Here is a 57,671-nt window from a genome sequence, read left to right as displayed (position 1 = left end):
TATGCGGTACAGATCCGCATATTTACAACGGTCATTTTCCTGCACCGATGCCGCTCATTCAAGGTCATGAATTTGCCGGAGAAGTTGTGAAGGTCGGCTCAAATGTAACAAGTGTTGCAGTAGGAGACCGTGTAACAGCGGATATTAATATCAGCTGCGGAAATTGTTACTATTGCCGGACAGGACAAAAGCTTTTCTGTGAAAATATTACCCAGCTCGGTGTTCATGTGAATGGTGCATTTGCTGAGTATGTGAAAGCTCCGGAAAATAATGTTTATATATTGCCAGAGGGCATGTCTTGGGAAGAAGGAGCTTATATCGAACCGCTCGCTTGTGTCATAAGAGGACAGGAACGCGCAAATGTCAGCATGGGTGACACGGTTGCCATTATCGGAGCTGGCCCAATGGGTCTTGCGCATGCGCTAATGGCAAAGTTAAACGGCGCAACCAAAGTCATTATTTCGGAAATGAACCAGGCACGTCTTCAAAAAGCAAGAGATCTAGGTGTAGACGTTGTCATTGATGCCTCAGAAACGGATCCTGTTCAAGAAGTGCTTAATCAGACAGATGGACGAGGGGCTGATGTTGTATTTGAAGTAGTAGGTGCGATTCCTACTTATCAGCAGGCATTAAATCTAGTAAGAAAAGGCGGCACATTAGTTGCGTACGGCGCCGCGCCTGCTGATCAGGCTATGCAAATTAAGCCTTTTGATATTTTCAGCAAAGAATTAACGATCGTAGGCTCGTATGCAGGTACGTACGGAACATGGGTAAAAGCAATTGAATTAATTTCATCAAAAAGATTTAACCCTCATAATATCTTCAGTAAAACGGTTGCGCTGGATCAGCTGGAAGATGGAATTGTAGAGGCCGACAAGAATAAGGATACGATTAAACTTCTAGTTACTGTAGCTGATTAAAAAAACGGTGAAGCGGGATACAGGCAGAGATTGTTTCTGCTTTTATCCCTTTTCTCCCATATAGGTGGAGGGATTTACATGTTTGAGTATAGTGCCACACAGTGGATTTACGGTAATGAAAACTTAGAAGACAGTTTAAAAAGATTAAAAAAATACGGTTATCAAGGTGTTGAATTAGCTGGAGAGCCTGATTCAATCAACATTGAAGCCACGAAGCAATTACTTAAAAAGTATGGGTTAAAATGCAGCTCGATCTGTGGAATTTACACACCTGAACGAGACCTTTCCTCTGCAGATGAACAAGTGAGAAAAAATGCGGTGGAATACGTGAAAAAATGTGTGAATTTAGCGAAAAGCTTACACGCTTCGACTGTTATTGTTGTTCCGACATGCGTAGGGAAAGTTCAGCCGGAAACGACCATCAAAGAAGAATGGAATTATGCCATTGACGGCGTAAAAAAAGCGGGGCTTTATGCAAAAGAGCACAATATTACATTGGCTCTTGAAACGCTAAATCGGTACGAGACCTATTTGGCTAACAATTTAGAATTAGGATTGAGGTTTGTAAAAGAAGTTGACTTGGAAAGTGTTAAGATCATGGCTGATTTGTTTCATATGAGTTTAGAGGAGCGGGACATGATTCAATCTTTAAAAAAGATTTCACCTTATCTTGCTCACGTTCATATAGCAGATAATACACGTGAAGCAGCCGGGCTTGGCCAAACAGACTTCAAGCCTGTGATCTCTTTTCTAAAGGAACTAGGCTATAAAGGATATATTACGATGGAATTTTTACCGGCCGTGTCAAATCCGTATCTTGCGTCATCGCTTCAAGGGGAAGCGAATATTTTTGATCATTTTACAGAGCAGTCTATCAAGCATATGAAAGAAATTGTCCAAACGGTTTAAGCAGATGAAAATGAACATAAGAAGGAGGAAGTATCATTGATTATTATTCATGCATTTTTAAAAGTGAATCCAAAACACCGTGATGATTTTCTTCAAAAAGCCAAGCAGGTGGCAGTCCCGTCACAGGCTGAAGAAGGAAATATAAGCTATCAGTTTTATGAAAATCCAGAACAGCCAAACAGTTTTGTATTCTTGGAGAAATGGAAAGATAAAGAGTCTATTGACTATCATGAAGCAACAGCCCACTTTAAACAGTTTGCAGAAGAAGTACAGCTTGTTTTAAGCGAACCGATTCAGGTAGAAGTATTTAACGTATCTGAAGAGGGCTAATGATACAGGCCGGAAAGGAAGTGAGAAACTGTGAATCTTAACCTTGTAAACAAAACGGCACTTGTAACCGGCGGGAGCAAGGGAATCGGCAAAGGGATTGCTGCAGCCTTGGCTGCCGAAGGAGCAAGCGTTATTATTTGTGGACGCGGTGAAGAAGCGCTGCATGAGGCTGAAAAAGAGATTAAGCAAGAAGGAGGCAATGTTCTCGCAATAAAAGCTGATTTGTCCGAACAGGAAGATGTAGATCATCTTATTTCTTCTATTATTGAACGCTACGAAACGATTGACATTCTGGTAAACAATGCCGGGTTCGTCAGCGGCTTTGATGACTTTGAAACTTTACAAATAGAAGATTGGCAGAAGCTGTTTGATGTGAACCTGTTTGGGACCGTACGGGTAACAAAAGCAGTCATTCCTTACATGAAAAAAGCGGGTTATGGGCGTATTATTAATATCTCTTCAGAGTCTGGCGTTCAGCCGGATGCTTTTATGCCGCACTATAACGCATCAAAAGCTGCTTTAATTAATTTTACGAAAAGCTTGTCAAAAGCATATGCGAAAAATGGAATTTTGGTTAATACAATATCGCCAGCGTTTATCATGACTCCGCTGCTTGAGACAGTATTAAAGGAATCTGCCCAAAAACAAAATATCACTTTTGATGAAGCTGTTCAGGAATTTCTTGTAAATCATCGCCCTCACATTGAGGTGAAGCGCCCAGGCACAGTAGAAGAAGTAGCGTCAGCAGTTTTGTATTTAGTATCCGATAATGCATCGTTTATTAATGGAGTGAATCTTCGCGTAGATGGAGGTTCAGTAGCAAGTCAATAAAATCATTTACAGAAATGTCAGTTTTTTGCATCAATAGGTTTTTATTTCTTAGGATAATTTGGAAATCGGTTTCAAAGAATGGAGGGATTAACATGAAAAAAACGTTTTTAATGTTCATCACAGTACTGTTAGGCGCTTTTCTTGCTCTTGTGGGATGTGGCAACCAAAACGCTGCAACTGAAGAAGGAAAAACAGAACAAAAAGCAGCTGAGCTTCCAGATTCAGGCGCTTTAACTATTAGTGAGGATATTCCAAGCGGCACGAAGATTTTAAGTAAAGGGCCGAATGGAGAAGGAGCAATTTCTGCCAAAACACTTAATTTATCAGAAGAAGAGATTGCGAAAGTGAAAGAAGGAAAGTATAAAGCCGCAATCGTTATGCATTATGCAGGCAATGACTGGTCTAAAGCACAGATTGATGGATTAAAAGCCGCGTTTAAACGGATGGGAATCGAAGTCATTGCTGTAACAGATGGCCAGTTTAAACCGGAAAAACAAGTGTCAGACATTGAAACAGTATTAGCAAAAGATCCAGATATTATCGTAAGTATTCCGGTAGATCCTGTTTCAACAGCCGAAGCGTATAAAAAAGCCGCGGCAGCAGGTGTGAAATTAGTTTTCATGGATAACGCACCAAAAGGATTAGTAGCAGGGAAAGATTATGTCAGCATTGTTTCTGCTGATAACTATGGCAACGGTGTAGAGGCGGCAGAAATTATGGCTGCTCAGCTTAAAGAAAAAGGGAAAATCGGTGTTGTTTATCATGACGCAGATTTCTTTGTTACACGCCAGCGTACAGAAGCATTTGAAAAAACAATTGAAGAGAAATATCCAAACATTGAAATTATTGCACGCAGCGGTATTACAGATCCAAATACAGGTGAAAAAATCGCATCCGCTATGTTGACAAAAAATAATGATTTAGATGGGATCTTCGCTGTATGGGATGTACCGGCTGAAGGAGTGCTTTCCGCTGCCCGTACAGCAGGAAAAGACGACCTTGTTATCACAACTATTGATCTTGGGACAAACGTTGCTCTCGATATTGCGCAAGGCGGAACTGTAAAAGGGCTTGGTGCACAGCTGCCATATGACCAAGGGATTGCTGAAGCGATTTTGTCAGGGTACTCCTTGCTTGGAAAAGAAGCACCGCCATATGTTGCAGTACCTTCATTAAATGTAACGAAGGAAAACATTTTGGAATCTTGGAAAATGGTTTACCGCACAGATGCACCAGATGTTATTCAACAAGCAGCGCAATAAAGTTTAAAACAAATCAGGACCGACCCGAAGTCCATTCTCATTGCCTTTGGGTCCGGTCCTTTGCTTTTCTTAAATTAATAGTTTTTACAATTCAGCGACTACACTATATGGATGGTGAAAACATGCTGAAGAAGAAAATACACTGGCCGCGCAAGAAAAAAGAACTAAAGACACGAACAAAGAAAGGAATTTCTTTATTTAAAAATAAGCGCATCAGCCAAAAATACGGTTCCGTTTTTGCAATCGTTATTTTATTATTTATTACCGGAACCGCTGTCACATCCTTTATCTTAAACGATTTGGCGAACAAGCTGGACGAGCTTGAACAAAAAGGAAACAACGCTCTTGCTCTCAGTGAAATGGCATCGTTATTTCGCCAAAAAGACATTCGGATAAGTGACTACATTTTGCTGGAGGATCAAACGGCCATTGATCAATATAATGAACAGAGCGAACAGTTAAACACAATGTTAGAGCAGGCAAGAGCAATAGCACCTGCTTCAGTTCTCGGTGTATTGGACCAGGTTCAAGCCAATGACAGTGAAATGAATCGTATTTTTAACGATTTGGTTATTCCTTCTGTTCAACAGAATAATGAAAAAGAAACGTTTTCTTCAAAACAATTGACGGCTTTTCTGCGGTCTCAGACAATTGACTATATTGACAGCCTTCAAGAAGATTTAGAAAATGATTATTCAGCTTCTGTTCAAGAAGCAAAAGAAGCAGCAAGACAATCTCTTGTTTTGCTAATTCTATTTGTAATCATTGCGTCCCTCTTGAGCATCATTTTCTCTAAATGGATCGGCCGTGTTGTTGAATTGAATTTGAAAAAAGTCATACATGTCAGCACAAGTATTGCCCAGGGCAAATTAAATATTGAACCGATCGATTACGATGGCAAGGATGATGTTGGACAGCTTGCAGAATCCGTAAACAAAATGGCTGATAATTTACGATCAATTGTTTCTCAACTCCTTACTATTTCACAGCAAGTTGGTACACAAAGCGGCACATTATATTCAATGGCTGTTGAAGTAAAAGACGGCAGCGAGCAAATTGCTAGCTCAATGGATGAATTGGCTCTAGGAACAGAACAGCAGGCAGATGCTGCATCTTCTATCAGTGAACTCATTGAATCCCTGAATCAACAAATTGCAGATACCCATAAAAGCGGCATACAGCTTTCCGAAACATCAAACAGGGTGCTTCATGTTTCAGAGGAAGGCCGGATACAAATGGAACAAACCGCCGGACAGATGCAGCATATTACCTCCCTCGTTTCAGAGTCTGTTGAAAAAGTACAAGGACTTGAAAAAAGGACCCTTGAAATCTCCCATTTGGCAAATGTGATTCAGGACATATCAGCTCAAACAAACTTGCTGGCTTTAAATGCGGCCATCGAAGCAGCGCGTGCGGGGGAGCATGGCCGGGGTTTTGCGGTTGTTGCGGATGAGGTAAGAAAGCTCGCTGTGCAAGTAGATGAATCTGTTAATGAAATTACCGGCATTATTAATGGTGTACAAAGTGAAACAGCCGATGTTGTGACATCACTTAATAATGGGTTTAATGAAGTGCAAAAAGGCAGCCAGGCAATGCAGCATACGAAGAAAACATTTTCGGACATTATTCAGTTTGTCAACGAAACGTCAGGAAGTATTCAAACCATCTCCTTGCGCCTAGATTCGATCAGCGAAGGAAGCCATAAAATCAGCTCCTCCAGCCAGGAAGTCGCTTCTGTCTCCGAGGAGTCTTCTGCAAGTGTAGAAGAAACGGCCGCGGCTTCCCACCAATTAAATGCATCGATGGAAGAAATCAGTGAAAGTGCGCAGTCACTCGCTAAATTATCGAAAGATCTTGAACAATCCGCCAAACAATTTACACTGGCATAAAGAAGACTATCTCCGAACGTACATGTTTTTTGTTGTTGATATGCTGTGTGTATGGAAAGAAGGGATCGAGTAATATTCCGCTTAAAACGATGAGTATGAAATAACGTAATGAAATTGGCGGCTGCAATTTACTCGTTATGACCAAAGGATTGCTGAAGCGTTTTAGCAGGGGAGTCTTTGCCCGTAAAAAAGCGCCGCCCTATGTGGCAGTGCCTTCATTGAATGTAACACAGAAAAATATTTAGGAATCCTGGAGAATGGTTTACCATACAGGCGCACTTGATGCTATTCCGCAAGCAGATCCATAAAGAAGATCAGCTCAAAAGAAAGTTCTTGATAAATACTGAAACAATCGTGATTTTAAGAATTTTGCTATCCTGTTTATGAAATTCATAAATAGGGTTGCTGAGCTTTTTTATTTTTTTAAATTTCTACTTTTTTTGTTTAAAAGGACAATTTTTAAGTCTGAAACCTAAGAAATATATTGTTGAATGGAAGAAAATCATGTCGGAAAGCGGTTAGACACTAAAATTGGATAAGGTTACAATGCGGTTATAGCAAACAACAAGAAACAAAAAAGAAAAGAGAATCCTAACATGCCAGGAATTAAAGAGGTAGTTAAACAGGCAAATATTTTAATCGCTACAGTATCCAGGGTGTTAAGCAAGCCGGAAACGGTAGCGAAGGAGACCATCAAAAAACCGGCACTAATGACAATTTCGTAACCAACTTTTGATATCGATACAAAAGCGAAGGAATTGCTGATGGACCTCGTGACAAAGCAGGAGCTAGAAAAAATACAGTATATTTTAGAGAACAAGCTTGTTCTTCGGAATTCATGCCATAAATGCAGCCGTTAAAAACATACATTTTTAAAAAGGTGATGTAAACGTTTACAGATAGACCTAAGGAGCAATTGTGATTGGTCTTGCTAATAAAGAGTTTTTGTGCAGAGAAAGACAGTTATGCTATAAAAAATTTTGCGGTTGATGTAAACGTTTATGGAATAAGTAAAGTCTTAAAATTGTTTATCCGCAAATTACTTCAAATTGTAAGTTGATAACAACGGCACAAAAGTGGAAAATGTGTAAACGTTTACGGAACACTCTTTGATAAAAATTCTTGATCATCTTAAGTTATTCCCTTAAGGAGGTGGTGGAGCCGCATTCGCAATCGATGTTGCACTTTTACAAACTATTTCAAAACGGAGGAAAAACAATGAAATTTGGATACCAAACAAATACGTGGGGCGGGGTTGTCGGTCATCCTGCCGGAGTCACTTCGATAAAAGATCTTTATTACTTAGCGAATGGGTCTACCGAAGAAGCATTAAAAGAGATTTCGGAAGCCGGTTTTAAAGGATTTGAAATTTTTGATGGAAACCTAATGCAATATAAGAACAATAAAGAAGAATTTAAAGCGCTGATGGAAAAATACGAGTTAACGCTGATCGGTGTTTATACAGGCGGCAACTTTATTTATTTGGATATTTTAGAAGAAGAACTTACAAAAATTGAAGAAACAGCGGCACTGGCTGCTGAGTTTGGCGCCCGCCACTTAGTGATTGGCGGAGGGGCAGTTCGTTCAACCGGTATCCGGGAAAGCGATTACGAAGATTTAGGAGCAGCACTTAATAGAGTAAAAGAAATTGCCGAAAAGCAAGGGCTCATTCCAACCTATCACCCGCATCTTGGAACGAATGTTGAAGCACCGGAACAGCTGGATAAGCTGATGCAGCATACAACAATTGGCTTATGTCCTGACACGGCTCATATTGAAGCCGGCGGCGGTGATCCAGTTGAGGTGGTCCGCAAGTATGCAGACCGAATTAAATACATTCATTTTAAAGACTATCAAAATGGTGAATTTCTACCGCTCGGTGAAGGTCATCAGAAGTTTGATGAGATGCTCCGCCTTCTGAATGAAGCCGGTTACGACGATTGGATTACAGTTGAATTGGACAGCTATGAAGTACCGAAGCAAGGAGCAGAAATAAGCCGGCGTTTCTTATCTTCATTTGAAAAGTAATAAAGGAAGAGAATTAATATAGCTTTGCTGTTTGGGATGTACCTGGAGAGGGAGTTTTAGCAGAGCAGCCCGAGCAGCCGGAAAAGAAGAAATTCAAAGCGCAGCAAAATAAAAATAATGACCATTTAGGAGGAAACTAAAATGAAAAAACTTAATGTAGGCATGATTGGCGGAGGATTTATGGGGAAAGCGCATGCACTTGCGTATGCAGGGATGCCGATGTTTTTCTGGCCAGCTCCAGTTGTTCCACACCGTCACACAGTAGTAGATGTAACAGACGAATTGGCAAAAGATGCAGCGGCACGCCTTGGTTTTGACAACTATTCTTCTGACTGGAGAAAAGTAGTCGAAGACCCGGAAATCGATATTATCGATATCGTGACACCAAATGATTCCCACGCGGAAATTGCGATTGCAGCTGCAAAAGCAGGCAAGCATATTATTTCTGAAAAGCCGCTTGCGCGTGATGCAGCGGAAGCCAAAACCATGCTTGATGCCGTAAAAGAAGCAGGCGTAAAGCACATGGTTGCGTTCAACTACCGCAGAACACCAGCGGTTGCGCTGGCGAAAAAATATATTGAAGAAGGCAAGCTGGGCAAGATTTTGAATTTCCGCGGCACGTACCTGCAGGACTGGTCGGCTGATCCGAATTCACCACTTTCATGGCGCTTTCAAAAAGACCGTGCCGGCTCTGGAGCTTTAGGAGATATTGGTACACACGTGATTGACTTTGCCCGCTACCTTGTGGGTGAAATCTCCGATGTAAACGCTGTTGCAAAAACATGGATCGGCGAACGCCCAATTCAAAGCGGGGGCGCTGATAAGCTTGGCACCGTGAAAGCAGATGAAGATGTACCAAAAGCAGCGGTTGATGTAGATGATGAATTCATGACACTCGTGAAATTTGAAAACGGTGCTGTTGGAAGCATTGAGGCTACCCGTAACGCGTGGGGACGCAATAACTTCTTAACATTTGAAATTCACGGTGAAAAAGGCTCGCTCGTCTTTAACTATGAACGCCGTGACGAACTTCAGGTGTGCTTCTCAGATGATCCAGGTGACAGCCGTGGTTTCAGAACCGTGTATACAGGTCCTGCTCATCCATACGGAGAAGGTTTATGGCCAATCCCGGCTCTAGGTATTGGATACGGTGAAACAAAAATTATTGAAACGTATGACTTTATGAAATCCATTGCGGAAGATACAAGCGTCTCACCAGACTTTGAAGACGGCTACCAAATCGCAGTGATTTCAGATGCGATCCTGGAATCAGCCGAAAAAGGCGAATGGGTGAACCTTACAAAGGTTGCAGCAGAAGTAAAATAAATCAAAAGTTTTATAAAGGACGCTAACCAGCGTCCTCTCTATCTATTAAAGGTGAATACGGATTCCTCTAAAAGAAAAAACTTTTCATTTCACAGGAAGGAGAAAGAACATGGAAAAAATAAAAGTCGGAGTTATCGGTACTGGTTTTATCGGTCCTACTCATATCGAAGCTGTTAGAAGACTTGGATTTGTAGAAGTCGTGGCATTAGCAGGGAGCAGCTTAGAGTCAGCTGAGAAAAAAGCATCCGAACTTGGCATTCCTAAAGCCTACGGTGATTACCGTGAAATGTTGCAGGACAATGACATTCAAGTTATACACAACTGTACCCCTAATCATCTTCACTTTGAGATTAACAAAGAGATCATACGCGCAGGCAAGCATGTGTTGTCTGAAAAGCCTTTAGCGATGTCCAGCGAGGAATCGGCAGAATTATTAGCGTTGGCCAAAGAACATAAAGTCGTACATGGCGTTAACTTTAATTACCGGCAATTCCCGATTGTAAAGCAGTTAGAGACCATGATACAAAATGGAGAATTAGGAAAAGTCAATTTGGTTCACGGAAGCTATTTGCAGGACTGGCTATTGTTTGAAACAGACTTTAATTGGCGTCTGGCTCCTGAAGTTGGAGGGAAATCCCGAGCTGTAGCCGATATTGGCTCCCACTGGTGTGATACCGTTCAATACGTAACAGGAAAAAAAATTGTGGAAGTCTTTGCTGATTTAGCAACAGTTATCCCGGTAAGGAAAAAATCCACTTCAAACGTAGCTACCTTTGGTGCACAGAAAAACCAGGAAGAAACATACGAAGACATTCCAATTAATACAGAAGATTATGCATCGGTTCTTATCCGGTTTGAAGATGGAACAAAAGGTGTATTCACGGTTTCCCAGGTAAGTGCAGGCCGAAAAAACAGATTAAGTTTTGAAATTAATGGCAGCCACCATTCAGCGTATTGGAACCAAGAGGAACCTGAGAAATTATGGATTGGACATCGAGACCAGCCAAATAAAGTTCTCTTAGCCGATCCTGCTTTATTTGCTGAGGAAGCGAGAGAAGCAATTCACCATCCAGGCGGCCATAATGAAGGATGGCCGGATGCTTTGAAAAATGGAATGTTAAATTTCTATACATTTATCAGAGAAAACAAAGATCCTCTAGGCGATCAACCCAATTTTGCTACATTTAAGGATGGACATTTATCTATGTGCATTACTGATGCGATTTTAGAAAGCCATCAACAACAAAAATGGGTGAAAGTAAACACAAAACAGGAAGTTCATAGTTAAATTGAAAGACGTTTATGATTCTGTTGAACAAGAAATGGTTTAAAGAACCATTTACAAAAATGCAGTGGGGATAACAAGTCATATTTGTTTATGGAGCCACGTGCAAGTGCGTTTTTAAAGTATTGACGTCCGTTGCAGGAGAACTCTCTCCTGCTCATCCAATTGTCTATAAACATCATGAGGCACTATAACAAAATGTGAGGTTGAGGTGATAGAAATGAATGCGATTTCAAAAAAGGAACGCGGGCTTCCAGCTGCTGTCATTTGGGGTTATGTCGCAACATTAATCTTTATGGTTGGCGACGGTCTTGAGCATGGATGGCTCTCTCCATATCTTGTTGAACGGGGGCTGACTGTTCAACAATCAGCTACATTATTTACAGCGTATGGAGCGGTGCTGGCCATTGCCTCTTACTTTTCTGGCGTACTGACAGAAGCTTTGGGACCAAGAAGAGTCATGCTGGCGGGATTGCTTCTCTGGCTGGTTGGGCAAATTCTTTTTATTGAATTTGGCTTGAAAGACCATAATTATGCTTGGATGCTGCCAACCTATGCACTGCGCGGATTTGGATATCCATTATTTTGTTACTCGTTTTTAGTATGGGTAACATATCGCAGTCCAGATCGTATTATGGCGACAGCTGTCGGTCTGTTTTGGGCCGCCTGGAGCGGTGGGCTATATGTTGTCGGAAGTTATTTCCCGGCGTACATGATTCCTAAAATAGGATACATCGGATTGATGTGGAGTGCGGTTGTCTGGGTAGTTGTTGGTGGAATAGTTGGACTTTTAGTTGTGAAAGATGAAGGAATTCGCTCTAAAGGCAATTCAAAAGAAAAAATGAAAAGTCTATTGAGCGGGTTGACCATTTGTGTGGAAAAGCCGAAAGTGGCGATCGGCGGGATCGTCCGTATCATCAATTCAACCGGTATCGGTGCTCTCCCAATCTTCTTTCCTCTATACCTGTCTTCTGAATATGGATTTAGTACAGGGCAATGGCTGCAGGTTTGGGGAACAATGTGGGTGGCGAATATTTTATTTAACCTTGTTATCCCGTACATCAGTGACAGATGGCTAGGCTGGCGTAATACGGTTATGTGGATTGGTAGTTTCGGTTGCGGTGTCATGACATTGGTTATGCTTTATACCCCTCAGGTCTTCGGTAACAGTTTCTGGGCAATGACGGTAGTTGGGATCTTTTTTGGAATCGTCCTTTGTGGCTTTGTACCACTTACAGCTCTTGTGACTTCATTAGCGCCTAATCAAAAAGGTTCTGCTATGGCTGTGGTAAGCTTTGGTGCCGGAATGTCTTACTTTATCGCGCCAGCAATCGTTGGAGCCTTTATTGGAATTGTCGGCGTTCACGGCGTAATGTGGATTTTTGCTGGCTTGTATTTCCTTGGTGCTGTACTAATGAAATTTATGAAATCGCCGGATGAAGAAAAACAAAACGAAAAAAATTATCTTTCTGAGAAATATACAGGTTGAAGGCAGAAAGGTCCCAATACTTACAATTGGATACAAGTTTTCTGATTTGCTGCATTTGCAAATACACAATAAAACAGGCTTCATCCCTTGCTTTTCAAGGAATGAGGCCTGTTTTAATTAGACAGAAGGATTTGGATTGTCAACACTAAATCAGACAATTTTCTTAAGGGACGATCGTTTGTATTCAATCGGGCTCATGTAGCCTAGTGTTCCGTGAATTCGCAGCTTGTTAAACCAGTTAACATAATCACTGAATTCGAGTGTGAGACGCTCTAAACTATCAAACTTCATCTGGCTGACAAACTCTGTTTTAATGATTTTAAACGTGGCTTCCGCCACGGCATTATCATATGGACAGCCTTTCATGCTTAAAGAGCGGCCAATCTGGAAGGCCGCTAACGTTTCGTCGATGAGCTGGTTTTTAAACTCGCTGCCACGGTCGGTGTGGAACAGCTGGATATCCCGCAGATCACCTTGAATGGAAGAAAAAGCCCGTGCGACAAGGCTCGCATCTTTGTTGGGTCCTGTGCTGAAGCCAATGATTTCACGGTTAAAGAGATTGACAAAGATACATACGTAATGCCATTTGTTTTTGACTTTGACGTATGTTAAATCACTGACGACTACTTTTTTCGCTTCTGTCTGCTGAAACTCGCGTTTCAATTCATTTGACTGAGCTGACTCATTAATTTTTCTGTCCAGATAAGTGTAGACGCTCCACAAAAGATATTATTAGGTAAAGGGGAAGAAAATTGTCCAAAGCAAAAAGATATTATAATTTACAGCATGTTGAGCCTAAAAAATTATATTTCAAAAGTAGGGGCTCATAGATATGGATTGAAATTTGAATCCAAACTACCGAGTGAGGGGAAAAGCGTTGCTATAATACAAATGAACGGGTCTATCACTGGGTTTACGGAAGATAATGAATGGAAAATAGATCCTACTATTGGGAAAGTTCTTTGTTGGTGTTATAAAAATCGCTCTCATACTTTTGATATTGTGCACTGCTTAAACTTGTTCTCTTATGTCGATCCACATCCTGAAAATTTAGAGAACATCCCGGAAAATATATTAAATAATGAGGAAAATGACAAATGGATAGAGCAGGTTTGTGATAACGTAGATTTTATCATCTTGGCCTATGGTGATTGTGAGGGTATAGCTCCTAATATTGCAGAAAAGAGGGTCAACTACATACTAGACATGTTAAAAAATAAAGATTTATATCGAGTTGGAACTACTACTAAAAAAGGTAATCCAAAGCATGGAAGAGCATGGAACGGAAATCCAACACTAGAGAAACATCTAAAAACTAAATAAAAACATTGTATAAATCCATTTGTAAAGAAAAGGTTTCTTTCACGCACGTTTTGATTGTGGGTGAAATTAAAGACAGCAATAATATCCACGGAGCACCCACAAGACACCCACGTAAAACAAATATGATATGAAAAGTAATGAACTTTTTGAGGAAAAGATTATTGATTTTCCAGACTTTTTGAAGCTATTTTGAACCTAATAAAGAAGAAGTATATTCCGCACGCATGATCGTAATTTGGTTCAACCTTACTGTTCACGGACTTCTAGGATGATAAAGGGTCACCCTGTTCCTTACTCGACTTATATAAGATGTTGGAAAATCCCATATCTTTACCGCACCATTTTATTTTAAAAGCTGCTCGGGTGGCGACAGCAGTTACCTGCAAAGCTATTAATTTAAATAATAAAAAAGTGTTATTAGGATTCCGCGTGACCGCAACGACAAATTTAAGCAAAAGGTCAAAAAGGGATAACGAACAATATTTTTAGTATCTATCCAGATTTGTTGCGCTCAACCTGTCCGCGCTCTTTCTCACAGATTATGCGTAGCGGACTAGGTTGAAACTTGGGGTAATTCCAAATTGGTCAATCGCCATGAAAGCATAGGAGATCGATAACAATCATTTAATACCAGGTATAAAACCGCACTAATTAAATGATGGGCTACAAGGAGAGTGTTCTCGTCATTTACACAAAATTTTTGGTGATCCCCTGGTTTGGAAAAATCTTATATTTAACAATACAGTCTCAGTATTTCTAGAGCTGTATGTGTATATAATAAAAAAACAGTTTGAAGAATGAGGAGTAAAAACTCATACTTTTTCTCATACTGTTTTTATTATGCATTTAATTTTATTGCTTATTCATTCTAGAAACTTCATTATTATAAGTGTTTATTGTGGATATAATACAATATTTTACCTAAACTAAGATAGTGAAGATATACTAGTAAAAGCTATGTAGAAGTTCCGATTAGGGGAGGAAATACAATGGAAGAAACACGTGAGCAATCGTTTAACCAGCTTGGATGTAATGTCCATGTAATTGAAACGGAAAAATATAAAACGAATACAGTTATCGTTAAAATGAGAGCACCGCTTAAGCAAGACACCATTACGATGCGTGCTCTCTTACCACATGTCTTGCAGTCGGGCACGGAAAATGCTCCTTCAGCGACAGCTTTTCGTTCGGCGCTTGATGAGTTGTATGGTGCTCATTTTTTTGCGGATTCTTCAAAAAGAGGAAATGAACATGTTCTAACATTTACGATTGATGTGGCAAATGAAAAATATTTGCATCGGGAAAGTAATTTGTTTGATCAAGCGCTTACGATCATGTCTGATGTGCTATTCCGGCCATACTTACAAGAAGGTGCATTTTCTGAGCAGACGATGAAACAAGAAAAAAGAAGCTTGCAGCAGCGCATTCGCTCTGTTTATGATGATAAAACGCGCTATGCGTCAATGAAACTTGTGGAGGAGATGTACAAAGGAGATTCGTATGGATTACCGGCAGGCGGTCTTTTAAACGAAGTGGAGCCGATTACCGCAACATCCCTTTATGATTATTACAAAAAAACATTGGCGGAAGATATGATTGACATTTTTGTGATCGGTAATATAAAGGCTGCAGAGGCGGCTGCAAAGATTGAATCGCACTTGCCATTTGAAAAGCGAAAAGCGGCTTTAAAAGGAAATGCTACTTCTCATCAAATAAAAGAGGTACGTGTTATTCATGAAACGCAGGATATTAATCAAGGTAAATTAAATATTGGCTGCCGAACGAGAATCACATATGCTGATCCGCAATTTGCTGCAATGCAAGTATTTAACGGAGTATTTGGCGGGTTTGCGCATTCAAAATTGTTTATGAACGTACGTGAAAAGGAAAGTCTGGCATATTATGCAGCAAGCCGTTTTGACAGTCATAAAGGTTTTTTAATGATGCTTGCTGGTATTGATCGAAAAAATTATGATAAAACGGTGCAAATTATGAATGAGCAGCTGGATGAAGTCAGAAATGGCCGTATTTCAGATCTAGAAATGGATCAAACGAAAGCACTATTGAAAAACCAGTTGCAAGAATCAGCAGATACAGCACGCGGCATGGTGGAAGTACTGTATAACAATATTGCAGCGGGCGTTGATCGTCCGATTGATAAATGGATCGAGGAGATTGACACGGTCACGAAAGAAGAAGTATCTGCAGTGGCGAAAACAGTGGCTGTCGATACAGTGTACTTTTTGTCCGGTAAGGAGGAAGCATAATGAAGAAAACAATCTTTGACCAAATGAATGAGACGGTTTATCAGGAGCAGCTGGAAAATGGCTTGAACGTGTATATTTTGCCAAAAGCAGGTTTTAATAAAACATATGTGACGTTTACGACGAACTACGGATCGATTGATAATGAGTTTATTCCAAAAGGAGAAGCAGAGTTTTTGCATGTACCAGATGGAATTGCCCATTTTCTTGAACATAAAATGTTTGAAAAAGAAGATGGAGATGTGTTCCAGAAGTTTAGCAGTCAGGGAGCATCAGCCAACGCATTCACGTCTTTTACGCGAACAGCTTACTTATTTTCCGCAACGTCAAACATAAAAGAAAACACTGAAACATTACTTGATTTTGTTCAGGCGCCGTATTTTACAGAGCAAACGGTGGAAAAAGAAAAGGGGATCATTGGACAGGAAATTCGTATGTATGACGACAATCCTGATTGGCGTGTCTATTTTGGTTTAATTGAAAATTTATACAAATATCATCCAGTGAAAATTGATATTGCCGGTACAGTTGAGTCCATTGCAGATATTACGAAAGATTATCTTTATACGTGTTACGAAACATTTTATCATCCGGCAAATATGTCTCTTTTTATCGTTGGACCGGTTGATCCAGATGAAATGATGAAGCTTGTACGCCAAAATCAGTCCAGTAAAAAGTTCCCTGAACCAAAGTCAGTTGATCGCCGTTTTCCAAATGAACCGCCAGAATCTGCTAAAAAGCATCGTGCCATCCCAATGAGCGTGAATACGCCAAAATGTGAAGTTGGTTTGAAAATGCCAGCTTCCCTTAAAACAGGAACAGAAAAGTTAAAAGAAGAATTGGCGGCAGGGCTGCTGCTTGAAATTTTGTTTGGCAAAAGCGCGGCGTTTTATGAAAATTCATATAATGAAGGGCTTATTGATGAGACGTTCGGATTTGATTATACAGGTGAACGTGGATTTAGCTTCGTCCTTGTAGGCGGTGATACAGACGAGCCGGAAAAATTAGCAGAACGTATTAAGACACAATTGCTTGAGGCGAAAGAGGGAAAAAATATTACCAGTGAATCGTTTAATAGAGCACGCAAGAAAAAAATTGGAGCACAGCTGCGGGCCTTTAATTCACCGGAATATATTGCCAATCAATTTACACGGTATCAATTTAACGGGTTAAATTTGTTTGAAACAGTACCTGTGCTTGAAGCAATGAGGATGGAAGACGTTGTCGCTCTGGCGGAAAAGATGATTCAAGAAGAAAGCTTTTCATCTTGCTTTATTGTGCCAAAAGAAACGGCCTAATGCGAAAAAAAGTATTGGTTACTGGTGCATCAGGCGGCATCGGCTCGTCTATTGCGGTTAAATTAGCAGAAGATGGATGGGATGTATATATTCATTACAGCCAAAATAAAAAGTCAGCGGATCATCTCGCCATCCAGATTCGTGAAAGAGGATGCGAAGCGGTCATTCTTCAAGCTGACTTAACGAAATGTGAAGAAGTTAAATCCCTTATTAGGGAAGCCTCTGATGTAACAGCCGTTTTATTTGCGGCCGGAATGAGTCAATATGGCATGCTTCAAGATGTAACAGACGAGGAAATGGATGAACTTTGGCACGTTCATCTGAAAGCATCTATGATGATCTCACGTGCCCTTATTCCAACGTTAATTCATCAGGACAACGCGTCTATTACGCTTATTTCGTCTATATGGGGCGAAACGGGTGCCTCTTGTGAGGTGGTTTATTCTGCTGTAAAAGGCGCTCAAATTGCTTTTGCAAAAGCATTGGCAAAAGAATTAGGTCCATCGGGTGTACGTGTAAACACCATTGCACCCGGTGCTGTACAAACGGCTATGAACAGCGGATTTTCAATAGATGAACAGGAAGAAATTGTTTCAAATATTCCGCTTGGCCGTTTTGCCCAGCCTAATGAAATTGCAGCAGCGGCAGCTTTCTTGCTTTCACCTGCAGCTAGTTATATTACCGGTCACACGTTATCGGTGAACGGTGGTTGGTACGTATAATTTTAAAACGGTCAGAACATACTACGAAAGATTCTACTTTTAAAGGAGGCTTTCTTACATGTCTGTACTTGATAACTGGCAGGACTGGAAGCGATTTTTAGGTAACAAAATGGATAATGTGGTCGTTAAAGGTGTTCCAGAAGATGTAATTAACAAGCTTGCACTTGAAGTCGGGGATTATCTGCATGCTCATGTAGACCCGAAAAATGAACAGGAACGTGTATTGGCTGACTTATGGTCGGTTGCCGATGAGAATGAGCAAAAAGCATTAGCGAGATGCATGATGAAGCTCGTTCAACAATAACCCTTTTATAAACCCTTCTTGAGCCTTCCCGTTCAAGAAGGGTTTTCTTTTCACTTCTGCTTTTAAAAATACATAATATCATTTATTATAGTAATCAGATGCAAAAGATCAGGAGCATGCCGACTGGAGGAGTTCGATGGTGAAAAAAGAGTGGTACCTTGAATATAGAATAAAAAAGAATCGTCCGGGTCTGCTTGGTGATATTTCTTCTTTGCTCGGTATGCTGTCAATTAATATTGTGACCATCAATGGGGTCGATGATAAAAGCCGCGGATTATTAATGCGGACGGAAAATGAAGATCAAATTAAACGGCTCGAGTCGATTTTAATGACAATGGATACAATTGACATTATCAAGCTGCGGGAGCCGAAATTACGTGATCGGATGGCTGTGCGTCACGGAAGATATATCGAGCGTGATGAAGATGACCGTAAAACGTTTCGGTTTATTCGCAGTGAGCTTGGACTTCTCGTCGACTTTATGGCAGAATTGTTTAAAATGGAAGGACACCGGCTAATTGGAATTCGTGGAATGCCGCGCGTCGGAAAAACGGAATCGATTGTGGCAGCGAGTGTTTGTGCAAATAAAAGATGGTTATTCATGTCTTCTACAATGATTAAGCAAACGGTACGGGAACAACTTTTGCGTGATGAATATAATTCAAATAACATTTTTATTCTTGATGGTGTTATTTCTGCAAAAAGGGCCGGTGAAAAACACTGGCAGCTCGTCCGGGAAGTCATGCAACTTCCGGCTGTAAAAGTGGTCGAACATCCGGATGTCTTCGCAGCGAACAGTGATTATTCACTGGATGATTTTGACTATATTATTGAACTTCGAAATGAACCGGATGAAGAAATTACGTATGAAGCAGTAGAAAAAAACAACCTGTTCCAGGATTCGAACTTTGGTGGTTTTAACTTTTAATATTGGAAGGTGTTATGGGTGACAGAATTAGGAAAAAAATTAAAGGAAGCGCGGGAGTCAAAAGGAATGTCGTTGTTAGATGTTCAAGAATTGACAAAGATTCAAAAGCGTTATCTCGCTGGCATTGAAGAAGGTAACTATGATATAATGCCGGGTAAATTTTATGTACGTGCGTTTATTAAGCAGTATGCAGAAGCGATAGGCTTAAACGTAGATGAACTGTTTGAAGAATTTAAAGGCGAAATACCGTCATCTAAAGAAGATGAAGTCCCGCTTCGTCCGACTGCTTCGGGACAAACGACAAGCATCGACGCATCGAAAAGAGTTCGCAGTTCATCAAAGTTATTAGAGTATTTACCGAAAATTTTAGTGACGGCATTTATTGTTGGGGGTGTCTTCCTCGTCTGGATGATGATTCCCAAAGGCGGTTCAGAAAGTGAACCAGCTGTTGATGAAGAAGTACAGGTTAAAGAAGATCCAGCAGTAGAAACAGAGGAACCTGTTGTTGAGAAGCCTCCGGTAGAAAAACCGGCAGTAGAAAAACCACCAGCACCTGCTCAAACAATGTCTGCTGTATCAACGAATGGAAGACAGACTGTATATGAAGTAGCTGGAGCAAAGTCATTTGAAATCGCCATATCATCGAAGGGTGAAACGTGGATTGAGCTGGCAGATGGCAGCGGTAAAAAATATTATAATGGCATTCTTACAAAAGGACAGGCGCAAACCCATAACTTAGCAGGGCAAAAAGAAGCAAAAATTGTTGTTGGATTTGCACCTGATACCGTTATTACTGTGAACGGCGAAGCGCTTGCGTATAAACTGCCGGCAGCAGAGCAAGTGCGGCAAGATATTGTCATTCGTTTAAAAGCACAATAACGGTTGTTTCTTGGAGGGAACTATTTTGAATTTACCGAATAAAATTACCATCTCACGTATTCTCATGATTCCATTTTTTATCCTTGTTATGGTTGTTGACTTTGGATGGGGAGCAGTTAGCGTATTTGGAACAGACATGCCGATTGAACATTTAGTTGGAGCGCTTTTATTTATTGTCGCATCAACAACAGATTGGATTGACGGCTATATTGCAAGGAAATATAATCTCATCACCAATTTCGGGAAGTTTTTAGATCCACTCGCTGATAAATTGCTCGTTTCAGCGGCACTTATTATTTTAGTAGAATTGAATTTTGCTCCATCGTGGATCGTTATTGCTATTATTAGCCGTGAATTTGCGGTGACCGGTCTAAGGCTCATCTTAGCAGGTACAGGTGAAGTCGTCGCAGCCAATACCCTCGGTAAAATTAAAACGTGGACACAAATTGTGGCGATTGCTATATTATTGCTTCACAATGCTCCATTTGAGAGCATAAACATGCCATTTGGAGACATCATGCTTTGGATTGCTCTCTTCTTTACGATGTGGTCTGGCTGGGATTATTTTAAATTAAATAAAGATATTTTTAAAAACTCGAAATAACAGATAGGTGCCTATGGGAAACTCCACGGGTACCTTTTTCAAACTTAGGAGCGAATACATATGAATGCGGAAATTATTGCAGTTGGATCTGAATTATTATTAGGGCAAATTACAAATACGAATGCCCGCTTTCTTTCACAGCATCTCGCTGAAATAGGCGTTAATATATATTATCATACAGTTGTTGGTGATAATGAACAGCGGCTTAAAGAAGCGGTGAAATTAGCCCAATCCCGTGCAGACTTAATTGTTTTTTCTGGTGGTCTTGGGCCGACAAAAGATGATTTAACGAAAGAGACGATTGCTCGGATGCTCGGTAGGACACTTGAATATAACGAAGAGGCGCTCTTCGGCATTCAAACTTATTTTGATAAAACAGGCCGTGTAATGACGGCAAATAATAAAAAGCAGGCGCTGGTCATTAAAGGGAGTACTGTATTAAAAAATGACCATGGTATGGCACCCGGTATGTTTGCAAAAGTTGATGGAAAGTATTATGTCCTGCTTCCAGGACCACCGCGCGAAATGCAGCCGATGTTTTTAAACTATGGACGGCCTGCAATTGTAAATGTCCTGGAAAAAGTAGAGCGAATTGAATCGCGTGTACTGCGTTTTTTTGGTATTGGCGAATCGACACTTGAGACGGACATTGATGATATTTTAATGAAGCAGACAAACCCGACGATCGCCCCACTTGCAGGTGAAGGTGAAGTTACACTTCGGATCACGGCTAAACATGAATCATCGGACGAAGCGTTCCGCATGATACAAAAGGCAGAAGATGAAATTTTAGAACGGGTTGGACAGTATTTTTATGGATATGATGAAACGACCATTGCAGCAGAACTCGCAGATCAATTGAAAGAAAAAAAGTTGACTATTGCAGCTGCTGAAAGTTTGACCGGTGGATTGTTCCTTGGAGAATTGACCGCTATTCCAGGTATGAGTACTCATATTAAAGGAGGCATTGTTTGTTATACGAATGAAGTAAAAAAACAAATTCTCGGTGTGAAAAGCGACACGTTATCAAAGTATGGTGCGGTCAGCAGTGAATGCGCAAAAGAACTGGCTGAAAATGTACGAAACTTATGCGAATCGGACATCGGTATTAGTTTTACTGGTGTTGCAGGACCTGACCCGCTTGAGGGACATGAACCGGGAACGGTTTTTCTGGCGATTGCGGCAGAAGGGCAGGAAACGATTGTTCATCCATTAAAAATGATAGGCAGCCGTGAGGGCGTTCGCAAACGGACAGTGAAATACGGCTGTCATTACTTACTTCAGTCATTTGCTGAAATGTTCTGACAACGAATTGACGATGAACGCGAAGAATCGATATACTTATAGTGAATGAACAAAGAGGAGGAACGATAGATGACGAGAGAACAGTGGCAGCCTGAAACGAATTTGCTGCATGGTGGACAATATCCTGATCCGGTAACAGGAGCCCGTGCTGTACCCATTTATGAAACAACGTCGTATGTATTTCAAGACACAGATCATGCCCGGGCATTATTTGCGCTTGAACAGGCAGGCAATATTTATACACGTATTACGAATCCGACGGTTGATGTATTTGAAAAGCGAGTTGCACTTTTAGAGGGTGGTGCAGCAGCTGTGGCACTGTCATCCGGCATGGCAGCTATCTCATTTGCGATTATGAACGTAGCCCACGCGGGGGATGAGATTGTAGCAGATGTAAATCTATACGGCGGTACATACAATTTATTTGCTAATACACTACCGAAATATGGAATTCAGGTTAAATTCGTCGATTTAACAGATCCGGAAAATATCAGCAAAGCGATTACATCGAAAACAAAAGCTGTTTTTGCTGAAATTATCGGCAATCCATCGTTAAATGTATTGGACGTCGAAAAAACAGCAGAAGTCGCTCATGAAAATGGAATCCCGTTAATTGTCGACAACACATTTGCTTCTCCTTATGGTTCTCAGCCAATTAAATGGGGCGCAGATATTGTTGTCCACTCGGCAACGAAATGGATTAGCGGCCATGGAACGGTTATAGGCGGTGTCGTGATTGATAGTGGAATGTTTAACTGGAATACAGATAAGTTCCCGGGATTTACAACGCCTGACGAGTCGTATAACGGGTTAAAGTATGCAGATATTGAAGGCCCAGCGTTTGCAGTGAAGCTGCGTGTTCAGTTGCTGCGTGATTTCGGTCCAGCGCTTAGTGCAAACAGTGCCTTTTTGCTTTTGCAAGGACTTGAAACGTTGCACCTCCGTATTAAGCGACATCATGAAAACACACAGGAAATCATCGCATTCTTAAACAATCATCCAGGTGTTGAATGGGTTTCTCATCCATCATTAGATGATCATCCCTCTCATGAACTAGCACAAAAATATTTAAATGGTACGTTTGGTTCGATAGTGATCTTTGGCATTAAAGGCGGCCGTGATGCTGGTAAAAAAGCGATTGACTCAGTGGAACTATGGTCTCATGTAGCGAATGTCGGAGACGGAAAATCTTTGATTATTCATCCAGCATCGACTACGCACCAGCAGCTTAGTGCGGAAGACATGGAAAAGACAGGTACAACAGAAGAATTGATTCGTTTATCTATCGGTCTTGAATCGCCTACAGACTTAATTGCAGACTTAAAACAAGCAATTGAAAAAGGAACGGGAATCAACTCATAATTTGATCATTAGCGCGCTGCCATGTCGGGGCGCGCTTTTCTTATGGATACTGTGCTATAATAGAAAGAGCATACTGTCCCGGGTGTGCTGTAAGAAAACGCCTCTAGTGCTCTTCCGCTTCTTCTCAGCAAATCTTTCCTTCTCTTAAAAAACGAATAAATGTTCGATTTTCGCTTGTAATTACCTCTTAAATGCGGTATAGTTGTGACAGGTTATGAAGCAATTATAAAAACAATTGTTCTCACTAATAGATTAAGAAACTTTCACTAATATTTATTCACTTTGAAATAATAAAAATGTAAGGAGGTGAGTCCTGGTTATCTTTCGGAGTTTTCATATTTTTATAGGATATGATAACTTTTGTATCGAGATTTAACTAGGAATTTTATGACGAATGACCGTCAAGCTGCCTTAGATATGGCACTAAAACAAATTGAAAAACAATTCGGTAAAGGTTCTATTATGAAACTTGGAGAACAGGCAGAGCGCCGTATATCGACAATACCGAGTGGCTCTCTAGCCCTTGATGTGGCACTTGGTGTAGGGGGGTATCCGCGCGGACGTGTCATGGAAATTTATGGGCCAGAAAGCTCGGGTAAAACAACGGTTGCCCTTCATGCGATTGCAGAAGTACAGGCGAAAGGCGGACAAGCTGCTTTTATTGATGCAGAACATGCGCTCGATCCCGTTTATGCGCAAAAGCTCGGCGTTAATATTGATGAATTACTTTTATCGCAACCTGATACAGGCGAGCAGGCACTTGAAATTGCAGAAGCGCTCGTACGAAGTGGTGCGGTCGATATTATTGTTATTGACTCCGTAGCGGCGCTTGTACCGAAGGCGGAAATTGAAGGCGAAATGGGAGACTCTCACGTAGGCTTGCAAGCCCGTCTCATGTCGCAGGCACTTCGTAAGCTGTCAGGAGCTATCAATAAATCAAATACGATTGCGATTTTTATTAACCAGATTCGTGAAAAGGTTGGGATCATGTTCGGAAATCCAGAAGTAACACCTGGCGGCCGTGCGCTCAAATTTTATAGCTCTGTACGCCTTGAAGTAAGACGTGCTGAAGCATTGAAACAGGGCAACGATATAGTAGGAAATAAAACAAAAATTAAAATTGTCAAAAATAAGGTGGCACCTCCGTTCCGTGTAGCGGAAGTTGATATTATGTACGGAGAAGGCATTTCGCGTGAAGGGGAAATTATTGATCTCGGTTCTGATGAAGACATTATTCAAAAAAGTGGTGCTTGGTATTCATACAATGAAGAGCGTCTTGGTCAGGGTCGTGAAAACGCAAAACAATTCTTGAAAGAAAATCCGGAACTACGCCATGAAATTATGATGAAAATCCGTGAGCGTTATGGACTGGATCAAATCTCTGTGAACCCGATAGAGGATGAAAATGATCAAGATACACCGCTGCAAGATGGATCGCTTTTTGAAGAAGAATAAAACATAAACAGGAGGGATTCCTCCTGTTTTTTGTTTGAAAATATCCTATTATCTACATAATCAGTATCATACCTTGAGAAAACCTTGACAATAAATTTTCACACCGATAAAATTGAAGATATATATTTGACATTTTTTATCTTGAAAATGGAAATGTAGCGCTGTTTGTCCCATACTAAAGTTGTGACAGCAGCCGACATGTTAAAGACATGACAATCATCTATAGCAAGGGGAGGTGAAATGATGGAACCCATTACAATCATCTCCATTTTGCTTGGCCTTATCATTGGTGTCGTTGTTGGCTATTTTGTACGAAAATCAATTGCCGAATCAAAAATCGCAGGCGCGAAAACCGCCGCGGATCAAATTGTGGATGACGCGAAACGTGAAGCGGAAGCTTCAAAAAAAGAAGCATTGCTTGAGGCAAAAGATGAAATTCATCAACTGCGCACGGAAACAGAACTTGAAATCCGTGAGAGAAGAAATGAATTGCAAAAACAGGAAAACCGCCTCCTTCAAAAAGAAGAAAACCTTGATCGAAAGGATGATTCTCTAAATAAGCGGGAAGAAACGCTCGAACTTAAAGAGGCAGCGTTAAACACAAGACAACAACATATTGAAGAGATGGACAGCAAAGTGGATGAGATGGTGAAAAAGCAGCAGTCTGAACTTGAGCGAATTTCTGCTCTGAACCGGGATGAAGCGCGATCCATCATTTTAGAAAGAACGGAACAAGAACTGTCTCATGATATTGCCGTCATGGTAAAAGAAAATGAGCATCGTGCGAAAGAAGAGTCAGACAAGAAAGCACGTGAGGTCTTATCACTGGCTATTCAGCGTTGTGCGGCTGACCACGTCGCTGAAACGACTGTATCCGTTGTGACATTGCCAAATGATGAAATGAAAGGCCGTATTATCGGACGTGAAGGGCGCAACATCCGTACACTTGAAACGCTAACGGGTATTGATTTAATCATTGATGATACACCGGAAGCAGTCATTCTGTCTGGCTTTGATCCAATCCGACGTGAAACAGCCCGTATTGCACTAGAAAAGTTAGTACAGGACGGACGTATCCATCCAGCACGTATTGAAGAAATGGTCGATAAAGCAAGACGTGAAGTGGATGAGCATATTCGCGAAATCGGTGAACAAACGACATTTGAAGTCGGCGTTCATGGACTTCATCCAGATTTGATCAAAATTCTTGGACGTTTAAAATACCGGACAAGCTATGGTCAAAACGTGCTGAAACACTCTGTCGAAGTCGCATATTTATCTGGTCTTCTTGCTGCTGAACTAGGTGAAGACGAAACGTTGGCACGCCGTGCAGGGTTACTTCATGACATCGGAAAAGCAGTTGATCACGAAGTAGAAGGAAGCCATGTTGAAATTGGTGTCGAGCTCGGTCAAAAATATAAAGAGCATCCAGTTGTCATTAACAGCATTGCTTCTCACCATGGGGATACAGAACCGACATCTGTCATTGCTGTTCTTGTGGCTGCAGCAGATGCATTGTCTGCTGCCCGTCCTGGAGCACGAAGTGAAACACTTGAAAACTACATTCGTCGTCTAGAGAAATTAGAAGAAATATCTGAATCTTATGATGGTGTTGAAAAATCCTTTGCTATTCAAGCTGGCCGCGAAGTAAGAATTATGGTGAAACCGGAACAAATTGATGACTTGCAGGCGCATCGACTTGCGCGTGATATTCGAAAACGTATTGAAGGCGAGCTCGACTATCCAGGTCACATTAAAGTAACGGTCATCCGTGAAACAAGGGCTGTAGAATACGCAAAATAAGCGAAAGCGGTGTGCGCTGGTCACATCGCTTTCTTTTTGTTAAACACGATTGTTAATTAAACGATTTTTGGCTCATTTCGTATTTCGTCTTGGAACCACGGTTCTAAGACGCCTTGCAGAACAGTTGAAAGGCTGCTCTAACACTATAAAACGTCAGGAGAACGTGAGAGCGCATGCACGTTCTTTAAACATTTCATAGCGTTAACAAGATAAACATCAACAGTGTTCTATACTAGAGCTATGTTAAAAAACGAGAAAGAAGGCAGCAATTATGGAACTATTATTTATCGGTGATATTGTCGGTTCACCTGGCCGGGATATGGTAAGTGAGTATTTGCCAAAATTAAAACAAAAGTATCGGCCATCAATGACGATTATAAACGGTGAAAATGCAGCAGGCGGCCGCGGTATTACGGAAAAGATTTATAAAACCTTTATGAACGATGGAGCGAATGTTATCACTCTCGGTAATCATGCGTGGGACAATCGAGATATTTTTGAATTTATTGACGGAGCAAAATGGCTTGTACGGCCAGCTAACTTTCCTGAAGGAACGCCTGGAAAAGGGATTGCTTACGTGCCGGCAGGTGAATTTGAAGTAGCTGTGATCAATCTTCAGGGACGTGTCTTTATGAACGATCTTGACTGTCCGTTTAAAAAGGCGAATGAACTTATTGAGGAAGCGAGGAAGCGCACACCGTTTATTTTCGTCGATTTTCATGCAGAAACGACGAGTGAGAAGCAGGCGATGGGTTGGTTTTTAGATGGGCGGGTGACAGCGGTCGTTGGAACGCATACACACGTACAGACAGCAGATAACCGAGTGCTGCCAGGAGGTACAGCCTATTTAACAGATGTAGGCATGACAGGCCCTTATGATGGCATTCTTGGCATGGAGAAAGAAGCCATCATCAAAAAGTTTCAAAATGCACTACCGGCTCGTTTTGAAGTACCGAAAGAAGGACGCACGCAGTTATCAGGCTGCATCGTCCAAGCTGACCGGAAAACAGGTCTCTCCAAATCGATCCGGCGTATTTTAATTAACGAAGACCATCCATTCAGTGATTATTAATTCATAGCCCCGCCTCAATTGAATATATATGAAAGACGAATCGAGGTTTTTGAAAGGGGATAAACGAATGGATGTCTTGAAAGTATCGTCAAAATCAAACCCGAATTCAGTCGCCGGTGCGCTTGCTGGCGTCTTGCGTGAAAGAGGAAACGCAGAAATTCAAGCCGTCGGTGCAGGCGCCCTTAATCAGGCGGTTAAAGCTGTGGCGATTGCCCGGGGATTCGTTGCACCGGGCGGCATTGATTTAATCTGTATCCCTGCATTTACAAGTATAATGATTGCTGGTGAAGCGAGGACAGCGATGAAATTAATTATTCAATCCCGCTAAAAATTTCGGTCAATTGACCGAAATTTTTTTTTTGTGGAAAATCATTTGCATTTTTAAGATAAAAAGAATACACTATCAACATTGTTTAAACCCGATTCATTTAATGAGGATTATCATAAGTGATTTGGTATTTTTAACATAAGAGATTCATATAGTGATTTACTTTAAAAAATGATAGACTAAAGGAAGTAAATCAATTGATTTGGCACGATTAAAGGAGTGTAACAAACGATGTTAGAACAACTTTCATGGAAAGTGGGAGGACAGCAAGGAGAAGGGATTGAAAGCACGGGAGAAATTTTCTCTACGGCCCTGAACCGCCTTGGCTATTATCTGTACGGATACCGCCACTTTTCATCCCGCATTAAAGGCGGACATACAAACAATAAAATTCGTGTCGGTATCACGAAAGTAAGTGCGATAGCGGATGACCTCGATATTCTTGTTGCATTTGACCAAGAAACAATCGATGTCAACTATCAGGAACTTCATAAAGATGGGATTATCATTGCTGACACAAAATTTAAACCGGTGAAGCCGACTGATACAGAAGCGGCATTTTACGCGGTTCCATTTACAGAAATCGCAACAGAACTTGGCACGTCTCTTATGAAAAACATGGTCGCGGTCGGTGCAACGTGTGCGATCATTAACCTGGATGTATCGGTATTTCTTGATGTTGTTGAGGAAATCTTCGGCCGTAAAGGGGAAAAGGTTGTCCAGAAAAATATGGAGGCCATTCAACAGGGCTATGATTATATGAAAGAAAAAATGGGTGGACAGTCAAGCGTACTTGAACTGCCGCCAGCGGATGGAAACAAGCGTATGTTTATGATCGGCAACGATGCGATTGCCCTCGGTGCGCTTGCAGCAGGTGTCCGTCTTATGCCAGCTTACCCGATTACACCGGCTTCTGAAATTATGGAGTATTTAATCAAAAAACTGCCGAAAGTCGGTGGTGCCGTCATTCAAACGGAAGATGAAATTGCGGCAGCGACCATGGCGATTGGTGCAAACTACGGCGGGATTCGGTCATTTACAGCGTCTGCAGGCCCTGGTCTGTCCCTCATGATGGAAGCCATTGGCCTATCCGGTATGACGGAAATACCACTTGTTGTGATTGATACACAGCGCGGCGGTCCATCGACCGGCCTTCCGACAAAACAGGAACAGTCAGATTTAATGGCGATGATTTACGGCACACATGGTGAAATTCCGAAAGTGGTCATCGCGCCGGGTACAGCAGAAGAAGGGTTCTATGATACAATTGAAGCCTTTAATATTGCTGAAGAATACCAAGTGCCGGTTATTCTATTATCTGATTTGCAACTGTCTTTAGGTAAACATACAGTGGATAAGCTCGATTATAATAAGATTGACATTCGCCGTGGTAAACTTGTTACAGAAGGTGTACCGGAAGCGGAAAATAAGGCATATTTTAAACGATATGAAGTAACAGAAGACGGTGTGTCGCCGCGTGTTATTCCAGGTGTTGTAAACGGAATCCATCACGTAACCGGCGTTGAGCATGATGAGACAGGTAAACCGTCTGAATCACCAGCGAACCGGAAAGCGCAAATGGACAAGCGGATGCGCAAGCTGAATAACTTGCATAAGACGTTCCCGAATCCAATTGAAAAGAATGTGAAACATGAAGAAGCGGATCTTCTATTAATTGGCTTTAACTCGACAGGCGGTGCGATTGAAGAAGCAATGGTACGTTTAGAAGCTGATGGGATAAAAGTGAACCATGCGCGTGTGCGACTTATCCATCCATTCCCAACGGACGAAATTTTGCCATTAATCGAATCAGCGAAACATGTTGCTGTCGTGGAAAACAATGCAACAGGACAACTGGCAAGCATTATTAAAATGAATGCGGGCTATCCGCAAAAAATTAAAAGTATTTTGAAATATGATGGAAATCCGTTCCAACCGCATCATATTGTTGATAGCAGCAAGGAGTTGATCTAATCATGGTGACATTTAAAGAATTCCGTAATAACGTAAAACCAAACTGGTGTCCAGGCTGTGGTGACTTCTCGGTGCAGGCAGCGATTCAGCGGGCTGCAGCAAATGTGGGCTTAACACCTGAAAACTTAGCTGTTATATCTGGTATCGGCTGTTCTGGCCGTATTTCAGGATACATTAACTCATACGGTCTTCATGGTATTCACGGCCGAGCGCTTCCGATTGCCCAGGGTGTTAAAATGGCAAATAAAGATTTAACGGTTATTGCCTCAGGCGGTGATGGGGATGGTTTTGCAATCGGTATGGGCCATACAATTCATGCAATGCGTCGTAATATCGACTTGACATATATCGTCATGGACAACCAAATATACGGATTAACGAAAGGACAGACGTCTCCGCGTTCAGCAGCAGGATTTAAAACAAAGTCCACTCCGCAAGGATCTATTGAGCAGACTCTTTCTCCTATGCAGTTAGCCGTTACAACAGGGGCAACATTTGTCGCACAAAGTTTTTCGACGGACTTAAAAGATTTAACGGCCATCATTGAAGCAGGCATTAATCATAAAGGTTTTTCCTTAATTAACGTCTTTAGTCCATGTGTGACCTATAATAAAGTGAACACGTATGACTGGTTTAAAGAAAACTTAACGAAGCTTGCGGACATTGAAGGCTATGATCCATCAAGCCGTGAAGGTGCGATGAATACATTGATGCAGCACGATGACTTAGTGACAGGCATCATTTACCAAAATAAAGAACGTTCCTCTTATCAGCAGCTTGTCAATGGCTATTCGGAAGAACCGCTAGCACATGCTGATTTGAAAATGAATGAAGCTGCGTTTGATGAGCTTCTCAAAGAATTTATGTAATTTTTTTGACGCAGAGAATTTACAACTCTGCGTCTTTTGCAGCTGTTCGCTTGAGCACATTGTTTTTCCGTTATATACTAAAGGAATGTGCACGATAGTCTAGCAAGATCGGAAAGGAGATTTACGATGAACGAAGAACAACGAAAAGACGGGCAGCAGGCGATTAATCCATCGGACAAAAAATCCGACAAGGATTACAGCAAGTATTTTGAAACCGTTTATACACCGCCTTCGTTAAAAGAAGCGAAAAAACGAGGAAAAGAAGAAGTCACTCATCTTGACTTTAAAATTGATGAACGGTTTCAAGGAATGGGCAAAGAACGAAACTTTTACATTCGCACGTATGGATGTCAAATGAATGAACACGATACAGAAGTGATGGCCGGTATTTTCATGGCGCTCGGTTATACAGCTGTTCATACGCCAGAAGAAGCAGACGTCATTTTATTGAACACGTGTGCCATTCGTGAAAATGCAGAAAATAAAGTATTTGGAGAACTCGGTTTTTTAAAGCAACTCAAACGAGATAATCCCAATTTATTGCTCGGTGTATGTGGCTGTATGTCACAGGAAGAGGCAGTCGTTAATAAAATTTTGAAATCATATCATCACGTCGATATGATTTTTGGTACGCATAACATTCACCGTTTGCCGGAAATTTTAAATGAAGCATATCTATCAAAGGAAATGGTTGTCGAGGTATGGTCGAAAGAAGGCGACGTGATTGAAAACTTGCCGAAAGTACGCCGTGGAAATATTAAAGCATGGGTGAACATTATGTACGGCTGCGATAAGTTTTGCACGTACTGTATTGTCCCTTATACACGCGGGAAAGAGCGAAGCCGGCGTCCTGAAGAAATTATTAGGGAAGTGAGACATCTCGCTGCACAAGGGTACCAAGAAGTGACATTGCTCGGTCAAAACGTTAATGCGTACGGAAAAGACCTTGACGATATGAAGTACGGTCTTGGAGAATTAATGGATGAAATTCGTCATATCGGCATTCCGCGCGTCCGCTTTATGACGAGCCATCCACGTGACTTTGATGATCAGTTAATCGAAGTGCTTGCAAAAGGCGGTAATTTAATGGATCACATTCATTTGCCTGTACAATCAGGTTCAACGGATGTGTTGAAAATTATGGCACGTAAATATACGCGTGAGGACTATCTTGAACTTGTCCGTAAAATTAAAACCGCAATTCCGAATGTGACGCTGACAACGGATATTATTGTTGGCTATCCAAATGAAACGAATGAGCAATTTGAAGAAACGATGTCACTTTACCGTGAAGTCGGCTTCGAACTTGCGTACACATACATTTACTCGCCGCGTGAAGGTACACCGGCGGCGAAGATGGTTGACAATGTCCCGATGGAAGTGAAAAAAGAACGTCTTCAGCGTTTAAATGCCCTCGTGAATGAGCTTGCCGGTGAATCTATGAAGAAATATGAAGGGCAAGTTGTCGACGTATTAATTGAAGGCGAAAGCAAAAAGAACCCGGATGTTTTAGCAGGCTACACAACGAAAAGCAAGCTCGTCAATGTAAAAGCACCAAAGTCAGCGATTGGCAAAATTATTCCGGTGAAAATTACGGAAGCGAAAACGTGGTCGCTTGATGGAGTAGCAGTAGAAAATCAAAAAATGGCCGGGGTGAACTAATATGGAAAAAGCATTATACACAAAAGATGATATTATCGCAAAAGCAACAGAAATTGCAAACATGATTTCGGCAACGGAAGAAGTAGAATTTTTTAAGCAGGCAGAGGCTAAAATTCATGAAAACCAAAAGCTGCGTGAAAAGATGGCCAGCTTGAAAAGTTTACAAAAACAAGCTGTAAACTTCCAGCATTACGGCAAAGAGTCTGCTTTAAAAATGGTTGAAGAAAAAATTGAAAAAATTGAAATTGAACTGGATGAAATGCCTATTGTTCAGCAGTTCAAACAGTCTCAAACGGATGTAAATGAAATTTTACAAATGGTTGCAACGGCGATTTCAAACAAAGTAACGGATAATATACTTGAAGAAACGGGCGGCGATTTGCTGAGAGGCGAGACCGGCGCACAAGTTCAAAATAGTACACCGGGCAGCTGTTAAAAAGCAGTCCAATCCCGTCACGAACATCGTGACGGGATTTTTGTTTGAAAAAATGGGAAGTGCAAACGGAATTGCCGTGCGAAAAATTTTCATGGGCACCACACTTACACATGCTGCATACAATACAAAGACTAACAAAGGGAGGGACGCACATCTTGAGTCAATATCGCGAAATCATCACGAAGTCCGTCGTCGCCAAAGGCAGAAAGTACACGCAGACGCATCATGCTGTTTTGCCGCCAAATAAGCCGTCCGGCATTCTAGGTTGCTGGATCATTAATCATGAGTACAAGGCCAAGAAAAACGGCCATAAGACAGAGGTGTTTGGCACGTACGAGATCAACGTCTGGTATTCTTATCACAATCATACGAAAACAGCTGTCGTAACGGAAAAAGTGGACTACAAAGATGTGATCAAACTTTCCTATCGTGATGATGACTGCAGCGGAGATGACGATGTTTGGGTGAAGGTTATTCAACAGCCAAATTGCCAGGAAGCGGTTATAAGTGACTGCGGCACAAAAATTAATGTGCAGGCTGAACGGGAACTAACGGTAGAAGTTACTGGCGATACAAAAATAACGGTTTCTGTTCATGATTATGAAGATGAGTGGGACTGTGAGCGAGAAACGGCTGAAGAGCATCATCACCACTAAATTGCGCTGCGGGGAACAGACTGTTTTCCCGCTTTTTTTCTGTGTGCTATACTAACAGAAGAAGATCGACAGAGAGGGATTAAACATGGCACAATATACTCCAATGATTCAACAATATTTGCGTGTAAAGGCAGACTATGAAGATGCCTTTTTATTTTTTCGCATGGGTGATTTTTACGAAATGTTTTTTGATGATGCGCAAAAAGCAAGTCAAATACTGGAAATTACTTTAACGTCACGTGAGGGCGGCAGTCAAGATCGGATTCCAATGTGCGGCGTGCCTTATCATTCGGCGAAAGGATATATAGAACGACTCATTGCAGAAGGACATAAAGTCGCGATTTGTGAACAGCAAGAAGATCCGAAACAAGCGAAAGGTGTAATTAAACGAGAAGTCGTACAAGTCATAACACCTGGTACAATGATGGAAGGCGCAGGGATTCAAGAGAAAGAAAATCATTACCTTGCTTCACTGGAGCAGTCTAGTAATGACTATGCTGTTGCGGCTGCAGACTTAACGACTGGTGAATGCCGAACCGCTGTTTTTCATTCATTTGACAGCGCACTGCATGAGCTTGCTGCCTACGGTGTAAAAGAAATTATTATGAATGATGCGTGGAATTCGGAAGAAATAAAGAAAATTAACGACCGTTTTGGAGCGGTTATTTCGATTGAAGAGAATACAGATGAAATTACATTTGATACGCTTTTATCAAAATTAACGCACGCCCTAACTAGAAAAGCATCTGTCCGTCTTTATCATTATCTCTATCGGACACAGAAGCGGAATCTCGATCATTTACAACCGGCAGAACAGTATGAAATCCACGATTACATGAATATCGATTATTATTCGAAGCGAAATCTTGAACTGACCGAAACGATTCGTTCAAAAGGAAAGAAAGGATCACTATTATGGCTTCTTGATGAAACAAAAACGTCTATGGGCGGACGGATGCTTAAGCAATGGATTGATCGCCCGCTTTTGAATGTAGAAGACATTAATCGCCGTCTTGGTATTGTGGAAACGTTTATGGCGTCTTTTTTCGAACGAGAAGAATTGCGTGAACAGTTAAAAGAAGTGTATGATCTTGAGCGGCTTGCAGGGCGTGTGGCGTTTGGCAATGTTAATGCACGCGACCTTATTCAGCTGAAAAAATCACTTGGCCAAATTCCGCAATTAATGGATATATTGAAAAAAATTAATGGAACTGACGTACAGAAATTAGCGGACAAGCTTGATCCGTGTACAGAGCTTTTTGACTTGCTTGAAGGTGCGCTTATGACTGAGCCGCCGATTTCTGTTAAAGAAGGCGGGATGATTGCAGACGGATTCGCTCCCCAGCTTGATGAATACCGTGATGCTGCACGGAATGGCAAGCAATGGATTGCTGAACTTGAAAAAGAAGAGCGGGAAAAAACGGGAATTAGGTCATTGAAAATTGGTTATAACCGCATTTTTGGTTATTATATTGAAGTGACGAAAGCGAATCTTAGTTTACTTGAAGAGGGCCGCTATGAACGGAAACAAACACTAGCAAACTGTGAGCGGTTTGTGACGCCAGAATTAAAAGAAAAAGAGACGCTTATTTTAGAAGCGAATGATAAGATGATAGAACTTGAATACGAACTCTTTTCACAGTTGCGTGAAAAAGTAAAAGAGTTTATTCCGCGTTTGCAAAAATTGGCTCGTACGGTTAGTGAAATTGACGTGTTGCAATGTTTTGCAGCTATTAGTGAATCACGTCGGTTTGTGCGTCCTGTTTTTTCAACAGACCGCACGATGATCATCGAAGAAGGCCGTCACCCAGTTGTGGAAAAAGTGATGGACGCCCAGCTTTTTGTCCCTAATCATTGCTTGATGGGGCCTAAACGCGATATGCTGCTTATTACTGGCCCGAATATGTCTGGGAAGAGTACATACATGCGGCAAGTAGCACTTATTGCTATTTTGGCTCAAATCGGCTGCTATGTACCAGCTGACAAAGCGGTACTACCCATATTTGACCAAATATTTACTCGGATTGGGGCGGCCGATGATTTGGTTTCGGGACAAAGTACGTTTATGGTAGAAATGCTGGAAGCGAAACATGCGATTGTAAATGCAACGGACCGATCACTCATTTTATTTGATGAAATTGGCCGCGGTACGTCCACCTATGATGGGATGGCTCTAGCACAGGCAATGATTGAATATATTCATAAAAATATTCGAGCGAAAACGTTATTTTCCACACATTACCATGAATTGACTGTGCTTGATCAGTCACTGGAGCATGTGCAAAATGTGCACGTCACCGCTGCTGAACAAGAGGGAAAAGTCGTTTTTTTGCATAGGGTAAAAGACGGGGCGGCAGATAAAAGTTATGGCATTCATGTTGCGCAACTAGCAGGACTTCCAAATGCGGTTATCACACGTGCGGATGAGTTGTTGCGCTCGTTTGAACATAAAGAAACCAAGCCCGAACCTGAAATCATTAACGAAGGACAGTTATCGTTTTTTAAAGAAGAACCGGTATCTCAGCCTGTATTAAAAGAAGATAAAACCATCGTTTCCAAGCTGCTAAGCTATGACATTATGGAAATGACACCGATGGAAGCAATGAACACACTATATGCCTTGCAAAAATCAGTAAAGAAGTCAACAAACTGATTAAATTGCTAAAAAAAATGAAGTTATAAAAAAATGAGGTGATAAAATGGGCATCATCATTCAGCTCAATGAATCGCTGTCAAACAAAATTGCCGCCGGTGAAGTCGTCGAGCGCCCAGCATCGGTTGTAAAAGAATTAACAGAAAATGCGCTTGATGCGGGGAGCACAGTCATTGAAATTGATGTGGAAGAAGCCGGCCTCTCTTCTATCCGGGTTTCAGATAATGGAGCGGGAATGGCAAACGATGATGTGGAACGTGCGTTTTATCGTCATGCGACGAGCAAAATTAAAGATGAAGCCGACCTCTTTCGCATTCGTACACTCGGTTTTCGAGGGGAAGCATTACCGAGTATTGCCTCTGTCTCGGATTTGAAGATGACGACTTCAACGGGGGAAAATGCGGGTACAGAAATAATTCTTTCTGGAGGGGTTATACAATCTAAAAAACCGGGACTGGCACGAAAAGGGACAGAAATAATGGTATCCAATTTATTTTTCAATACACCAGCACGCTTGAAATATATGAAAAGTGTGCCTACGGAACTTGGAAACATTACGGACGTGGTCAATCGGATGGCGCTCAGCCGGCCAGATGTATCATTTCGTCTCCGCCATAATGACCGGGAATTGTTAAAAACGAATGGAAACGGCGATGCGAAGCAAGTCATTGCCGCCATTTACGGCATCAATATTGCTAAAAGCATGATTCCCGTTCATGCCAGATCACTTGACTTTGAATTGTCTGGATTTCTCTCACTGCCCGAAGTGACGAGAGCTTCACGTAATTATATGTCGATGATGGTTAATGGACGCTTTATCAAAAATTACAAAGTGTCGAACGCTATTTTAGAAGGATATCACACGTTTTTGCCAATCGGCCGCTATCCGATCGTGCTTGTCAATATGAAAATGGATCCGCTGCTTGTAGATGTTAACGTACATCCATCCAAACTTGAAGTCCGTTTTAGCAAAGAGCAGGAGCTTTGTGCGCTTTTATCGGCTGCTATCAAAGAGGCGCTCCGAAAAGAGACGCTCATTCCAGATGCATTGCCGACGTTAAAAAAACGCAAAGATTTCAACGAGCAGCGAGCTTTTCAATTTGAGGCACCGCAGCCGAGTAAGCCTGCGATGCCGCCAAAAGAAGAAGTGGAAAAACTTTATAAGCCTGAATTTTACAATCAGCCGGTGAAAGAAACGATACCAGTAATTGAAACAGTCACGCTTCCTGATCAAGAAGAACCGGTAACAGACCGGATTCCGCCGCTGTATCCAATCGGTCAAATGCATGGCACCTACATTTTTGCCCAAAATGAAAAGGGGTTGTATATGATTGATCAGCATGCCGCTCAGGAGCGGCTAAAATATGAATACTTTCGAGAAAAAGTAGGCCGGATTGAAAACGAACTGCAGGAATTGCTTATTCCGATGACATTTGAGTTTTCGGCAGATGAGTATTTGAAAGTGGAAGAAAATCGTCCATTTCTTGAAGAAGTCGGTGTCTTTCTAGAACCGTTTGGGGATAAGTCGTACATTGTTAAAGCGCATCCGTCCTGGTTTCCAACAGGGGAAGAGCGCGATGTAATCGAAGAAATGATTGAAGAAGTGCTTCAGATGAAAAAACCGGATGTGAAAAAAATTCGTGAGGAAGCAGCGGTTTTAATGAGCTGCAAAGGCTCAATCAAAGCGAACCGGCATTTGCGGAAGGATGAAATTGAGCAGTTATTAAATGATTTGCGTGAAAGCGAAGATCCATTCACATGTCCGCATGGCCGTCCGATTATGATTCATTTGTCAACCTATGATATTGAAAAAATGTTTAAACGGATTATGTAAAGAAGAGAGAATCAAACAAGAGCGTGATCTCGTATAAGAGGCCACGCTCTTATTCTTTATGCGTTAAACAAAGCATATTCGGGTAAGACAATGCCTTCTTTTGTTAAATAGGTTTCAATATGTTCAACTGTTTTTCGTGAAATCGCAACGCGTGTATATTTCTTATCGTTGCCTTCAATAACGTGCCATGGTGCATAGGCGTGATCGGTTCGGCGCAGCATCTCTTCGGCCGCTTCGATATACAAATCCCATTTATTCCGATTACGCCAATCTTCATCGGTAATCTTCCATCGTTTAAGCGGATTGTTCTGCCGTTCTTCAAAACGTTTCAGCTGCTCCTCTTTTGAAATTTGCAGCCAAAATTTGATCATAATGTAGCGGTCATCTGTTAGTAATTTTTCGAAATCATTTATTTCATCATACGCACGCTTCCATTCTTCCTTCTTCGCAAATCCTTCAATACGCTCAACTAAAACACGTCCGTACCATGATCGGTCAAAAATTGTCAATTGCCCGTACTGCGGGATTTTTCGCCAAAATCGCTGCATGTAATGATAGCGCGATTCATGAGGAGCAGGTGCGGAAATTGGATGAACGGCTATACCGCGAGGATCGAGTTCGGCTGTCATTCGTTTGATCGCACCGCCTTTACCAGCTGCATCCATCCCTTCCATAACGACGATTAAACCGATTTTTTCACGGAACAATAGCTGTTGCAAACTGAGTAAGCGGCGCTGGTATTTTTCAAGTTCCGCTTGATACTCTTTTTTTACATCGAGGTGCTTGTCCTGTTTTAATTTATTTAACTTTATTTCCATATGTATCGCCTCCTTTTTTACTATACCCGAAAAAAAGGCTCTTGGAACAAAGAGAAAAATATTTGACACCGCTTCCAATAGCGTGTAGGATAAACAGTTGTTTTAACAAGGAGGGGAGTTACATGGAAAAGTATATTTTATCTATTGATCAAGGAACGACAAGTTCACGGGCGATTTTATTTAATAAAGAAGGGGAAATCGTTCATTCTGCGCAAAAAGAATTTACGCAATATTTTCCGCATCCAGGCTGGGTTGAGCACGACGCGAATGAAATTTGGGGTTCAGTTTTATCTTGTATGGCAACAGTATTAACTGAAAAAGAGGTCCGTGCCAATCAGATCGAAGCAATCGGCATTACGAATCAGCGTGAAACAGCGGTAATCTGGGATAAAGAAACGGGCCGTCCGATCTATCATGCGGTTGTTTGGCAGTCACGTCAGACAGCGGATATTTGCGCCGAGTTAAAACAAAATGGATATGAGCAGCTATTTCGTGATAAAACAGGCCTTCTTATCGATCCATATTTTTCTGGAACGAAAGTAAAATGGATTCTTGATCAAGTAGAAGGAGCCCGTCTGCTGGCCGAACAAGGAAAACTGTTGTTTGGCACAATGGATACGTGGCTCATTTGGAAATTAACGGATGGTGCGGTGCACGTCACCGATTATTCGAATGCATCGCGTACATTACTGTTCAACATTCATACACTCGAATGGGATAAAGAACTGCTTGATATCTTAAATATACCGGAAGCGATTCTTCCACATGTGCGCCCGTCATCGGATGTATATGGAATGACTTCGCCCGTTCATTTTTTCGGTCAGGAAATTCCAGTTGCAGGAGCCGCAGGTGATCAGCAGGCTGCTTTGTTCGGACAAGCATGTTTTGATAAAGGAATGGCAAAAAACACATATGGAACGGGTTGTTTTATGCTCATGAACACTGGTGAAAAAGCGATCAAGTCTGAACATGGTTTACTGACAACGATCGCATGGGGGATGGATGGAAAAGTCGAATATGCACTTGAAGGCAGTATTTTCGTCTCCGGTTCTGCAATCCAATGGCTCCGAGACGGACTGCGGATGTTAAAAAAAGCGAGTGACAGCGAGCAGTATGCGGAGCGGGTTTCCTCAACTGACGGTGTCTATGTTGTACCGGCATTCGTTGGACTTGGCACACCGTACTGGGAAAGTGATGTGCGCGGTGCTGTATTCGGCTTGACACGAGGTACAGAAAAAGAACATTTCATTCGTGCGGTACTTGAGTCTCTGGCGTATCAAACGAAAGATGTACTGGAAGTTATGGAAGCAGATTCCGGTATTTCATTGAAAACGCTCCGGGTCGATGGCGGTGCGGTTATGAATTCTTTTTTAATGCAATTCCAGAGTGATTTGTTGAATGTCCCTGTTGAACGGACAAAAATTAATGAAACGACGGCACTCGGCGCAGCCTATTTAGCCGGTCTTGCGGTTGGTTTCTGGAGCGATCGCACAGAAATTGCTCGTAAGTGGCAGGTAGATTGTATATTTAAACCGAGCATGGAAGAAGCCGTTCGCAATGAATTGTACAGCGGATGGAAAAAGGCCGTGAAAGCAGCTATTGCCTTTCAATAAAGGGGGGGTGCTCTTATAAGGCAACTCCGTTTATATAAGGCTGAGAGATTGAAAGAGATCTGAAATGAGACAGTGATGACTGTTCGATTATTCAGGTCTTTTTTTCGTCTTTTAAGGGTACATAATAAAGCGAGGGGATGAGAAAATGAACTTTTCAAATAAGAACCGGGCAGAAAAAATAAACATGTTAAAAATTGAAACGTTTGATGTGCTTATTATTGGGGGCGGTATCACGGGCGCGGGAATTGCACTCGATGCAGTAATGCGAGGAATGAAGACAGCTGTTATTGATATGCAAGATTTTGCAGCGGGTACATCTAGCCGCTCCACAAAGCTTGTGCACGGAGGACTTCGTTATTTAAAACAGCTTGAAGTGAAAATGGTTGCGGAAATTGGGAAAGAACGAGCGATTGTATATGAAAATGGACCACATGTGACGACACCGGAGTGGATGCTTTTGCCGCTGCACCAAGGGGGTACATTTGGAAAATATACAACGTCTGCTGCCCTGCGTGTATATGACTTTTTAGCGAGTGTAAAGCGATCTGAACGACGCTCCATGCTTTCAGTAGCTGAAACAATAAAAAAAGAACCATTGATTAAAAAAGAGGGTTTAAAAGGGAGCGGTTACTATGTAGAATATCGCACGGATGACGCCAGGTTAACGATTGAAGTGGTAAAAAAAGCGGCTGAGAAGGGTGCTCTTTGTTTGAACTATGTGAAGGCAGATGGATTTCAGTATGAAAACGGTCGTATAACGGGAATTGAAGCAGTCGATCAAATAAATGGCAGCTCCTTTAACATTTCAGCTAAAAAGGTTATTAATGCATCTGGTCCTTGGGTGGATTCCGTCCGAAAAAAAGATAGTGCTAAAGATGGCAAGCAGCTGCGCCTTACAAAAGGAATTCATATCGTTATGGACGAGTCTGTATTCCCGCTTCAACAGGCCGTTTATTTTGATACACCGGACAAGCGGATGGTATTTGCGATTCCGCGCGAAGGCAAAACGTATATTGGTACGACGGATACATTCTATGAAGGGGATCCAATTCGCCCGGATGTGACAGCGGAAGACCGAATCTACTTGCTTGAAGCGATCCGATACATGTTCCCATCTGTTAATGTGAACGAATCGAACATTGAATCTTCATGGTCAGGCGTACGGCCACTTATTTATGAAGAGGGAAAAGACCCATCGGACATTTCACGTAAAGATGAGATTTGGGAATCAGAGACAGGTTTATTGACGATTGCCGGTGGAAAATTGACTGGCTACCGAAAAATGGCGGAAATGATTGTGGATCGTGTGGCGAAATGGTTTAAAGAAGAACAATTTATTTTATTCAGTTCGTCCGAAACGAAATATTTGCCGATTTCAGGCGGGGATGTCGGTGGTTCAGCGAAGTTTCAGACGTATGTTCAAGAAAAAACAGCTGCTGGCATGGCAAAAGGATTTTCAAAAGAAGAAGCAGAGACACTTGTTAATAAGTATGGTTCAAACGTGGATAAATTATTTGCCCATAAGAAAGAAAACAATACGCTGCCAAATGTGCTGTACGCGCAGCTTATGTACGGTATAGAAGAAGAAATGGTTTACACACCGGCTGACTTTTTCATTCGTCGTATTAGTGCGCTGCTGTTTGATTTGGAAACCGTTCTTCATTATAAAGAAGTATGCACAGATATGTTAGCTGACCATTTTAACTGGTCTCAAACAGAAAAAGAAAAGCATATAGCTGAATTAGAAGCAGAAATCGCTGCCTGTTCTTAAAGATAGGGATCCGTTATAATAAAGAATATCGATATGAAGAGGGCTGTGAGACATATGGTGAAAGAAAAAGCAGCAGTCATTATTGGGCCGACTGCGTCTGGAAAAACGGACTTAAGTATATATATTGCAAAACAGTTAAACGGTGAAATTATAAGCGGTGACTCCATGCAAATTTACCGGGGACTTGATATTGGAACGGCAAAAGTGACGGAAAAAGAAATGGATGGTGTCCGGCATCATTTACTCGATATAAAAAATGTGGATGAAACCTTTTCAGTGGCAGAATTTCAACAGCTTGCACGGGAGAAAATAGCGGATATCGATGCGCGGGGGAAATTGCCCATCATATGCGGCGGAACAGGACTATATATTCAATCTGTTTTATATGATTATCAATTTGCCCAGGATGGCAACGATGAATCGATTCGCAAAGAGTTAGAAAAGGAAGCGGAAAATGCTGGTGCTGAGGCCATTCATAAAAAGCTGCGTGAAGTGGATCTTGTATCTGCAGAGGCTATTCACCCAAACAATGTACGCCGAACAATTCGTGCACTCGAAATTTTTTACACGACCGGCCGTCCGGCATCTGAGCAGCAAAGCAGCAAAAAACTTGAGGCGAAATATGATAGCGCGATCGTCGGACTGACAATGGAGCGGGCGATGCTATATGAACGGATTAATAAACGGGTCGATAAGATGATGGAATCGGGTCTGCTAGAGGAAGCAGAAAGGCTGTATAACCTCGGGTTAAAAGACCTCCCCGCTGTTCAAGCGATTGGTTATAAAGAATTGTTTGGCTATATAAAAGGCGAGCAGCAGCTGGAGGAAGCAGTGGATTTATTAAAACAAAACTCGCGCCATTACGCGAAGCGGCAGTTGACATGGTTTCGCAATAAAATGGATATTGAATGGGTGGACATGACAGATGAGGCATTGCGTAGTGAAAAAAAACAACAAATTTGCGCGTTGCTGGCAGGAAAGCTTAATCTAAAATAGAATAAGTATTAATGGATACAGATAGAAAGAGGAGGACGAAGCATGAAACAGCCTATTAACATTCAAGATCAATTTTTAAACCAGCTGCGCAAAGATAGCACAATGGTCACAGTTTTTTTATTGAATGGATTCCAGCTCCGCGGACTTATTAAAGGATTTGATAATTTTACGGTACTGGTTGAAACAGATGGCAAACAGCAGCTCGTTTACAAACATGCCATTTCGACATTTGCTCCTCAACGCAGCGTCAGTTTAAATTTTGATGAAGTCAGCTTACAATTGGATAAACAATGACGATGTGAATGAAGACCCGCATAGATGCGGGTCTTTTTTTTATTTCAAAGCATACAATTGAAGCAAAAGGGGGCTGTTGGCATGAAGCAGATCAATCAGCCAGGCCGCATTCATGTCGTCTTTCAGCCGAAAGAAAAAATGGCACCGGCTGCAGAACCAGAATGGCACCGTCATCCTGCTCACGAGATACTTCTCGATATTGAAAAAGAGATGGAACAATTGATCGGCCTTGCCGATTTGAAAATACTTATTCGTGAATTATACGCAACAGCTTATATTAATCAAAAGCGAATTGAAGCCGGTATTCAAACGAAAGGGCAAATGCTCCATATGCTGTTTACAGGCAACCCGGGCACAGGAAAAACAACGGCTGCCCGCATTATCGCATCGATGTTTAAACGGCTTCATATTCTTGAAAAAGGGCATTTTATCGAAGCAGAGCGAGCTGATCTCGTTGGGGAATATATCGGCCATACAGCACAGAAAACACGTGATCTCGTAAAAAAAGCATTAGGCGGTGTTCTGTTTATTGATGAAGCTTATTCACTAGCACGCGGCGGTGAAAAAGATTTTGGCAAAGAAGCAATCGATACACTTGTGAAACAAATGGAAGATCATCAAAATGACTTTATTTTGATTTTGGCAGGATATCCAAGAGAAATGGCACACTTTTTAACGCTTAATCCAGGATTGCAATCTCGTTTTCCCATTACGCATCATTTTGTGGATTATACGGTGGATGAGCTGTACCAAATAGCAGAACAGAGCGCACGCGAAAAATGGTACGAAATCGATTTGGCCGCGAAACCAATTTTGATGGAAAAAATAGCGGAAGAAAAAAGAAAGCAAGGATTTCGTTTTGCGAATGGCCGTAACATGCGAACGATGATCGAGAAAGCCGCAAGAAAGCAGGCGATTCGTTTAATGAAGCAAACAACACATTCTAAAAAGGATTTGAAACTGTTGAAAGGAGAAGATTTCGAATTGTCGAAATAATGATGTTTGTGGTAAAATGTCGAAAAGGATGATGATAATGAAAAAGAAACCCGTTAAAGAAAGAATCATTGAAACGGCCTTAATTATGTTCGAACAACATGGCTACCACGGTGTAACGGTCGATCAGATTGTTGATGAATGCGGTACGTCAAAAGGCGGCTTTTATCATAACTTTAAATCAAAAGATGAACTGCTTTATCATATTCATGACGTATTTATTTCATATTTACTTAATAAAGCGAAGGAATCACACGATAAAGAAACCGATCCTGTATCGAGATTATGTGCGATCATCACATCATTTACAAGAATTTTTGACTTGTATAAACCGCATATTACGGTGTTCTATCAGGAGAGTACGTATTTGAAAGGTGATTTTGAAGAGCGAATTAATGAAAAACGGGATGAATACCGTAAACTGCTTCTTCAGGTCATTCGTGATGGGCAGGCTACCGGTGATTTTCGTCAAGAAGTACCCGCTGAAATTTCCACAATGGCGATTATGGGAATTATTAACTGGATGTATAAATGGTTTAAAAAAGATGGAGAACTTTCCATCGAAACGATTGCTTGTATCTTTAACGATATGATGATTCATTCATTGCTGACAGAAGAAGCGATGAAATCAGGAAGAGGCGATAGATTTTTGTTGAAAACAGAGCCAGTGTGATCCAGGCTCTGTTTTTGTATGTGGACCAATCTCTCCATATCTATTCAACTTACGCATGTTCTGCCTATTAGCAAAAGAAAAAGCACCTGCTTAATCTGGGTGGATGCTCAAATTTATAGTTTTATTGTTCGTTTAGGTAAATGCCAGCTATATTTATAGGAAAGAATACGTAAAGCCGTTATAAATAGGAATAAAATAAAGATTTGTACGGGTGACTGTACAATGTTTAGCGCAATAAACATGCCGGCAAGCGCCGCCCACACACCATACACCTCATCTCGTAAAAGAGTTGGTTTCCGCTGAGCAAGCACATCGCGGACAAGTCCGCCGCCGCTTCCGGTTAACACCGCTGCCACGACAACGGCACTGAGCGAATGTCCCATACCTACTGCGTACAGCGCGCCTTGAATAGCAAACGCAGATAGCCCAATCGCATCAAATAAGTTGCCCCATACAGGCCAGTAGCGGAGCAGGTTTTGTGGAAATAAAACGATGACTGTTATCGATAATATCGCTACCGTAAAAAATTCACCTTGTCCCCATAGAGTTGAAACAGGAACATCAATTAATAAATTTCGGATCGCTCCACCGCCAAATGCGGTAATCATTCCTAGTACATATATGCCAAATAAATCGTATTCTTCTTCCATCGCAACGATTGCGCCCGAAATCGCAAAGGCAAATGTTCCAATGATTGTTAATACATCCCACGTAATATCCATTTTGAACCTTCTTTCATCAAACATGTAAATGTTCGGCTTTATTATAATCCATCATTCGACGAGCGGCTATTTTTCTTTTAAGAAAACGATGATTTTGCTATGATGGAAAAAGTGAACAAGAAAGAAGGACTATAACGATGAATACTATATTTGATTTACTAAAAAATGGAGCTGTTATTCGTGAAAAAGCAGAGGAAGCGGAACGGAAAATTATAGATGTTCATGAACAAATAGAGCAGATGGCCGAATACAACCAATTTCGCGTTTTGCAAAGTTTTCAAAAAAACCAAGTGAGTGATTTTCACTTTACACCATCTACTGGCTACGGGTACGATGATTCAGGCCGCGATACGCTTGAACGTATATATGCAGACGTATTTGGCGGTGAAAGTGCGCTCGTGCGTCCGCAAATTATTTCCGGCACACATGCCATTACGATCTCCTTGTTCGGCATTTTACGTCCAGGCGACGAGCTGCTCTACATTACTGGAAAACCGTATGATACACTCGATGATATTATAGGCATAAGGGAATCTTCAAACGGTTCATTGCGGGAATTTGGAATTACATACAACCATGTTGACCTTAAGGAAAACGGGCGGCCTGATTTTGAAAAAATTCGTACAAGTATAACAGACAAAACAAAAATGATTGCGATTCAGCGCTCCAAAGGCTACGCGGTCAGACCCTCTTTTACGATAGAAGAAATCGAAGAAATGTGTCGCTTTGTGAAAGGTATTAAACCATCTGCGATTATCTTTGTTGATAATTGCTACGGTGAATTTGTTGAACAAAAAGAACCGCTTCATGTAGGTGCGGATCTGATTGCGGGCTCATTAATTAAAAATCCAGGAGGCGGTCTTGCCAAAATAGGGGGCTACATCGCGGGGAAAAAAGAATATGTAGAAAGCTGTTCTTATCGCATGACATCTCCAGGGATAGGTGCAGAAGCAGGAGCGAGTCTTTACAGTCTTCAAGAAATGTACCAAGGATTCTTTCTCGCGCCGCATGTCGTGGCTGAAAGTTTAAAAGGGGCGATATTCACTTCAGCACTGTTAGAGCTCTTTGGGATGAAAACAACGCCATCATGGAGCGAGAAGCGCACTGATCTTATTCAAGCGGTTCAATTTGATGACAGAGACAAAATGATCGCGTTTTGTCAGGCGATTCAATTTGCCTCACCGGTTAACTCGCATGTTACACCATACCCAGCATACATGCCGGGCTATGAGGATGACGTTATTATGGCAGCAGGCACTTTTATACAAGGAGCAAGCATTGAACTTACCGCAGATGGTCCACTGCGTCCACCATATGCAGCATATGTGCAAGGGGGACTTACGTATGCTCATGTAAAAATTGCGGTAATAAGTGCGATCGATCATTTAATTGAAAAAAATCATCTATAAAAAAATTCTCCTTAAATAGGAGAATTTTTTTATGTAACAAAACATAACATTAACTTGACAAATTAAGTAACATATTTTAAAGTAAAAGCATCAGATAAAGAGGAGGGGAAAACATGAGCAGCCATATTCGCCGGACAATGCCACTTTTTCCAATGGGAACTGTTATGAAACTAACCGAATTATCAGCAAGGCAGATTCGCTATTATGAGCAGCATCATTTAATTACCCCAGATCGTTCTGATGGAAACCGGCGACTTTATTCATTGAACGATATTGACCGTCTGCTCGAAGTAAAAGACCTACTCGATCAGGGGATTAATATCGCGGGAATTAAAAAGATTTTACTAAAAGATGAATCCCAGACAGAAAAATTGGAAACAAAAGAAAGTGATGAAAAACCGAAGAAAGTGTTCACTGATGAAGAATTGAGAAAACTGCTCCGGAAGGAATTAATCAATGCTGGACGTTTCAATCGCTCTTCAGAAGTGGAAAAACGGTTTTTTCACTAATCTTTTGCCATAAAAGGTTTTACATTTTTGAGGAGGAGTGAATAAACATGAGCAAATATACTCGCGAAGACATTAAACGGTTGGCTGGAGAAGAAAACGTGAAATTTATCCGTCTTCAATTTACGGATATTCTAGGTACAATTAAAAACGTTGAGATTCCAGTGAGCCAACTTGATAAAGCACTCGACAATAAAATGATGTTTGACGGATCTTCTATTGAAGGTTTTGTTCGTATTGAAGAATCAGACATGAATCTTTATCCGGATCTTGACACATGGGTGGTATTCCCTTGGACAGCTGAAAAAGGAAAAGTAGCGCGTCTTATCTGTGATATTTATATGCCGGATGGCACACCATTCGCAGGGGACCCGCGTACAAACTTGAAGCGCGTGTTAAAAGAAATGGAAGAGCTTGGTTTCACAAATTTCAACCTTGGTCCTGAGCCTGAATTCTTTCTCTTTAAATTAGATCAAAATGGAGAGCCAACACTTGAATTGAACGACAACGGTGGTTACTTTGACCTTGCACCGACAGACCTTGGCGAAAACTGCCGTCGTGATATCGTACTGGAGCTTGAAGAAATGGGCTTTGAAATTGAAGCATCTCACCATGAGGTAGCACCTGGTCAGCACGAAATTGATTTTAAATATGCGGATGTTGTAACAGCATGTGATGAGATCCAAACGTTTAAATTGGTTGTTAAAACGATTGCCCGTAAACACGGTTTGCACGCAACGTTTATGCCGAAACCATTGTTCGGTGTGAATGGCTCTGGTATGCACTGTAACATGTCTTTATTCAAGGACGGCAAAAATTCCTTCTTCCAAGAAGACGGCGAACTTCAATTGAGTGAAACAGCATATCAATTTATTGCGGGTACAATTAAACACGCAGAAGCATTTACAGCTATTACAAATCCGACTGTTAACTCATACAAGCGTCTTGTACCTGGTTACGAAGCACCTTGTTATGTGGCGTGGTCTGGCCAGAACCGAAGCCCATTAATCCGTATTCCGGCTTCACGAGGCATGAGCACACGTGTAGAAGTACGCAGTGTCGACCCGGCAGCGAACCCGTACCTTGCTATGGCGGTTCTTTTGAAAGCGGGTCTTGACGGAATCAAAAATCAACTCACTCCGCCGCCAGCAGTAGACCGGAACATCTATGCGATGGACAAAGAAGAGCGCGAAGCAGAAGGCGTACGTGACCTTCCAGCAACACTTGATGCGGCACTTATAGCCCTTAAAAAGAGCGACACAATCAAAGATGCACTTGGTGAGCACATCCTTGAGCATTTCATTGAAGCGAAAGAAATTGAATGGGATATGTTCCGCACACAAGTACACCCTTGGGAACGTGAACAATACCTTACAACGTTTTAATCAGCTGAACCCCTTGAGCCAACTGGCTTCGAGGGGTTTTTCTTTTTGTTCAAAAAAACATATTTTTAGCTTGCCCATCTCCGTTGCCCATCATTTGTCCATCTAATTCTGAAAAAAATTCAATCCAGAAAATCTTTCGTATAATCCTCGAAGCGGCTCATTTGCGTTTCTTCCATCTTTTTAGACACATGAGCATACACATCGGCTGTAATCGCCATACTGCCATGACCTAAACGTTCCTGTACAATTTCATATTGGCAACGGACTCAAGTTGCAACACGGCATGTGTATGACGCAGGGAATGGAATCGGAAGAGATGGAAGTCCGGCACGAGTCGAAATGCGGGAGAACGCATTAAATAAGGTTGATTTTGGCATGAAATTACCATCATCTCGGTACAAGACTAAATTTAAATCATGGTGATATTCTTCGTCCAGTATGAGTTTGTGTTGATTTTGATGCCTAGCGTGATGTTGCAGCGCCTGAATTAGAGAATGGCTAACAGTGATGGTTCGATTGGATCGGTATGTTTTAGTGTTACCGAACAGCTCCTCTTTTGTCTTCGCTTTAAAGTCCAGTGTTTTTGTGATTTATTGTAGCGTGAATCTGTTGCAAATATGTTGATATAGATTCCTTCACAATATTTTTCGAATTCTTCAAAACCCTGTTGGATAAGGGCCCTCCTATTCTAGGCTTTTGGTCTTTAGAATAAAACCAAAGCCATATATTTAAAAACAGACTGTCTTGAAAATTGTTTGGAAGGATATGATATTGTTAAGTCACATTACATTAGGGAGCCGTGTATATGAGAAGACAAGACAAGCGGAAAAAAAGACGAAGTAAAAGTAGCTTTTTATTAGGTTTCTTTTTAATCGTGCTGCTGGTCGGAGCGGGTATTACATTTATGTTCTATCGGTTCGTCGAAAATACGTTGAGCGGTGAAGACCTTTATTCAGACAAACGGACGGACGATGTGTCACTTCAGGATAAAGAAGGGTTTACGGTTCTTTTGCTGGGCGTGGATGAGCAGGAAGGAGACACAGGCCGTTCCGATACCATGCTGTTTATGTCCATAAACAGGGGAGACAATAAGGCGAAAATACTAAGCATTCCCCGTGATACACGTGTAGAGATTGTGGGAAAGGGCACAGAAGATAAAATTAATCATGCTTATGCATTCGGTGGTGTGAAAATGGCAGCGAAAACGGTTGAAAACTTTTTTGATGTTCCGGTAGATTATTATGTAGAAATAAATATGGAAGGCCTAGAGGAAATTGTAGATGCTGTCGGCGGTGTCGAAGTACAAAATGATTTTGCTTTTTCATATGGCGGCGATGATTTTGCTGAAGGGCGCATTACTTTAAGCGGATCTAAAGCATTGAACTATACGCGGATGAGGAAGGAAGATCCAAACGGCGACTTTGGCAGACAGGCCCGGCAGCGTCAAGTCATTGAAAGTATTTTAAATAAAGGGAATGACCTGGGAATGATATTCAGATTTACAGATGTGATGAAGGCGATTCGTGACAACGTACAAACAAACTTGTCGTTCGGAAATGTGATCGCTATTTATTCATCAACACGTGATAACCTTGAATCCCTCACAATTAATGGTAATGATGAAAGAATCGGTGGCGTTTACTATTATATAGTCGATGATGAAGAAGTATCGCGTGTATCAGATGAATTTAAAGAAGATTTGAATTTGAAATAAAGAATCAGGCTAAAAGAGCTGATTCTTTTTTCGATTGGCTCTGTTAAATCTTATTGTTGATTTAATCATCAATGTTGAAGGGGATGTTATTGGGAACTTGAATCAAAGCAAGTTGTAAATTAAGATGAATTTGCAACATCTGACTTTTATCATTTTCCGAAAGAACACCCCTTCCTCAAGGAATGTGAAGGGCGTAGCCCAGTGAGTAGGGAGGGGATGAATTTCGGTAGGCGTTAGCCTAAGCTTGTTTTTTAAGATATTCCTTAATTAATTTTTCAAGAATTTTACTAGCATCCGTTTCTTCTTTCACAGCTTGAAGTTTTAATTCTTTAATCACTTGCTCATCTAATGATGTTGTGAATTTTTTACGCATAATAAACATCTCCTTATTGAAATTTACGTATATACGTAATAATCTACAAGTACACGCCACTACGTATATACTGCGCAAAAAGGAGGTGAAAATCAATGATCATCAACAAAGCATATAAATTTCGCATCTACCCAAATCGAGAGCAAGAAATACTGATTGCAAAAACCATTGGGTGTAGTCGTTTTGTCTTTAATCATTTTCTTTCAAAATGGAAGGATGCCTACAAAGAAACAGGCCAAGGTCTGACATACAACTTCTGTTCTGCTCAATTAACACAGTTGAAAAAGGAATTGGTTTGGTTAAAAGAAGTCGATAGTGTTGCTGTTCAATCCTCTTTGAAAAACCTGGCTGATTCCTATTCAAGATTCTTCAAGAAGCAAAATAAAGCACCTCGCTTCAAGTCCAAAAAGAATGGCATGCAATCTTACAAGACAAATATTCAAGGTAAACAACAGTTACCTGAAAACATGATTCATAAGAATAAGATGAAATTGCCAAAACTCGGTTGGATCAAATTTGCCCAATCAAAGAAAGTACGAGGCCGTATCCTTAACGCTACGATTCGGCATAATCCAAGCGGCAAGTATTTTGTTTCTATTCTTGTTGAAACAGATGTGCAGCCACTAGAAAAAACAGGTTCATCCGTTGGTGTCGATATGGGACTAAAAGACTTTGCTATTTTATCAGATGGGACGGTGTATAAAAACCCCAAATTCTTTCGGACACTCGAAAAGAAACTAGCCAAAGCGCAACGTATTCTTTCTAAAAGACAGGAACAAGCGTTAAAGCAAAAGAAGCCGTTGCATGAAGCGAGGAACTATCAAAAACAAAAGGTGAAAGTTGCTCGCATCCATGAAAAAATCACCAACGCCAGAACAGACTACTTGCATAAGATCAGCACTGAAATCATCAAAAACCACGATGTGATTGGGATTGAAGATTTGCAAGTATCCAATATGCTAAAGAACCACAAGTTAGCCAAAGCACTCAGCGAAGTAAGTTGGTCACAATTCAGAACCATGCTTGAATATAAAGCAAAATGGTATGAAAAACAGGTTATAGCTGTTGGAAAAACATTTGCCAGCTCTCAACTGTGCTCTTCTTGTGGTTTCCAAAACAAAGACGTTAAGAATCTTAATTTGCGTGAATGGAATTGTCCAGAGTGCCAAACTCATCATGATCGGGATATTAACGCAGGAATCAATCTTAAAAATGAAGCATTAAGACTTCTAACCGCAGGGACTGCGGGGCTAGCCTAATTAATAACTGACGGATACGTTGGTGATCTTAGGAACCCCCCACTTCAAGCACCTCGCAAGAGGGCTAAGTGGCGGGTAGTTCAAAGTCTTAAGGAGAAATAATTATGACTAAATCTAATGAAATTCAGGAACTATATCAGGAACTATTAGATGCATGGAACAGCCGCAGCGCCAGAGCATTTGCGGAGCTGTTTACACAGGATGGAGAGAGCATTGGTTTTGATGGTAGCCAGTCACTTGGAACTGGAGAGATTTTTTTCTCACCTCAATCCCATCTTTGAAGATCATCCAACTGCCAAATATGTAAGCAAAATTAAAAGCACGAGTTTTCTATGTGATGATACCGTTCTTTTACGTGCTATTTCAGGCATGATACCTCCTGGACAATCTGACATCAACCCTAAAGTCAACTCGCATCACACTTTAGTTGCCGTTAAAACAGAAGGAAATTGGCGTATTAAACTCTTTCAAAATACACCAGCTCAATTTCATGGAAGACCTGAGTTAGTTGAGCAAATGACAGAGGAGTTAAGGCAGCTGCTCAGTTGAATAACAGAAGCATCGTAAAGGCGCATCTTTTAGACATTTGCTTTTAAAAAAATAAAAACCCTTCAAGAGTTTTTATTTTTCATCTTAATTCAACTAAAGGGTACGTTAGTTTAAGAGGTGAAACATAAAATTCGGTTTCGAATACAACATAAATATAATTATGTTGTATTCGAAAAAAGCTCCGATTTTAAAATGGGAGCTTTTTGGGTTGTGTCATAAATTTAAAATTATGAAACGGTTTTTTGATCAACTGATTTATTCCATTTCCCAGGGTTCGTGTTATCTGGGATCACTTGATTAATAATATCGAGGTAATGATTTGCTTTGTCTTCCATGTACTTGGCTCTTAATTTGGCTTCCTCCAACTGAGCAAAGGCCACGGCTTTTTGTTCTAAAATTATTTCACAGCGTTGCTGAATGGTAGAATCGCCTTCCAAACATAAATCTACATAAGTTTTGATGGTTTTCACTGACATACCACATTGTTTCAGATATTTTACACCTGTAAGCCAATTGATGGATTCTTCATCAAAAAGACGATTGTTATTTATGTCACGTTGTAAATTTGGCACTAACCCCTTATCAGAATAGTATCGAATGGTGTGTTCAGTCACACCAAGTCGCTTAGCCACTTCTTTTACAGTATACATTACAAGCCCTCCTTGAAAAAACTTATATCAAAATTATTCGAATCTCTTGCCTTCGTGTTACTCGAAGGTGATAGGCTTATAATAGTTCAGGTTACTTAAATTGTAAATCCTAGAAACATAAGATGTAGATGGAATGAAAATGAGTGATTGAACACATGATATTTTAAAAAAACAGGAGGCTTCATATGCAAAAAGTAATTTTAAACAATGGTGTTGAGATGCCTATACTAGGATTTGGTGTTTACCAAATTCAAGATGCAAATCAATGTGAACAAAGTGTTTATGACGCTATTATGGCAGGCTATCGTCTGATTGATACTGCTGCCGCTTATGCAAATGAAGATGCAGTCGGCAAAGCAATTAAACGCAGTGGTGTGCCAAGAGAGGAAATATTTATTACGACAAAACTCTGGGTTCAAGATGTCGGTTATGAGAATACAAAGAAAGCTTTCGCAAAGTCACTGGAACAATTACAAGTGGATTATTTGGATTTGTATTTAATTCATCAGCCGTTTGGTGATATCTATGGTGCTTGGCGTGCGATGGAGGAATTGTACCGTGAAGGAAAGATTAGAGCAATCGGAGTGAGTAACTTTCAGATGGACCGTTTGATGGATTTAATGGTCCATAATGAAGTAGTCCCTGCCGTAAACCAGGTTGAAACACATCCTTTCTGTCAGCAAATCGAAAGTGCTAAATTCATGAAAGAGAACAATGTTCAGATTGAGTCCTGGGGACCTTTTGCGGAAGGAAAAAATAACCTCTTCCAGAATAAAGTCTTAGCATCAATTGCTGAGAAATGTAATAAATCCGTTGCCCAAGTCGTTTTACGTTGGTTGACACAAAGAGGAGTCGTTGCAATTCCAAAGTCTGTGCATAAAGAAAGAATCATTGAAAACTTTAATATCTTCGACTTTCAATTAAGCGTGGAAGATATGGAGGCGATTGCTACATTAGATACGAAACAGAGCTTGTTCTTCTCACATAACGATCCTGAAATCGTGAAAGCGATCGGTACCGTTAAAATTCATGATTAATTCTTTGAAAATCTAATAACAAATGCAGCATGATAGATATTATGTCGTATTCATATAGTAGACGAAAAACAGGCGCCATTCTTTTAAATAAAAGGGATGGCGCCTGTTTTGGTAGGCAGGAATGAAATGTTTTGAATATAACGTATTGTGTTGATTTTACGGTTCAATTAATTCAGAGGAATAGGCTAATCAACAGTTCGTCTAAACAGAGCCTTTAAATGGTGTACCTTTTAGACATTTGCTTTAAAAAAATGGCTCTGTTAAAGATTAATATTGATAATTACGACAAAAGGTAGAGGACCCAATGCTCTTGGATCCTCTACCTTTTGCTTTTTAGTTTTACCGTGTTTCCTAACGGCGAGACAATTGCTGTTCCGCCATTTGTACAAGGCGTTTGGTGATTTCACCGTTGGCACGCGACGGGGCATCGGCCCCGAGCTGAACACCAAATTCAGAGGCGATTTCGTGCTTCAATTGGTCGATAGCCTGCTGGGCTCCTGGGGCCAACAGTCGATTGCGATTGCTGTTTGACATGATTCAATCACTCCCTCCCTCTTGTTTTTTGTTCGCCTTGCCTTACCAGTATGGGTCGCTTCTATTCCTCTCATCCTGGCAACTTAACCAAATAGGGCTTTTTTTTAGAAAGGCTCTGTTAAGCGATAATGTTGATATTTCACCAATAGAAAAAAGACCCCAAAATGGTCCTTTTGTTTTTGTTCCTTCTTTTATTTTTATGTTGTATAAGAAGATTGCCTGCTTTTACAGAATAAAGCGGCAAAGGGAGGTCTTTCAACAAGGAGGAAGAGATCTGCTACAAGGCATGTACATTAGTGATGAAGAAGAATCGCCGTTTATCGAACAGCTCAGTTTATTTTAGGAGTGGGATGGTGTAATGAACATTGGAGATTGGGTTTTAGCAGCGTCTGGCCAGTACTGGTATATGAGTTATATCAATAGCTTTTCAAAAGATTTAGAGACGGTGCACGTGACGAAAATAACCAGGTTTGTAAAAGGTGTTCCCGAAAACATCAAACCAGCCCCAGCTACGTGCTTAATGAGTTTAATTGTGCCGTTGGATTCGTCTCTTATGAAAGAAGATTATGACGATCTTATTGATTTAGCGATTAAGTCAGGGGATCGACAATGGTTCTTGAAAGTAAGAGAAAGGATGCTGCAGGATGCGTAAAACGTTCACAAATATTGAATGAAAAAAAGCGGCTGTATTTACTACATACAGTCGCACAATATTGTATAGGTGGCTACAGCAGGGGAAGGAGGCAAAAGCTAGACTAATTCAAAAGGGTCTTACGGATAATGGGTTCCTTCCTATCAGTATCCGCCACCCATGTATGATGCTCCAATGATGATTAACAGAATGAACAAGACAACAACTAGCGCAAAGCCAGAGCCGTATCCACCAGATTTTTCACAACTCATAATTATCACCTCTTTTTAAATATAGTATGAAAAAATACAATCGAGTCTTGTACGAATGCTCCTATAAAAATAAAAAAGTGCTATCTGCAGCGAGGACGAGGGCAATAATTCGTTGGGTAACCAGGGTCCACAACAACATTTCTTTTCACGGTCGATCGTTACCACGGTTATGACGAATACGAATGAATCAAACAACAAAGAAAGGCAGCTGGATATAGTTGGTATGGTAATAGTCTTTTCTACGGAATGTTTAGAAATTGGTGAGGGGGAATTGATATATATTTTATAATTGTGCCAGGTGGATTTGGTGCATACAGCGTCGAAAGATTTGAATTGCTGGATGAAGCGAAAGATCGGGTGAAAGAACTCATTGAGACAGTCCATAGAACAGCAAAGATGGCGCAGGAAATTCCAATGAAAATCAAAGTGGAAGTGGAAGTTGAAATGTAAACAAAAAATAGCCAGGACGGAGCCTGACTGTCAATGAGGTAAGTTAATACAGGGAGTAGCTAGAGTATGACAGGAATGGTCATACAAAAAGAATATACCCGTTAATTAAAAGTTTACACATAAAAAAGCCCAGGAAATCCAGGCATCAAGCAGTGAGAAGAAGTCTATTGATAAGAGAGTCTCGCGCAATAACAGTTTAAACAATCCAGAAAAAATTATACAAAAAATTGTATTTATTCTTCATAGATTTTAAAGTCTGCTTTGCATTTGAAAACGGATAACTAACTTGTCCAGCTGTTCACTATATTTAAGGGTTTCGCTATCCGTAAATCCCTTTTTTAAACCAGTGGCGATCAGCAACTTACGCATTTCATTAATTTGAGCAGATAAGTCCCTCAGACTTAATTGATTAGACAAGATTACATTTCCCCTGTGTGAGTTTGTTTGTTTACTAAACACAACAGGAAACATCATAAGGTATTTTCTAGAAACTTACAATATATTTTACAGAAGTTTTGAAAATTTCACACATTTTGTAGAGTTAAAGGAAATATAAAAGGCTAGGACTCTGCCCAGCCGTTTAAGTAGTACTCGCAATTCTATTTTAACAGACTGGGGGCGTCCTGCGCTATGAAGATTGATCATGAAAAAATGACAGCTGAAATAGATTTGATGAGCAACAAAATGATATATGTGGTGAAGGACGGTCAGCTGATTCCGCATGAGATTATGGAGAAACAGTTGTTATTACAATGGGTGGCAAGGTGGATCGACTGGAGACTACGCAGAAACGGAAGGTGTAAGATAGAAATCTTTTTCGAGCATCCGTGGTGGACGACGTTATGGATCGTACTCATATTTGGTTGTTTAAGTGAAATTAAAATAGGCAGTCGGAAAGACGATTGATGAACAGTTGACGGAAACTGTTGACTAAGAAATATGTATCTATTAAACAGTCATGTTGATTGTCTTATTTAACCAAAGAAGCTGAGTAATTATAAAAAGATATGATAAAATAAAAG

53 protein-coding genes and 2 pseudogenes (1 of these 55 running past the window's edge) are annotated in these 57,671 nt (G+C 41.1%); 47 read left to right on the top strand and 8 right to left on the bottom strand.

The features are described 5' to 3' along the window. The 11 genes from ACZYRN_RS08885 to ACZYRN_RS08835 all read left to right on the top strand — a co-directional run. Positions 1-920, top strand: partial view of a zinc-dependent alcohol dehydrogenase family protein gene (locus tag ACZYRN_RS08885; protein WP_488911193.1) — the 3' portion only. Its footprint begins 118 nt before the window's first position; only the last 920 of its 1,038 coding nucleotides appear in the window; the start codon falls outside the window, past its left edge; its stop codon occupies positions 918-920. Positions 921-998: 78 nt separating this feature from the next. Next, the gene (locus ACZYRN_RS08880) at positions 999-1,829 is read left to right on the top strand and encodes a sugar phosphate isomerase/epimerase family protein (protein WP_488911192.1); all 831 of its coding nucleotides are present in this window, start codon (positions 999-1,001) and stop codon (positions 1,827-1,829) included. 36 nt (positions 1,830-1,865) lie between these two features. Beyond that, positions 1,866-2,159 carry a putative quinol monooxygenase gene (locus tag ACZYRN_RS08875; protein ID WP_050181338.1) on the top strand — a complete coding sequence of 98 codons (294 nt, stop codon included), beginning with the start codon at positions 1,866-1,868 and terminating at the stop codon, positions 2,157-2,159. Positions 2,160-2,189: 30 nt separating this feature from the next. Continuing rightward, a complete protein-coding gene (locus ACZYRN_RS08870) occupies positions 2,190-2,990 on the top strand; it encodes an SDR family NAD(P)-dependent oxidoreductase (protein ID WP_488911191.1) in 801 nt (266 codons plus the stop codon). A gap of 92 nt (positions 2,991-3,082) precedes the next feature. Continuing rightward, positions 3,083-4,252 (top strand): substrate-binding domain-containing protein, encoded by a 1,170-nt coding sequence (locus tag ACZYRN_RS08865; RefSeq protein WP_488911189.1) that lies wholly within the window; start codon positions 3,083-3,085, stop codon positions 4,250-4,252. 122 nt (positions 4,253-4,374) lie between these two features. After that, positions 4,375-6,141, top strand: a complete 1,767-nt coding sequence (locus tag ACZYRN_RS08860; RefSeq protein ID WP_488911188.1) for a methyl-accepting chemotaxis protein — start codon at positions 4,375-4,377, stop codon at positions 6,139-6,141. A 596-nt stretch (positions 6,142-6,737) separates the two neighbouring features. Beyond that, positions 6,738-6,866 carry a LacI family DNA-binding transcriptional regulator gene (locus ACZYRN_RS08855; RefSeq protein WP_488911187.1) on the top strand — a complete coding sequence of 43 codons (129 nt, stop codon included), beginning with the start codon at positions 6,738-6,740 and terminating at the stop codon, positions 6,864-6,866. Positions 6,867-7,359: 493 nt separating this feature from the next. Then, positions 7,360-8,169: a sugar phosphate isomerase/epimerase family protein gene (locus ACZYRN_RS08850; RefSeq protein WP_488911186.1), complete on the top strand. Its 810-nt coding sequence runs from the start codon at positions 7,360-7,362 to the stop codon at positions 8,167-8,169. A gap of 141 nt (positions 8,170-8,310) precedes the next feature. Next, on the top strand, positions 8,311-9,495 hold the full coding sequence (locus ACZYRN_RS08845) for a levoglucosan dehydrogenase (protein WP_488911185.1): 1,185 nt from the start codon (positions 8,311-8,313) through the stop codon (positions 9,493-9,495). 109 nt (positions 9,496-9,604) lie between these two features. Next, positions 9,605-10,783 carry a Gfo/Idh/MocA family protein gene (locus tag ACZYRN_RS08840; protein WP_488911184.1) on the top strand — a complete coding sequence of 393 codons (1,179 nt, stop codon included), beginning with the start codon at positions 9,605-9,607 and terminating at the stop codon, positions 10,781-10,783. A 217-nt stretch (positions 10,784-11,000) separates the two neighbouring features. After that, the gene (locus ACZYRN_RS08835; RefSeq protein WP_488911183.1) at positions 11,001-12,269 is read left to right on the top strand and encodes an MFS transporter; all 1,269 of its coding nucleotides are present in this window, start codon (positions 11,001-11,003) and stop codon (positions 12,267-12,269) included. Positions 12,270-12,419: 150 nt separating this feature from the next. Here the strand turns inward: ACZYRN_RS08835 and ACZYRN_RS08830 are convergent. Next, positions 12,420-12,956 (bottom strand): annotated as a pseudogene (locus ACZYRN_RS08830) (IS3 family transposase); the annotation flags it as partial. Positions 12,957-13,106: 150 nt separating this feature from the next. Between ACZYRN_RS08830 and ACZYRN_RS08825 the strand changes: the two are divergent. From ACZYRN_RS08825 to mutL, 21 genes are all read left to right on the top strand, one after another. Next, positions 13,107-13,592: a DUF1643 domain-containing protein gene (locus ACZYRN_RS08825; RefSeq protein WP_488911182.1), complete on the top strand. Its 486-nt coding sequence runs from the start codon at positions 13,107-13,109 to the stop codon at positions 13,590-13,592. Positions 13,593-14,581: 989 nt separating this feature from the next. Further along, on the top strand, positions 14,582-15,859 hold the full coding sequence (gene yfmF, locus ACZYRN_RS08820; RefSeq protein WP_488911181.1) for an EF-P 5-aminopentanol modification-associated protein YfmF: 1,278 nt from the start codon (positions 14,582-14,584) through the stop codon (positions 15,857-15,859). Next, entirely contained in the window at positions 15,859-17,154 is a 1,296-nt protein-coding gene (gene yfmH / locus ACZYRN_RS08815; protein WP_488911180.1) for an EF-P 5-aminopentanol modification-associated protein YfmH, read from the top strand. The genes yfmF and yfmH overlap by 1 nt, the downstream gene beginning before the upstream one ends. Next, positions 17,154-17,876: an elongation factor P 5-aminopentanone reductase gene (gene ymfI, locus ACZYRN_RS08810; protein WP_488911179.1), complete on the top strand. Its 723-nt coding sequence runs from the start codon at positions 17,154-17,156 to the stop codon at positions 17,874-17,876. The genes yfmH and ymfI overlap by 1 nt, the downstream gene beginning before the upstream one ends. A 58-nt stretch (positions 17,877-17,934) precedes the next feature. Continuing rightward, positions 17,935-18,180 (top strand): DUF3243 domain-containing protein, encoded by a 246-nt coding sequence (locus ACZYRN_RS08805; protein ID WP_488911178.1) that lies wholly within the window; start codon positions 17,935-17,937, stop codon positions 18,178-18,180. 136 nt (positions 18,181-18,316) lie between these two features. Next, the gene (locus tag ACZYRN_RS08800) at positions 18,317-19,108 is read left to right on the top strand and encodes a YmfK family protein (protein ID WP_488911177.1); all 792 of its coding nucleotides are present in this window, start codon (positions 18,317-18,319) and stop codon (positions 19,106-19,108) included. Positions 19,109-19,126: 18 nt separating this feature from the next. Next, on the top strand, positions 19,127-19,987 hold the full coding sequence (locus ACZYRN_RS08795; protein ID WP_488911176.1) for a helix-turn-helix domain-containing protein: 861 nt from the start codon (positions 19,127-19,129) through the stop codon (positions 19,985-19,987). A 25-nt stretch (positions 19,988-20,012) separates the two neighbouring features. Next, the gene (gene pgsA / locus ACZYRN_RS08790; protein WP_488911175.1) at positions 20,013-20,591 is read left to right on the top strand and encodes a CDP-diacylglycerol--glycerol-3-phosphate 3-phosphatidyltransferase; all 579 of its coding nucleotides are present in this window, start codon (positions 20,013-20,015) and stop codon (positions 20,589-20,591) included. A 60-nt stretch (positions 20,592-20,651) separates the two neighbouring features. After that, positions 20,652-21,896, top strand: a complete 1,245-nt coding sequence (locus ACZYRN_RS08785; protein ID WP_488911174.1) for a competence/damage-inducible protein A — start codon at positions 20,652-20,654, stop codon at positions 21,894-21,896. 69 nt (positions 21,897-21,965) lie between these two features. After that, entirely contained in the window at positions 21,966-23,258 is a 1,293-nt protein-coding gene (locus ACZYRN_RS08780; protein WP_488911173.1) for an O-acetylhomoserine aminocarboxypropyltransferase/cysteine synthase family protein, read from the top strand. 387 nt (positions 23,259-23,645) lie between these two features. Next, the gene (recA, locus tag ACZYRN_RS08775; RefSeq protein ID WP_488911735.1) at positions 23,646-24,713 is read left to right on the top strand and encodes a recombinase RecA; all 1,068 of its coding nucleotides are present in this window, start codon (positions 23,646-23,648) and stop codon (positions 24,711-24,713) included. A gap of 243 nt (positions 24,714-24,956) precedes the next feature. Next, positions 24,957-26,516: a ribonuclease Y gene (gene rny / locus ACZYRN_RS08770; protein ID WP_488911172.1), complete on the top strand. Its 1,560-nt coding sequence runs from the start codon at positions 24,957-24,959 to the stop codon at positions 26,514-26,516. 271 nt (positions 26,517-26,787) lie between these two features. Then, positions 26,788-27,588 carry a TIGR00282 family metallophosphoesterase gene (locus tag ACZYRN_RS08765; protein ID WP_488911171.1) on the top strand — a complete coding sequence of 267 codons (801 nt, stop codon included), beginning with the start codon at positions 26,788-26,790 and terminating at the stop codon, positions 27,586-27,588. A gap of 67 nt (positions 27,589-27,655) precedes the next feature. Then, positions 27,656-27,916 carry a stage V sporulation protein S gene (locus tag ACZYRN_RS08760; RefSeq protein WP_488911170.1) on the top strand — a complete coding sequence of 87 codons (261 nt, stop codon included), beginning with the start codon at positions 27,656-27,658 and terminating at the stop codon, positions 27,914-27,916. 231 nt (positions 27,917-28,147) lie between these two features. Beyond that, the gene (locus ACZYRN_RS08755; RefSeq protein WP_488911169.1) at positions 28,148-29,890 is read left to right on the top strand and encodes a 2-oxoacid:acceptor oxidoreductase subunit alpha; all 1,743 of its coding nucleotides are present in this window, start codon (positions 28,148-28,150) and stop codon (positions 29,888-29,890) included. 2 nt (positions 29,891-29,892) lie between these two features. Next, a complete protein-coding gene (locus ACZYRN_RS08750) occupies positions 29,893-30,759 on the top strand; it encodes a 2-oxoacid:ferredoxin oxidoreductase subunit beta (protein ID WP_488911168.1) in 867 nt (288 codons plus the stop codon). A 126-nt stretch (positions 30,760-30,885) separates the two neighbouring features. Continuing rightward, on the top strand, positions 30,886-32,421 hold the full coding sequence (gene miaB, locus ACZYRN_RS08745; protein ID WP_488911167.1) for a tRNA (N6-isopentenyl adenosine(37)-C2)-methylthiotransferase MiaB: 1,536 nt from the start codon (positions 30,886-30,888) through the stop codon (positions 32,419-32,421). A gap of 1 nt (position 32,422) precedes the next feature. After that, the gene (locus tag ACZYRN_RS08740) at positions 32,423-32,857 is read left to right on the top strand and encodes a YlbF/YmcA family competence regulator (protein ID WP_488911166.1); all 435 of its coding nucleotides are present in this window, start codon (positions 32,423-32,425) and stop codon (positions 32,855-32,857) included. A 155-nt stretch (positions 32,858-33,012) separates the two neighbouring features. Then, positions 33,013-33,513: an outer spore coat protein CotE gene (cotE, locus tag ACZYRN_RS08735; RefSeq protein ID WP_488911165.1), complete on the top strand. Its 501-nt coding sequence runs from the start codon at positions 33,013-33,015 to the stop codon at positions 33,511-33,513. Positions 33,514-33,598: 85 nt separating this feature from the next. After that, positions 33,599-36,166: a DNA mismatch repair protein MutS gene (mutS, locus tag ACZYRN_RS08730; RefSeq protein WP_488911164.1), complete on the top strand. Its 2,568-nt coding sequence runs from the start codon at positions 33,599-33,601 to the stop codon at positions 36,164-36,166. 46 nt (positions 36,167-36,212) lie between these two features. Further along, positions 36,213-38,000 carry a DNA mismatch repair endonuclease MutL gene (gene mutL / locus ACZYRN_RS08725; RefSeq protein ID WP_488911163.1) on the top strand — a complete coding sequence of 596 codons (1,788 nt, stop codon included), beginning with the start codon at positions 36,213-36,215 and terminating at the stop codon, positions 37,998-38,000. A gap of 56 nt (positions 38,001-38,056) precedes the next feature. On the opposite strand, the gene ACZYRN_RS08720 is transcribed toward mutL, so the two are convergent. Further along, positions 38,057-38,818 carry a polyphosphate kinase 2 family protein gene (locus ACZYRN_RS08720; protein WP_488911162.1) on the bottom strand — a complete coding sequence of 254 codons (762 nt, stop codon included), beginning with the start codon at positions 38,816-38,818 and terminating at the stop codon, positions 38,057-38,059. A 122-nt stretch (positions 38,819-38,940) separates the two neighbouring features. Between ACZYRN_RS08720 and glpK the strand changes: the two genes are divergently transcribed. The 6 genes from glpK to ACZYRN_RS08690 all read left to right on the top strand — a co-directional run bounded on the left by glpK (position 38,941) and on the right by ACZYRN_RS08690 (position 45,158). Beyond that, complete coding sequence (glpK, locus tag ACZYRN_RS08715) at positions 38,941-40,431, top strand: glycerol kinase GlpK (protein WP_488911160.1); 1,491 nt, start codon at positions 38,941-38,943, stop codon at positions 40,429-40,431. A 145-nt stretch (positions 40,432-40,576) separates the two neighbouring features. Continuing rightward, positions 40,577-42,202 (top strand): glycerol-3-phosphate dehydrogenase/oxidase, encoded by a 1,626-nt coding sequence (locus ACZYRN_RS08710; RefSeq protein ID WP_488911159.1) that lies wholly within the window; start codon positions 40,577-40,579, stop codon positions 42,200-42,202. A gap of 45 nt (positions 42,203-42,247) precedes the next feature. After that, positions 42,248-43,198: a tRNA (adenosine(37)-N6)-dimethylallyltransferase MiaA gene (gene miaA, locus ACZYRN_RS08705; protein WP_488911158.1), complete on the top strand. Its 951-nt coding sequence runs from the start codon at positions 42,248-42,250 to the stop codon at positions 43,196-43,198. Positions 43,199-43,240: 42 nt separating this feature from the next. Next, positions 43,241-43,492: an RNA chaperone Hfq gene (gene hfq / locus ACZYRN_RS08700; protein ID WP_018392428.1), complete on the top strand. Its 252-nt coding sequence runs from the start codon at positions 43,241-43,243 to the stop codon at positions 43,490-43,492. Between the two features lie 81 nt (positions 43,493-43,573). Further along, complete coding sequence (locus ACZYRN_RS08695) at positions 43,574-44,488, top strand: AAA family ATPase (RefSeq protein ID WP_488911157.1); 915 nt, start codon at positions 43,574-43,576, stop codon at positions 44,486-44,488. Positions 44,489-44,525: 37 nt separating this feature from the next. Then, positions 44,526-45,158, top strand: coding sequence for a TetR/AcrR family transcriptional regulator (locus ACZYRN_RS08690; RefSeq protein ID WP_488911155.1), 633 nt, complete (start codon positions 44,526-44,528; stop codon positions 45,156-45,158). Positions 45,159-45,271: 113 nt separating this feature from the next. On the opposite strand, the gene ACZYRN_RS08685 is transcribed toward ACZYRN_RS08690, so the two are convergent. Further along, entirely contained in the window at positions 45,272-45,874 is a 603-nt protein-coding gene (locus tag ACZYRN_RS08685) for a trimeric intracellular cation channel family protein (protein WP_488911734.1), read from the bottom strand. 143 nt (positions 45,875-46,017) lie between these two features. Between ACZYRN_RS08685 and ACZYRN_RS08680 the strand changes: the two genes are divergently transcribed. The 4 genes from ACZYRN_RS08680 to ACZYRN_RS08665 all read left to right on the top strand — a co-directional run bounded on the left by ACZYRN_RS08680 (position 46,018) and on the right by ACZYRN_RS08665 (position 50,894). Continuing rightward, positions 46,018-47,289 carry a methionine gamma-lyase family protein gene (locus tag ACZYRN_RS08680; protein WP_488911154.1) on the top strand — a complete coding sequence of 424 codons (1,272 nt, stop codon included), beginning with the start codon at positions 46,018-46,020 and terminating at the stop codon, positions 47,287-47,289. Between the two features lie 113 nt (positions 47,290-47,402). Next, positions 47,403-47,798 carry a MerR family transcriptional regulator gene (locus ACZYRN_RS08675; protein WP_488911153.1) on the top strand — a complete coding sequence of 132 codons (396 nt, stop codon included), beginning with the start codon at positions 47,403-47,405 and terminating at the stop codon, positions 47,796-47,798. Positions 47,799-47,845: 47 nt separating this feature from the next. Next, a complete protein-coding gene (gene glnA, locus ACZYRN_RS08670; protein ID WP_488911152.1) occupies positions 47,846-49,180 on the top strand; it encodes a type I glutamate--ammonia ligase in 1,335 nt (444 codons plus the stop codon). An 805-nt stretch (positions 49,181-49,985) separates the two neighbouring features. Next, positions 49,986-50,894, top strand: coding sequence for an LCP family glycopolymer transferase (locus tag ACZYRN_RS08665; protein ID WP_488911151.1), 909 nt, complete (start codon positions 49,986-49,988; stop codon positions 50,892-50,894). Positions 50,895-51,132: 238 nt separating this feature from the next. Here the strand turns inward: ACZYRN_RS08665 and ACZYRN_RS08660 are convergent, their stop codons facing one another. Then, a complete protein-coding gene (locus tag ACZYRN_RS08660) occupies positions 51,133-51,267 on the bottom strand; it encodes a hypothetical protein (RefSeq protein WP_488911150.1) in 135 nt (44 codons plus the stop codon). A gap of 95 nt (positions 51,268-51,362) precedes the next feature. Here ACZYRN_RS08660 and tnpB point away from each other — a divergent pair, with 95 nt between their 5' ends. Beyond that, positions 51,363-52,526, top strand: a complete 1,164-nt coding sequence (gene tnpB / locus ACZYRN_RS08655; RefSeq protein WP_488911149.1) for an IS200/IS605 family element RNA-guided endonuclease TnpB — start codon at positions 51,363-51,365, stop codon at positions 52,524-52,526. A gap of 104 nt (positions 52,527-52,630) precedes the next feature. Beyond that, positions 52,631-53,075 (top strand): annotated as a pseudogene (locus tag ACZYRN_RS08650) (SgcJ/EcaC family oxidoreductase). Between the two features lie 227 nt (positions 53,076-53,302). Here the strand turns inward: ACZYRN_RS08650 and ACZYRN_RS08645 are convergent. Further along, a complete protein-coding gene (locus ACZYRN_RS08645) occupies positions 53,303-53,725 on the bottom strand; it encodes a MerR family transcriptional regulator (RefSeq protein WP_488911147.1) in 423 nt (140 codons plus the stop codon). Positions 53,726-53,910: 185 nt separating this feature from the next. Between ACZYRN_RS08645 and ACZYRN_RS08640 the strand changes: the two genes are divergently transcribed. Next, positions 53,911-54,762, top strand: coding sequence for an aldo/keto reductase (locus ACZYRN_RS08640; protein WP_488911146.1), 852 nt, complete (start codon positions 53,911-53,913; stop codon positions 54,760-54,762). Between the two features lie 351 nt (positions 54,763-55,113). On the opposite strand, the gene ACZYRN_RS08635 is transcribed toward ACZYRN_RS08640, so the two are convergent. Then, positions 55,114-55,296, bottom strand: coding sequence for an alpha/beta-type small acid-soluble spore protein (locus tag ACZYRN_RS08635; RefSeq protein WP_488911145.1), 183 nt, complete (start codon positions 55,294-55,296; stop codon positions 55,114-55,116). Between the two features lie 358 nt (positions 55,297-55,654). Between ACZYRN_RS08635 and ACZYRN_RS08630 the strand changes: the two genes are divergently transcribed. Continuing rightward, positions 55,655-55,948, top strand: coding sequence for a hypothetical protein (locus ACZYRN_RS08630; RefSeq protein WP_488911144.1), 294 nt, complete (start codon positions 55,655-55,657; stop codon positions 55,946-55,948). 143 nt (positions 55,949-56,091) lie between these two features. Here the strand turns inward: ACZYRN_RS08630 and ACZYRN_RS08625 are convergent, their stop codons facing one another. After that, entirely contained in the window at positions 56,092-56,199 is a 108-nt protein-coding gene (locus ACZYRN_RS08625; protein WP_488911143.1) for a YjcZ family sporulation protein, read from the bottom strand. A gap of 699 nt (positions 56,200-56,898) precedes the next feature. After that, complete coding sequence (locus ACZYRN_RS08620; RefSeq protein WP_488911142.1) at positions 56,899-57,066, bottom strand: aspartyl-phosphate phosphatase Spo0E family protein; 168 nt, start codon at positions 57,064-57,066, stop codon at positions 56,899-56,901. Positions 57,067-57,279: 213 nt separating this feature from the next. Here ACZYRN_RS08620 and ACZYRN_RS08615 point away from each other — a divergent pair, with 213 nt between their 5' ends. Next, positions 57,280-57,555, top strand: a complete 276-nt coding sequence (locus tag ACZYRN_RS08615) for a hypothetical protein (protein ID WP_488911141.1) — start codon at positions 57,280-57,282, stop codon at positions 57,553-57,555. Positions 57,556-57,671: the final 116 nt, after the last annotated feature.

This window comes from Domibacillus sp. F004, from assembly GCF_057814295.1.
The sequence above is the reverse complement of the archived record's forward strand: the minus strand, read 5'-3'. Positions and strand labels throughout refer to the sequence as shown.

Excerpts from the sequence above, each read along its gene's own strand:
- ACZYRN_RS08880 (WP_488911192.1), top strand. The coding sequence starts at position 999 with ATGTTTGAGTATAGTGCCACACAGTGGATTTACGGTAATGAAAACTTA.
- ACZYRN_RS08865 (WP_488911189.1), top strand. The coding sequence starts at position 3,083 with ATGAAAAAAACGTTTTTAATGTTCATCACAGTACTGTTAGGCGCTTTT.
- ACZYRN_RS08860 (WP_488911188.1), top strand. The coding sequence starts at position 4,375 with ATGCTGAAGAAGAAAATACACTGGCCGCGCAAGAAAAAAGAACTAAAG.
- ACZYRN_RS08855 (WP_488911187.1), top strand. The coding sequence starts at position 6,738 with ATGCCAGGAATTAAAGAGGTAGTTAAACAGGCAAATATTTTAATCGCT.
- ACZYRN_RS08850 (WP_488911186.1), top strand. The coding sequence starts at position 7,360 with ATGAAATTTGGATACCAAACAAATACGTGGGGCGGGGTTGTCGGTCAT.
- ACZYRN_RS08845 (WP_488911185.1), top strand. The coding sequence starts at position 8,311 with ATGAAAAAACTTAATGTAGGCATGATTGGCGGAGGATTTATGGGGAAA.
- ACZYRN_RS08840 (WP_488911184.1), top strand. The coding sequence starts at position 9,605 with ATGGAAAAAATAAAAGTCGGAGTTATCGGTACTGGTTTTATCGGTCCT.
- ACZYRN_RS08835 (WP_488911183.1), top strand. The coding sequence starts at position 11,001 with ATGAATGCGATTTCAAAAAAGGAACGCGGGCTTCCAGCTGCTGTCATT.
- yfmF (WP_488911181.1), top strand. The coding sequence starts at position 14,582 with ATGGAAGAAACACGTGAGCAATCGTTTAACCAGCTTGGATGTAATGTC.
- yfmH (WP_488911180.1), top strand. The coding sequence starts at position 15,859 with ATGAAGAAAACAATCTTTGACCAAATGAATGAGACGGTTTATCAGGAG.
- ymfI (WP_488911179.1), top strand. The coding sequence starts at position 17,154 with ATGCGAAAAAAAGTATTGGTTACTGGTGCATCAGGCGGCATCGGCTCG.
- ACZYRN_RS08805 (WP_488911178.1), top strand. The coding sequence starts at position 17,935 with ATGTCTGTACTTGATAACTGGCAGGACTGGAAGCGATTTTTAGGTAAC.
- ACZYRN_RS08800 (WP_488911177.1), top strand. The coding sequence starts at position 18,317 with ATGGTGAAAAAAGAGTGGTACCTTGAATATAGAATAAAAAAGAATCGT.
- ACZYRN_RS08785 (WP_488911174.1), top strand. The coding sequence starts at position 20,652 with ATGAATGCGGAAATTATTGCAGTTGGATCTGAATTATTATTAGGGCAA.
- ACZYRN_RS08780 (WP_488911173.1), top strand. The coding sequence starts at position 21,966 with ATGACGAGAGAACAGTGGCAGCCTGAAACGAATTTGCTGCATGGTGGA.
- recA (WP_488911735.1), top strand. The coding sequence starts at position 23,646 with ATGACGAATGACCGTCAAGCTGCCTTAGATATGGCACTAAAACAAATT.
- rny (WP_488911172.1), top strand. The coding sequence starts at position 24,957 with ATGGAACCCATTACAATCATCTCCATTTTGCTTGGCCTTATCATTGGT.
- ACZYRN_RS08765 (WP_488911171.1), top strand. The coding sequence starts at position 26,788 with ATGGAACTATTATTTATCGGTGATATTGTCGGTTCACCTGGCCGGGAT.
- ACZYRN_RS08760 (WP_488911170.1), top strand. The coding sequence starts at position 27,656 with ATGGATGTCTTGAAAGTATCGTCAAAATCAAACCCGAATTCAGTCGCC.
- ACZYRN_RS08755 (WP_488911169.1), top strand. The coding sequence starts at position 28,148 with ATGTTAGAACAACTTTCATGGAAAGTGGGAGGACAGCAAGGAGAAGGG.
- ACZYRN_RS08750 (WP_488911168.1), top strand. The coding sequence starts at position 29,893 with ATGGTGACATTTAAAGAATTCCGTAATAACGTAAAACCAAACTGGTGT.
- miaB (WP_488911167.1), top strand. The coding sequence starts at position 30,886 with ATGAACGAAGAACAACGAAAAGACGGGCAGCAGGCGATTAATCCATCG.
- ACZYRN_RS08740 (WP_488911166.1), top strand. The coding sequence starts at position 32,423 with ATGGAAAAAGCATTATACACAAAAGATGATATTATCGCAAAAGCAACA.
- mutS (WP_488911164.1), top strand. The coding sequence starts at position 33,599 with ATGGCACAATATACTCCAATGATTCAACAATATTTGCGTGTAAAGGCA.
- mutL (WP_488911163.1), top strand. The coding sequence starts at position 36,213 with ATGGGCATCATCATTCAGCTCAATGAATCGCTGTCAAACAAAATTGCC.
- ACZYRN_RS08720 (WP_488911162.1), bottom strand. The coding sequence starts at position 38,818 with ATGGAAATAAAGTTAAATAAATTAAAACAGGACAAGCACCTCGATGTA.
- glpK (WP_488911160.1), top strand. The coding sequence starts at position 38,941 with ATGGAAAAGTATATTTTATCTATTGATCAAGGAACGACAAGTTCACGG.
- ACZYRN_RS08710 (WP_488911159.1), top strand. The coding sequence starts at position 40,577 with ATGAACTTTTCAAATAAGAACCGGGCAGAAAAAATAAACATGTTAAAA.
- hfq (WP_018392428.1), top strand. The coding sequence starts at position 43,241 with ATGAAACAGCCTATTAACATTCAAGATCAATTTTTAAACCAGCTGCGC.
- ACZYRN_RS08695 (WP_488911157.1), top strand. The coding sequence starts at position 43,574 with ATGAAGCAGATCAATCAGCCAGGCCGCATTCATGTCGTCTTTCAGCCG.
- ACZYRN_RS08690 (WP_488911155.1), top strand. The coding sequence starts at position 44,526 with ATGAAAAAGAAACCCGTTAAAGAAAGAATCATTGAAACGGCCTTAATT.
- ACZYRN_RS08680 (WP_488911154.1), top strand. The coding sequence starts at position 46,018 with ATGAATACTATATTTGATTTACTAAAAAATGGAGCTGTTATTCGTGAA.
- ACZYRN_RS08675 (WP_488911153.1), top strand. The coding sequence starts at position 47,403 with ATGAGCAGCCATATTCGCCGGACAATGCCACTTTTTCCAATGGGAACT.
- glnA (WP_488911152.1), top strand. The coding sequence starts at position 47,846 with ATGAGCAAATATACTCGCGAAGACATTAAACGGTTGGCTGGAGAAGAA.
- ACZYRN_RS08665 (WP_488911151.1), top strand. The coding sequence starts at position 49,986 with ATGAGAAGACAAGACAAGCGGAAAAAAAGACGAAGTAAAAGTAGCTTT.
- ACZYRN_RS08660 (WP_488911150.1), bottom strand. The coding sequence starts at position 51,267 with ATGCGTAAAAAATTCACAACATCATTAGATGAGCAAGTGATTAAAGAA.
- tnpB (WP_488911149.1), top strand. The coding sequence starts at position 51,363 with ATGATCATCAACAAAGCATATAAATTTCGCATCTACCCAAATCGAGAG.
- ACZYRN_RS08645 (WP_488911147.1), bottom strand. The coding sequence starts at position 53,725 with ATGTATACTGTAAAAGAAGTGGCTAAGCGACTTGGTGTGACTGAACAC.
- ACZYRN_RS08640 (WP_488911146.1), top strand. The coding sequence starts at position 53,911 with ATGCAAAAAGTAATTTTAAACAATGGTGTTGAGATGCCTATACTAGGA.
- ACZYRN_RS08635 (WP_488911145.1), bottom strand. The coding sequence starts at position 55,296 with ATGTCAAACAGCAATCGCAATCGACTGTTGGCCCCAGGAGCCCAGCAG.
- ACZYRN_RS08630 (WP_488911144.1), top strand. The coding sequence starts at position 55,655 with ATGAACATTGGAGATTGGGTTTTAGCAGCGTCTGGCCAGTACTGGTAT.
- ACZYRN_RS08625 (WP_488911143.1), bottom strand. The coding sequence starts at position 56,199 with ATGAGTTGTGAAAAATCTGGTGGATACGGCTCTGGCTTTGCGCTAGTT.
- ACZYRN_RS08615 (WP_488911141.1), top strand. The coding sequence starts at position 57,280 with ATGAAGATTGATCATGAAAAAATGACAGCTGAAATAGATTTGATGAGC.